Origin of the sequence: Mycobacterium sp. 852002-10029_SCH5224772 (genome assembly GCF_001667315.1) — a bacterium.
Lineage (GTDB): Bacteria > Actinomycetota > Actinomycetes > Mycobacteriales > Mycobacteriaceae > Mycobacterium.
In genome coordinates this window covers 1-45,242 of record NZ_LZHT01000097.1, presented here as the reverse complement: position 1 = coordinate 45,242, position 45,242 = coordinate 1, and the positions used below count along the sequence as shown (strand labels likewise).

Annotated in this window: 52 protein-coding genes and 3 pseudogenes; 30 read left to right on the top strand and 25 right to left on the bottom strand. The window is 68.0% G+C overall.

Features of this window, described 5'->3' with window-relative positions:
• Window positions 1–7 precede the first annotated feature (7 nt).
• A pseudogene (locus A5775_RS25045) lies at window positions 8–157 on the top strand (acetoacetate decarboxylase); the annotation flags it as partial.
• A 63-nt stretch (window positions 158–220) separates the two neighbouring features.
• Here A5775_RS25045 and A5775_RS17605 read toward each other — a convergent pair.
• A pseudogene (locus A5775_RS17605) lies at window positions 221–763 on the bottom strand (acetoacetate decarboxylase family protein); the annotation flags it as partial.
• Window positions 760–1,711 (bottom strand): annotated as a pseudogene (locus A5775_RS17600) (SDR family NAD(P)-dependent oxidoreductase). The pseudogenes A5775_RS17605 and A5775_RS17600, both read right to left, overlap by 4 nt.
• Window positions 1,712–1,776: 65 nt before the next feature.
• Here A5775_RS17600 and A5775_RS17595 point away from each other — a divergent pair.
• Complete coding sequence (locus A5775_RS17595; RefSeq protein WP_067255191.1) at window positions 1,777–2,664, top strand: IclR family transcriptional regulator; 888 nt, start codon at window positions 1,777–1,779, stop codon at window positions 2,662–2,664.
• Here the strand turns inward: A5775_RS17595 and A5775_RS17590 are convergent.
• The gene (locus tag A5775_RS17590; protein WP_067255189.1) at window positions 2,661–3,935 is read right to left on the bottom strand and encodes an amidohydrolase family protein; all 1,275 of its coding nucleotides are present in this window, start codon (window positions 3,933–3,935) and stop codon (window positions 2,661–2,663) included. The two genes, A5775_RS17595 and A5775_RS17590, sit on opposite strands and share 4 nt — an antisense overlap.
• A 117-nt stretch (window positions 3,936–4,052) precedes the next feature.
• On the opposite strand from A5775_RS17590, the gene A5775_RS17585 reads away from it, so the two are divergent.
• From A5775_RS17585 to A5775_RS17570, 4 genes are all read left to right on the top strand, one after another.
• Window positions 4,053–4,271, top strand: a complete 219-nt coding sequence (locus A5775_RS17585) for a hypothetical protein (protein WP_067255186.1) — start codon at window positions 4,053–4,055, stop codon at window positions 4,269–4,271.
• Between the two features lie 85 nt (window positions 4,272–4,356).
• Window positions 4,357–4,728 carry a DUF4189 domain-containing protein gene (locus A5775_RS17580; RefSeq protein WP_067255184.1) on the top strand — a complete coding sequence of 124 codons (372 nt, stop codon included), beginning with the start codon at window positions 4,357–4,359 and terminating at the stop codon, window positions 4,726–4,728.
• 114 nt (window positions 4,729–4,842) lie between these two features.
• Entirely contained in the window at window positions 4,843–5,217 is a 375-nt protein-coding gene (locus A5775_RS17575) for a DUF732 domain-containing protein (protein WP_067255182.1), read from the top strand.
• A gap of 219 nt (window positions 5,218–5,436) precedes the next feature.
• Complete coding sequence (locus tag A5775_RS17570) at window positions 5,437–5,649, top strand: hypothetical protein (protein ID WP_067255180.1); 213 nt, start codon at window positions 5,437–5,439, stop codon at window positions 5,647–5,649.
• Between the two features lie 37 nt (window positions 5,650–5,686).
• Here the strand turns inward: A5775_RS17570 and A5775_RS17565 are convergent, their stop codons facing one another.
• Together A5775_RS17565 and A5775_RS17560 are read right to left on the bottom strand one after the other, a co-directional pair.
• Window positions 5,687–6,031: a DUF732 domain-containing protein gene (locus tag A5775_RS17565; RefSeq protein ID WP_067255177.1), complete on the bottom strand. Its 345-nt coding sequence runs from the start codon at window positions 6,029–6,031 to the stop codon at window positions 5,687–5,689.
• 49 nt (window positions 6,032–6,080) lie between these two features.
• Window positions 6,081–6,398, bottom strand: coding sequence for a DUF732 domain-containing protein (locus A5775_RS17560; protein ID WP_067255174.1), 318 nt, complete (start codon window positions 6,396–6,398; stop codon window positions 6,081–6,083).
• Between the two features lie 102 nt (window positions 6,399–6,500).
• On the opposite strand from A5775_RS17560, the gene A5775_RS17555 reads away from it, so the two are divergent.
• The 3 genes from A5775_RS17555 to A5775_RS17545 all read left to right on the top strand — a co-directional run bounded on the left by A5775_RS17555 (window position 6,501) and on the right by A5775_RS17545 (window position 8,386).
• On the top strand, window positions 6,501–7,271 hold the full coding sequence (locus A5775_RS17555; RefSeq protein WP_067255170.1) for a Clp protease N-terminal domain-containing protein: 771 nt from the start codon (window positions 6,501–6,503) through the stop codon (window positions 7,269–7,271).
• A gap of 93 nt (window positions 7,272–7,364) precedes the next feature.
• Entirely contained in the window at window positions 7,365–7,883 is a 519-nt protein-coding gene (locus A5775_RS17550) for a hypothetical protein (protein WP_197512691.1), read from the top strand.
• Window positions 7,871–8,386, top strand: a complete 516-nt coding sequence (locus A5775_RS17545; RefSeq protein ID WP_067255162.1) for an N-acetyltransferase — start codon at window positions 7,871–7,873, stop codon at window positions 8,384–8,386. The genes A5775_RS17550 and A5775_RS17545 overlap by 13 nt, the downstream gene beginning before the upstream one ends.
• On the opposite strand, the gene zapE is transcribed toward A5775_RS17545, so the two are convergent.
• Window positions 8,364–9,485 (bottom strand): cell division protein ZapE, encoded by a 1,122-nt coding sequence (gene zapE / locus A5775_RS17540; protein ID WP_156660751.1) that lies wholly within the window; start codon window positions 9,483–9,485, stop codon window positions 8,364–8,366. The two genes, A5775_RS17545 and zapE, sit on opposite strands and share 23 nt — an antisense overlap.
• Here zapE and A5775_RS17535 point away from each other — a divergent pair.
• The 4 genes from A5775_RS17535 (at window position 9,484) to msrB (ending at window position 13,760) form a co-directional block, all read left to right on the top strand.
• Window positions 9,484–10,251, top strand: a complete 768-nt coding sequence (locus tag A5775_RS17535) for a pyrimidine reductase family protein (protein WP_067255155.1) — start codon at window positions 9,484–9,486, stop codon at window positions 10,249–10,251. The two genes, zapE and A5775_RS17535, sit on opposite strands and share 2 nt — an antisense overlap.
• Window positions 10,252–10,265: 14 nt before the next feature.
• Window positions 10,266–11,825 carry an alpha/beta hydrolase gene (locus A5775_RS17530; RefSeq protein ID WP_067255152.1) on the top strand — a complete coding sequence of 520 codons (1,560 nt, stop codon included), beginning with the start codon at window positions 10,266–10,268 and terminating at the stop codon, window positions 11,823–11,825.
• Window positions 11,826–11,864: 39 nt separating this feature from the next.
• Window positions 11,865–13,208: an arabinofuranan 3-O-arabinosyltransferase gene (gene aftC / locus A5775_RS17525; RefSeq protein WP_067255149.1), complete on the top strand. Its 1,344-nt coding sequence runs from the start codon at window positions 11,865–11,867 to the stop codon at window positions 13,206–13,208.
• Window positions 13,209–13,334: 126 nt separating this feature from the next.
• Window positions 13,335–13,760, top strand: a complete 426-nt coding sequence (gene msrB, locus A5775_RS17520; RefSeq protein WP_067255145.1) for a peptide-methionine (R)-S-oxide reductase MsrB — start codon at window positions 13,335–13,337, stop codon at window positions 13,758–13,760.
• 225 nt (window positions 13,761–13,985) lie between these two features.
• Here the strand turns inward: msrB and A5775_RS17515 are convergent, their stop codons facing one another.
• Genes A5775_RS17515 through hemE form a run of 4 tightly spaced genes read right to left on the bottom strand, consistent with a single transcriptional unit; the run spans window position 13,986 to window position 17,858 of the window.
• Complete coding sequence (locus tag A5775_RS17515) at window positions 13,986–14,738, bottom strand: class I SAM-dependent methyltransferase (RefSeq protein ID WP_067255141.1); 753 nt, start codon at window positions 14,736–14,738, stop codon at window positions 13,986–13,988.
• The gene (hemQ, locus tag A5775_RS17510) at window positions 14,735–15,430 is read right to left on the bottom strand and encodes a hydrogen peroxide-dependent heme synthase (RefSeq protein ID WP_067255137.1); all 696 of its coding nucleotides are present in this window, start codon (window positions 15,428–15,430) and stop codon (window positions 14,735–14,737) included. Before hemQ ends, A5775_RS17515 begins: the two co-directional genes overlap by 4 nt.
• A gap of 17 nt (window positions 15,431–15,447) precedes the next feature.
• Window positions 15,448–16,812: a protoporphyrinogen oxidase gene (locus A5775_RS17505; protein ID WP_067255133.1), complete on the bottom strand. Its 1,365-nt coding sequence runs from the start codon at window positions 16,810–16,812 to the stop codon at window positions 15,448–15,450.
• A complete protein-coding gene (hemE, locus tag A5775_RS17500; protein ID WP_197512687.1) occupies window positions 16,809–17,858 on the bottom strand; it encodes a uroporphyrinogen decarboxylase in 1,050 nt (349 codons plus the stop codon). The genes A5775_RS17505 and hemE overlap by 4 nt, the downstream gene beginning before the upstream one ends.
• A 110-nt stretch (window positions 17,859–17,968) precedes the next feature.
• Here hemE and A5775_RS17495 point away from each other — a divergent pair, with 110 nt between their 5' ends.
• The 3 genes from A5775_RS17495 (at window position 17,969) to A5775_RS17485 (ending at window position 20,832) form a co-directional block, all read left to right on the top strand.
• Window positions 17,969–18,790 (top strand): enoyl-CoA hydratase/isomerase family protein, encoded by an 822-nt coding sequence (locus tag A5775_RS17495; RefSeq protein ID WP_014382911.1) that lies wholly within the window; start codon window positions 17,969–17,971, stop codon window positions 18,788–18,790.
• Between the two features lie 121 nt (window positions 18,791–18,911).
• Entirely contained in the window at window positions 18,912–19,535 is a 624-nt protein-coding gene (locus A5775_RS17490; protein ID WP_082953064.1) for a DUF3000 domain-containing protein, read from the top strand.
• 1 nt (window position 19,536) lies between these two features.
• Window positions 19,537–20,832 carry a ribonuclease D gene (locus A5775_RS17485; protein WP_067255127.1) on the top strand — a complete coding sequence of 432 codons (1,296 nt, stop codon included), beginning with the start codon at window positions 19,537–19,539 and terminating at the stop codon, window positions 20,830–20,832.
• A 17-nt stretch (window positions 20,833–20,849) separates the two neighbouring features.
• On the opposite strand, the gene dxs is transcribed toward A5775_RS17485, so the two are convergent.
• Window positions 20,850–22,775 carry a 1-deoxy-D-xylulose-5-phosphate synthase gene (gene dxs / locus A5775_RS17480; RefSeq protein WP_067255125.1) on the bottom strand — a complete coding sequence of 642 codons (1,926 nt, stop codon included), beginning with the start codon at window positions 22,773–22,775 and terminating at the stop codon, window positions 20,850–20,852.
• 148 nt (window positions 22,776–22,923) lie between these two features.
• Here dxs and A5775_RS17475 point away from each other — a divergent pair, with 148 nt between their 5' ends.
• On the top strand, window positions 22,924–23,367 hold the full coding sequence (locus A5775_RS17475) for a CBS domain-containing protein (RefSeq protein ID WP_067255200.1): 444 nt from the start codon (window positions 22,924–22,926) through the stop codon (window positions 23,365–23,367).
• 16 nt (window positions 23,368–23,383) lie between these two features.
• On the top strand, window positions 23,384–24,673 hold the full coding sequence (locus tag A5775_RS17470) for an SLC13 family permease (protein ID WP_067255123.1): 1,290 nt from the start codon (window positions 23,384–23,386) through the stop codon (window positions 24,671–24,673).
• A 54-nt stretch (window positions 24,674–24,727) separates the two neighbouring features.
• Here the strand turns inward: A5775_RS17470 and A5775_RS17465 are convergent, their stop codons facing one another.
• The 4 genes from A5775_RS17465 to A5775_RS17450 are packed head-to-tail and all read right to left on the bottom strand — an operon-like array spanning window position 24,728 to window position 28,618.
• Window positions 24,728–26,254, bottom strand: coding sequence for an FAD-dependent monooxygenase (locus A5775_RS17465; protein ID WP_067255120.1), 1,527 nt, complete (start codon window positions 26,252–26,254; stop codon window positions 24,728–24,730).
• Window positions 26,254–27,006, bottom strand: coding sequence for a fluoroquinolone transporter permease (locus tag A5775_RS17460; protein ID WP_067255118.1), 753 nt, complete (start codon window positions 27,004–27,006; stop codon window positions 26,254–26,256). Before A5775_RS17460 ends, A5775_RS17465 begins: the two co-directional genes overlap by 1 nt.
• Window positions 27,006–27,716: a fluoroquinolone transporter permease gene (locus tag A5775_RS17455; protein ID WP_067255116.1), complete on the bottom strand. Its 711-nt coding sequence runs from the start codon at window positions 27,714–27,716 to the stop codon at window positions 27,006–27,008. Before A5775_RS17455 ends, A5775_RS17460 begins: the two co-directional genes overlap by 1 nt.
• On the bottom strand, window positions 27,713–28,618 hold the full coding sequence (locus tag A5775_RS17450; RefSeq protein ID WP_067255197.1) for an ABC transporter ATP-binding protein: 906 nt from the start codon (window positions 28,616–28,618) through the stop codon (window positions 27,713–27,715). Before A5775_RS17450 ends, A5775_RS17455 begins: the two co-directional genes overlap by 4 nt.
• Window positions 28,619–28,741: 123 nt before the next feature.
• On the opposite strand from A5775_RS17450, the gene A5775_RS17445 reads away from it, so the two are divergent.
• A complete protein-coding gene (locus tag A5775_RS17445; protein WP_067255195.1) occupies window positions 28,742–29,203 on the top strand; it encodes a GbsR/MarR family transcriptional regulator in 462 nt (153 codons plus the stop codon).
• On the opposite strand, the gene A5775_RS17440 is transcribed toward A5775_RS17445, so the two are convergent.
• Entirely contained in the window at window positions 29,200–30,372 is a 1,173-nt protein-coding gene (locus tag A5775_RS17440) for a class I SAM-dependent RNA methyltransferase (protein WP_156660752.1), read from the bottom strand. The genes A5775_RS17445 and A5775_RS17440 overlap by 4 nt on opposite strands.
• A gap of 50 nt (window positions 30,373–30,422) precedes the next feature.
• Window positions 30,423–32,417, bottom strand: a complete 1,995-nt coding sequence (locus A5775_RS17435; RefSeq protein WP_067255193.1) for an APC family permease — start codon at window positions 32,415–32,417, stop codon at window positions 30,423–30,425.
• Window positions 32,418–32,543: 126 nt separating this feature from the next.
• Here A5775_RS17435 and A5775_RS17430 point away from each other — a divergent pair, with 126 nt between their 5' ends.
• Both A5775_RS17430 and A5775_RS17425 read left to right on the top strand, forming a co-directional pair.
• Complete coding sequence (locus A5775_RS17430) at window positions 32,544–33,209, top strand: TrkA family potassium uptake protein (protein ID WP_197512681.1); 666 nt, start codon at window positions 32,544–32,546, stop codon at window positions 33,207–33,209.
• Between the two features lie 37 nt (window positions 33,210–33,246).
• Window positions 33,247–33,903: a TrkA family potassium uptake protein gene (locus A5775_RS17425; RefSeq protein ID WP_067255108.1), complete on the top strand. Its 657-nt coding sequence runs from the start codon at window positions 33,247–33,249 to the stop codon at window positions 33,901–33,903.
• Between the two features lie 51 nt (window positions 33,904–33,954).
• On the opposite strand, the gene A5775_RS17420 is transcribed toward A5775_RS17425, so the two are convergent.
• Both A5775_RS17420 and A5775_RS17415 read right to left on the bottom strand, forming a co-directional pair.
• Window positions 33,955–34,632, bottom strand: a complete 678-nt coding sequence (locus A5775_RS17420; protein WP_197512685.1) for a DUF3159 domain-containing protein — start codon at window positions 34,630–34,632, stop codon at window positions 33,955–33,957.
• A gap of 14 nt (window positions 34,633–34,646) precedes the next feature.
• Entirely contained in the window at window positions 34,647–35,015 is a 369-nt protein-coding gene (locus tag A5775_RS17415) for an OB-fold nucleic acid binding domain-containing protein (RefSeq protein ID WP_003875251.1), read from the bottom strand.
• Window positions 35,016–35,151: 136 nt separating this feature from the next.
• Here A5775_RS17415 and A5775_RS17410 point away from each other — a divergent pair, with 136 nt between their 5' ends.
• Window positions 35,152–35,853: a hypothetical protein gene (locus A5775_RS17410; RefSeq protein WP_067255103.1), complete on the top strand. Its 702-nt coding sequence runs from the start codon at window positions 35,152–35,154 to the stop codon at window positions 35,851–35,853.
• A gap of 16 nt (window positions 35,854–35,869) precedes the next feature.
• On the opposite strand, the gene A5775_RS17405 is transcribed toward A5775_RS17410, so the two are convergent.
• Complete coding sequence (locus tag A5775_RS17405) at window positions 35,870–36,646, bottom strand: DUF3710 domain-containing protein (RefSeq protein ID WP_067255101.1); 777 nt, start codon at window positions 36,644–36,646, stop codon at window positions 35,870–35,872.
• 47 nt (window positions 36,647–36,693) lie between these two features.
• Entirely contained in the window at window positions 36,694–37,158 is a 465-nt protein-coding gene (gene dut, locus A5775_RS17400) for a dUTP diphosphatase (protein WP_067255098.1), read from the bottom strand.
• A gap of 25 nt (window positions 37,159–37,183) precedes the next feature.
• Here dut and A5775_RS17395 point away from each other — a divergent pair, with 25 nt between their 5' ends.
• Window positions 37,184–37,669 (top strand): DUF3093 domain-containing protein, encoded by a 486-nt coding sequence (locus A5775_RS17395; protein ID WP_067255096.1) that lies wholly within the window; start codon window positions 37,184–37,186, stop codon window positions 37,667–37,669.
• Window positions 37,670–37,678: 9 nt separating this feature from the next.
• Here A5775_RS17395 and A5775_RS17390 read toward each other — a convergent pair whose 3' ends face one another.
• Window positions 37,679–37,981, bottom strand: a complete 303-nt coding sequence (locus A5775_RS17390; RefSeq protein WP_008258544.1) for a DUF4193 domain-containing protein — start codon at window positions 37,979–37,981, stop codon at window positions 37,679–37,681.
• 195 nt (window positions 37,982–38,176) lie between these two features.
• Between A5775_RS17390 and cei the strand changes: the two genes are divergently transcribed.
• On the top strand, window positions 38,177–38,827 hold the full coding sequence (gene cei / locus A5775_RS17385) for an envelope integrity protein Cei (protein ID WP_067255092.1): 651 nt from the start codon (window positions 38,177–38,179) through the stop codon (window positions 38,825–38,827).
• A gap of 5 nt (window positions 38,828–38,832) precedes the next feature.
• Here cei and A5775_RS17380 read toward each other — a convergent pair whose 3' ends face one another.
• On the bottom strand, window positions 38,833–39,711 hold the full coding sequence (locus tag A5775_RS17380) for an inositol monophosphatase family protein (protein ID WP_067255089.1): 879 nt from the start codon (window positions 39,709–39,711) through the stop codon (window positions 38,833–38,835).
• Window positions 39,712–39,812: 101 nt separating this feature from the next.
• Between A5775_RS17380 and ppgK the strand changes: the two genes are divergently transcribed.
• The 3 genes from ppgK (at window position 39,813) to A5775_RS17365 (ending at window position 42,832) form a co-directional block, all read left to right on the top strand.
• Window positions 39,813–40,622, top strand: coding sequence for a polyphosphate--glucose phosphotransferase (gene ppgK / locus A5775_RS17375; RefSeq protein WP_067255086.1), 810 nt, complete (start codon window positions 39,813–39,815; stop codon window positions 40,620–40,622).
• Between the two features lie 177 nt (window positions 40,623–40,799).
• Window positions 40,800–42,296, top strand: coding sequence for an RNA polymerase sigma factor (locus A5775_RS17370; protein WP_156660748.1), 1,497 nt, complete (start codon window positions 40,800–40,802; stop codon window positions 42,294–42,296).
• Window positions 42,297–42,442: 146 nt separating this feature from the next.
• A complete protein-coding gene (locus A5775_RS17365; protein WP_067255081.1) occupies window positions 42,443–42,832 on the top strand; it encodes a RidA family protein in 390 nt (129 codons plus the stop codon).
• On the opposite strand, the gene A5775_RS17360 is transcribed toward A5775_RS17365, so the two are convergent.
• Complete coding sequence (locus A5775_RS17360) at window positions 42,805–43,173, bottom strand: DUF952 domain-containing protein (protein ID WP_197512683.1); 369 nt, start codon at window positions 43,171–43,173, stop codon at window positions 42,805–42,807. The genes A5775_RS17365 and A5775_RS17360 overlap by 28 nt on opposite strands.
• 150 nt (window positions 43,174–43,323) lie before the next feature.
• Here A5775_RS17360 and A5775_RS17355 point away from each other — a divergent pair, with 150 nt between their 5' ends.
• Both A5775_RS17355 and A5775_RS17350 read left to right on the top strand, forming a co-directional pair.
• Window positions 43,324–43,509, top strand: a complete 186-nt coding sequence (locus tag A5775_RS17355; RefSeq protein WP_067255076.1) for a hypothetical protein — start codon at window positions 43,324–43,326, stop codon at window positions 43,507–43,509.
• A 67-nt stretch (window positions 43,510–43,576) separates the two neighbouring features.
• Window positions 43,577–44,578, top strand: coding sequence for a YihY/virulence factor BrkB family protein (locus tag A5775_RS17350; protein ID WP_067255073.1), 1,002 nt, complete (start codon window positions 43,577–43,579; stop codon window positions 44,576–44,578).
• Here A5775_RS17350 and A5775_RS17345 read toward each other — a convergent pair whose 3' ends face one another.
• Window positions 44,579–44,818, bottom strand: a complete 240-nt coding sequence (locus A5775_RS17345; protein ID WP_067255070.1) for a DUF3039 domain-containing protein — start codon at window positions 44,816–44,818, stop codon at window positions 44,579–44,581.
• Window positions 44,819–44,905: 87 nt separating this feature from the next.
• On the opposite strand from A5775_RS17345, the gene A5775_RS17340 reads away from it, so the two are divergent.
• Window positions 44,906–45,242 (top strand): DUF3099 domain-containing protein (locus A5775_RS17340; RefSeq protein ID WP_067255067.1); only part of this gene is annotated, 337 nt, incomplete at its 3' end.

The window sequence follows — 45,242 nt, the reverse complement described above, 5'->3', positions numbered from 1 at the left end:
GGCCCAGGTGAACACCGAGTTCTACTTCAAGTTCCTGCGCGCCCCCGACGGCGGCGGCCTCACCGACCCCCACCTGGTCTACGGCGAGTACCACCGGCACTACGAGGTGCTGGAGCACATCGACGGCTCCCTCGAGTTGGGGGAGTCGCCGTTGGATCCGGTGGCCGACATCGTCATTCGGCAGATCAGGTCGATCACCTGGTGTCGCCGGCGCACCGTCCAGGTGGGGGTCGGTGAGGCCGCCGCCGTCGGGGGCGCGCAGGAACTTGAAGTAGAACTCGGTGTTCACCTGGTCGAGCGGCAACTCCGCCGGACCGGTGATCTGGCCGCTGACTCTGATCAGCGGATAACCCAACCGGTCAACGCCGGCGGTGACACGATCGCCGTCGCGCTCGACCTCGATGCGCGCCAATTTCTTTGGCTCACCGAAGGTTTCACGCCCGCCCGTGACCGACTGCTCGGTGGACTGGGGCATGAAGAGCGGATAGTCGCCCTCGACGTCGCCGTGCCGGGCCGTCACCGAAAACACCGCCGACCCGAACGGCGCCATGCCCTCGATCTGGACCCGCTGAAGCTGGATGCGCACCAGCGGTTCGGCCGCCGGCTCCAGCGGCTTGGGCAGCACGGCCGCGACGATTTCCGGATCGGTCAGGTAGGTGACGGTCACCGCCTCGGTGGCGATGGGCGCCTTGGTGGCATCGATCTCGTGGTCGACTTGCGCCTCGGGCGGGCGAGGACCGTAGCGGATTACGTTGGTGTTCAACGTTTTTCTCCTTTCGTTTCGGAGCCCTTCCCGGCGTCCTTCCCGGCGTTTTGTCCGAGGACGTCGACCAGGTAGTCGGGAGCTCCACGCGCGAGGATCGACGCCGCCTTGCTGCTCACCACCTGATCGGCCGGAGTGGGTGGGCCCATCATCCAGAAGCGGTCCGCCCGAATTCCGTCCACCACCTGGTCAGCGACGGTCTCCAGCGGGGTGAACTCGACGTGGGCGCCGGCCGCCTCGAAGCGGGCCACGACCTTGTCCAGTGTCTGGGCGGGCGTGCGGCGTTGCTGGGTCGCGGCGTAACGCTGCGGCCGGTGCCGCCACGACTCCCAGATGCCGGTGTTCAAAAAGCCGCCGGGGAAAAGGACGTGCGCCCGAACCCGGGTCCCGGTCATCTCCAGGTGCGTGTAGAGGCTCTCGGTCAGGCAGAGCACCGCCGCCTTGGTCATCGGGTAGACGGCCGTGGCCGGCCCGCCCATGGCACCGCGGGCGATCGGCGCGAACCCGCCATTGCCCGAGCAGGTGTTGACCACGTGTCCCTCGCCCTGCTCGAGCAAGACGGGCACGAAGGCCTTGATGCCGTGGATGACGCCCAGCACGTTGACGTCGATCCCCCACCGCCAGTCGGCCAGGTCGTGTTCCCACATGTACCCCTCGGAGACCCCGCCGGTGCCGGCGTTGTTGCACACCACGTGCACCGCGCCGAAGCGGGAGACCGCCTCCTTGGCCAGCGACTCGACCGAGGAATAGTCGGTGACGTCGGTGAGGACCCCGGCGGCCTCGATGCCCTCGTCCGCGAGCGCCCGGGGTCGCCTCGTCCAACGGTTCGGCGAGGACGTCGGCCAGCACCACCTTCATGCCCTCGTGACCGAAACGGCGGCCCATGGCACGGCCGATGCCCCCGGCCCCGCCGGTTACGACCGCCACCTTGCCGCGCAGGTCTTCCATTGTGGCCATGGTCACATGGTCGCGTATATCACCGCAAGAAGTCGCATTATGCGACCATTGTGCCCATGGCACCGCGCCCCTCGCCGCAGACCGAACGGGTCGTGAACCTGTTCGAGCATCTGGCGGGCGATGGGAGTGCGGGGATGACGTTGGCCGAGGTGTCGCGCCAGTTGAGCGTCCACAAGGCCAGCTGCCATTCGATGCTCTCCGAATTGCTCCGAGCCGGCTGGCTACTGCGCGACCCGGTGCGCAAGACCTACCACTTGGGCCCCGCCCTGGTCCGCCTCGGCCGCGAGGCGGCCGGCCGATACCCCGCCCTGGTGCTGGCCCGCTCCGCGATGGCCGAGCTGTCGGCCGCGACGGGCGCCCACTGCGTCGCCTTCTCGGTGAGCGAGGACTACTCCACCGTCGTCGATCAGGTCCGAAGCCCGCACGGCGGCGGTCATCCGATGCCCATCGGCACCCAGTTCCCCCACCGCCCGCCCTATGGGGCGTCGACGGTTGCCTGGGCCGGCGCGGAGGCCCGGGAGCGCTGGCTGGCGGCCCTGCCGGACGACGTGCGCGATCGCTACCGCGAGGCCATCACGACCGCCCGGCGGCGCGGCTACGCGGTCGGGCTGCACCTGCTGCCCGATCTGCGCCTGCAGGAGTTGGCCCTGCTCGTGCGCAGCGCCGAGGTGCGTTCCACCCGGCTGAGCCAGCTGGCGCAGGCGCTGACCGACGAATTGATCCATCAGGAGGAGTGGTTCCCGGCCACGCTTGCCCCGGACCGCACCTACGAGGTGAGCCACATCGACTCCCCAATCCTGGGGCCGGGGTCCCGCATCGCCCTGATGCTCAGCCTGGTTCCCAGCGCCGAACCGATTAGCGGCACGGCGGTCACCCGCCTTGGGGCGCAGCTCTCTTCGGCTACCCGCCGACTGAGCGCCGCCTTGAGCGACGAATCCGGTTAGCGCCGTTCGGGAGCCAGCCGCTTGAGGGCCAGGCCCCCTTCGAACGGCCGGTAGCCGAACGCGGCTGGGGCGTGATAACCCGTGTCCTCCAAGGGAGTGGACACCTCCGCAACGGTCGGCCCGATCTTGGCCGCCACGGGCACCAACGCCTCGAGGTCGAAACGGTACAGGCGACCGGCATTGCCGCCCAATATCTTTCGGCAGACATCCTGCGGCCTGTCGTGCAGGGCCCATCGGATGGCCAACTTGGAGTGGGGCGCAAAGCCCTCCTCATGGGGATAGTCACTGCCCCACATGATGTGCTCGGGCCCCATGAAGTCGATCATCGCGCCGTCGTACGGCATCAGCTCAGTGGCGAAAAAGCAGTTCCGCTGGACGTATTCGCTCGGCGTCAGGGTCAGCTCGTCGACCGACGATCCGCCGAACATTCCGTAGGTGCGATTGCCCGCGTCGGACTTCATGGTGGGCACCATCGCGTCGAGGACGCCGAGTTGCCCAGGCACCCACATCGTGCCCTGCTCCGTCGGCACGAATCGCAGCGTCGGATACCGCTCGAACACCCCGGCCAGGATCAGGTGTCCCAGGGTCCGCTGGGCCCACAGCGCCATCTCGGTGATCAGCACCGCGTTGGAGGCCGGCTGGTCCATCGGCATCTCCGGGCTGCCGGCACCCGCATGCTGCACCACCGTGAGGTCCAGTTCGGCGCACAGCGCCCAGAGCGGGTCATAGCGCGTGTGAAAAAGTGGGGCCACCTGCGGGTCGCCCGGCGAAACGGGCGGAATCAGCACGCCGCCAAAGCAATCCTGCTCCACGCCCCAGCGGATTTCATCCAGCGCCAGCTCGACGTCGTTGGGAAAGATCTGGATCAGCCCGCGGCGGCGGGTCGGGGCCAGCGAACAGAAATCGACCTGCCACCGGTTGTGGGCCTGCACGCCGGCCCACCGCTTCTCGAACTCCGCACGCGTGCGGGGCAAGCTGATGGTGATGTTCGGGGTGGTCGGGAAGAACGGCGGAACGGTGTTGGGCAACAGCACCTCGGCGGCCACCCCGTCGGCATCCATCTCGGCGATCCGAAGCTCGTGGTCCCAGTTCCGGTTGGCGGTGGCGATGATCAGATCGTCGAACGGGCTGGCGTACGCCTTGGCCCACGCATCGAACTCATCGTGCAGACCCGCCGGCAGATACGGTTTGTAGTCGTAAAGATCCGCGCCGGCGTGGGTATCCGTCGAAATGACGACGTATTGATCCAGCGTGTCCCAGGTTGTAGCCATCGCGCCCTCCAATGAGTAGGTCGAGTATAGGAGACACGGATCGGCTGGCGAAGGGCGAATGTTCGCGAGGACGCCCGCAGTACCGTGCGTCGCCACGGCCATAGCAAGATGTGAGGTGTGAGTTGGACGAGGTACGGCGCCAGGGCGCTCGCGGATATCACCCTGGACGGCGAAGCGCTTCACGCTGAGCTCGAAGACTTTATCCGCGTTGACAATCCGCATCTGACCGACGTTCGGCTGGAGCGGGCAACGGCGGCCGAGACGTACGACGCCGAGCCCCACAAACGGTGGTATGAGGTCACCTATCTGGCCGAAGACCCGGAGAACAATTCGTAGCTCTGCACCCCGCGCCCCAAACCCCCGCGCCACCCCTGACCTGGGCGCTAGATTCCTCTCCTGAGCGTTGCGAAGGAGCGAACCGGTGCGGTCACTGATTGCCGTCGTCGTGGCGGCCGGTTGCGCGATCGTCGCGCTGCCGGCGCCGACAGCCTCGGCCGACGATGACTTCGTCGCCCTGGCCGTGTCCGTCGGGAGCGGACGCGCCGCCGGCTGGGGCACCGGCGGCAGCCAGGACCAGGCGAATCAACTCGCGCTCGCCCACTGCACCGCCGAGGCCGGCGATGTCTGCGAGGTCGTGGCCGGCACGCGCAACGGCTGCGCCTCGGTGGCGTTCGACCGCTCGGGCAGGTTCCAGGGCGGGTCCGGACCGGACACAACGGCAGCCAACGCGGACGCCCTGGCCAAGCTGGCCGCGCCGAATGGGCGGATCAAAGCGTCACATTGCTCGTCGTGAAACCAGGACGGTACGTGGGGCGCGAATGGCGAGATGGACACCGCGATTTCGGCTATCGTTCAGGTAAGTCGTCCTTGACTCGTCGCCGATTGGCCCGCGCTTAGAGGGGAGGCCATGGCTCATCCGAAGGCCGGTTTCGCGAAGCGGTCGACCGCCTGCGCGATCGCCCTGATCACGGGCGCACTGGCCTGCGCAACACCAGCAGCGGCGGACGACGACGCCGACGATGCGTTTCTCGCCGGGCTCGATAGGGGCGGAATCACCATGTTCGACGACGACGATGCGATCGCGACGGCCCACGCGGTGTGCTCCAGCATCGAGGCGAACCCGAACGTATCGATGCTGGCAATCAGACTGACGAAGCAAACGCCCATGTCCGCGAAGCAATCTGGATACTTCATCGGCCTTTCGGTGGCTAGCTACTGCCCGGAATACAGAGACGATGTCGACCCTTCGATGGGCTGGCTGATACCACCCCCGATCCTGTGAGAGCGCGGCAGAGCCGGTCTTGATGCCGTGGGCGATCAGCTTGGGCCAGAAGGGCTTTGGCGACCGGAGCGACGGCGTCAAGGTCCATCCGCCGTTCGAACGCGGCGACGAGATGATCTCGGCGCGCGTCGGGTACCGTTCGTCGATGGTCGCCGGGGCCAAACACTGCGAAACATCGTGCACATCAGGTATTTCCGCTAGGGGCGTACAGTCGCGTTCATGAATTTGGTCGAGTGGCTGCGGACGCCCCGCTACCTGCGGACACGCTTCATGATGGAAACGCGGCCCCTGAACCGTCTGGAGATGGAGATCGTGTTCCTGGAGGTCGCCGCCCGCGACGCGTTGGTGCGCCTTCCCGTGGCGTTCATGCTCCTGCCGAAGACCTCGCGCCCGTGGCGCGATCAACCGTCCAACCCGGAGCAGGGCAAGTAGGGCTGGGTGGACGGCACGAGCCGCCTGACCGCTCGGCTCAGTTGCCGACGGCGCCGTCGGGCTTCGGGCCGCGGTCCTCGCCGGTGATGTACTTCGGGCAGTAATGGGCGGCCGAGAGAAAGGTGAACTTGGCCGCGCTGGCGCCCTGGAAGGCCGGGTTCTGGTTGCGCAGGTCCGAAACGATCTTCGCGTCCGACTGGCCGTCGTCCAGTAGTTCGCACACCGACTTGCCGACGGTGATCGCGTTGCCGGCGTCCTGGTAGGTGATGCCTGCGTCGCGCAGGTCCTTGAGGAAATCCTGATCGTTGTCGATGTCGGCGTGGGCCGGTGCGGCCAGGCCGATCATGGCAGCGGCGCTACACAGCCCGAGGAGAAATCGCATAACGGCCACGATCCTCCCAAACCCGGCGGGAATTGGCATCTCGACGCCGCTACGGGGTGTGCGTGATCGCCGTGATGGCGTTCGGGCAGTACGAGTTGGCGGCGATGGCCGCGAACTGGTTGGCCTTGTCCTCGTTCAGCGCGGAGTTCTTGGACAGCAACGTCTTGACCACGTCGGGCATCTGCGTTCCCTGACCGACCGTGTCGCACACCCATTTGCCCGCCCCGACGGCCTTGTCCGGATCGGCAAAGCTGATGCCGGCCGCGTGCAGCGACGCGATGAACGCGTCGTCGGTGCCGTCGGCGTGCGCCGGCACGGCCAGGCCGATCGTCACGGCGAGGCCCGACAGGGCGAGCAGGAGCTTCATGGCCCACCGATTCTCCCAGAGGGATCGCGCCCGCGCATCTCCTGACTTTGAGCCGTCAACCATCGGTTGACAGCCATGGGTCGTCAACCTACCGTTGACGACATGCCCGATCCCACCCGCATCGCCTATCCGATCCGCCTCGACGAGCTGATCAACGCGATCAAGACGACACACCCCGACGTCTTGGATCAGCTGACCGACGCCGTGCTGGCCGGCGAGCACCTGGGCGAGATCGCCGACCACCTGATCGGCCACTTCGTGGACCAGGCCCGCCGCTCCGGAGCGTCCTGGACCGACATCGGCAAAAGCATGGGCGTCACCAAACAAGCCGCCCAGAAGCGATTCGTCCCCCGCGCCGAGACCGCCACCCTGGACCCCGACCAAGGTTTTGCGCGGTTCACGCCGCGGGCGCGGAGCGCGGTCGTCGCGGCCCAGAACGCCGCGCACGAAGCGGGCAACAGCGAGATCACCCCCGACCACCTGCTGATCGGGGTCCTCGCCGATGCGGCCGCTCTGGCCACGGTGCTGCTGCGCCTGCAACAGATCGACATCGAGGCGCTGCGCGACGCGGCGGCCGCGTCGATCGCCGCGCTACGCGTGGAAGATCAACCGCCCGAACTCATCCCGTTCAGCGGACCGGCGCGCAAGGCGCTCGAATTGACCGTGCGCGAGGCCCTTCGGCTCGGCCACAACTACGTCGGCACCGAGCACCAACTGCTGGCGCTGCTCGAGCTCGAGACCGGCCCCGCCAGCCAGGGGCCGCTGCACCGATGCGGCGTCGACAAAGACCGGGTCGAGGCGGATCTGATCCAGGCATTGGAATCGCTCGGCGGCGGCAAAAGCGTTGCCCCGGACGCCGACGGAGACGGCTGACCGGTGCGGCCGACCCCTCCCTCGGGCACTACCGCGTGTGCGATCATGCGAAGGTCCCCCGCAACGGTGCCAAGGAGGCAAGACATGGCGAAGATGCGCCGCTGGCTGGTATCGGTGTCCGCCTTGTTGGTTGCCGCTGCGAGCATCACCGCCGTCGTGCCGGTCCCCCGCGCGTGGGCCGGTGACGCGCCGATCGGCCACATCGGCGACACACTGCGGGTGGACACCGGCACGTTCATCGCGGACGTCACCGTGAGCGGCGTCGCCCCCTGCGACCCGCCGCCGGGATTCGGCTACACGCGCGAGGGCACCTATAAAGGCTTCCCCGGCAGCTCCGTCGAGCGCGCCGACGTGACCATTCGCGCGATCCGGGTGCCCAATCCGTACGTCATGGCGACCATCTTCAGTTTCAACGGCGTGACCCCGAACGCCGACGCCTACAAGCCGCGCGCCTCCGATGCGCCCGACGCGCTGGACAGCGTGATCGTCAACGCGCCGAACGGGGCGATCGTGCGCGGCGGCGTGTACTGGGACGCCTACCGCGACCCCGTCTCCACCGTGGTCCTGCTGGACAAGAAGACGGGCTATCACCTCGCCCAGTGGAATCTTTGATCCGGACCGTCCACGTCGCCGCGGCGGATTCCACCGACGCCGCAGAGCTGGCCAGCCTTGCGGCACAAACCTTTCCGTTGGCCTGCCCGCCCACGGCGGCCCCGCAGGACATCGCGTCGTTCGTCGAGGCCAACCTGTCGGTCGAACGCTTCGCGGAGTACCTCGCCGATCCGCGCCGCGCGATCCTGACCGCGGCGCTGGGCGGCCGAATCATCGGTTACGCCATGCTGATTCGCGGCCCCGCCGACGGCGCCACCGAGCTGTCGAAGATCTACGTGCTGCCCGCGCATCACGGCGGCGGGGTTTCGACGACGTTGATGGAGGCTACCCTGGCCACCGCCGGGCAGTGGGGCGCGCCCCGCGTGTGGCTGGGGGTCAATCAGGGAAACGCACGCGCACAACGCTTTTACGCCAAGTGCGGCTTCAGGATCGAGGGCACCAGGACGTTTCAGCTCGGCGCTCACCTGGAACACGACTATGTCATGGTTCGCGAGCTCGGCTAGCCGCCGCGGTCAACGCCAGGAGCCGGGACGTGGCGCGTAGGTACTTCTTTCGGTATCCACCGGCCAGCATCTCCTCGCTGAAGATGGCATCCAGTTTGGTGCCCGACGCCACCACGGGAATGCCGGCGTCATAGAGCCGGTCGGTCAGCGACACCAACCGCAGCGCGACGTTCTGATCGTCGATCCCGTGCACGCCGGTCACAAATACCGCGCTCACCCCCTCGATCAACGTCAGGTACCGCGACGGGTGCATGGTGGCCAGGTGCGCGCACAGTGCATCGAAGTCGTCGAGCGTCGCCCCGCCGACCTGCGCGGCGCGCTCGGCCACCTGTTCGTCGGACAGGGGCTGCGGGGCCGGCGGCAGACCGCGGTGCCGGTAGTCGGGCCCCTCGATCCGCACGGTGGTGAAAATGCTTGCCAGCGTGTTGATTTCACGCAGGAAGTCCTGTGCCGCGAAGCGGCCCTCGCCGAGCTGCTCGGGCAACGTGTTGGAGGTGGCGGCCACCGACACCCCGCGCTCGACCAGTGACGAGAGCAGCCGCGCGATCAGCGTGGTGTTCCCCGGGTCGTCGAGCTCGAACTCGTCGATGCAGACGGCGGTGTAGGTGGCCAGCAGGTCGACGCATTCGGCGAAGCCGAACACCCCGGCGAGCTGGGTGAGCTCGCCGAAGGTCGCGAACGCCTTGGGGGCCGGGCCATCCGGCGTCCGGCCCGGCCCCTGGCCGGGCAGCTCGTAATACGCCGACGCCAGCAGGTGCGTCTTGCCCACCCCGAACCCGCCGTCCAGGTACAGCCCGACGCCGGGTAGAACCTCCCGTCGTCCCAACAGTTTTCGCCTGCCCGCGCGGCGCTGTGCGGCCTGCCGGCAGAAGTCCTGACACGCCACGACCGCGGCGGCCTGTGTCGGCTCGGCCGGATCCGGCTGGTACGTCGCAAAGCTCACGTCGGCGAACGTCGGGGGCGGCCTCAATTGGGCGATCAGCCGCTCCGGCGACACGGTCGGATGCCGGTCCACCAGGCGAGCCACACCGCGCGAAGCGCCCGCGGAGGTGGACCCGTGCATGCAGGAACTGTAGCGGCGTGCTGCAATCAGACCCATGCCCGAGACGCCACTGTCGCTGCTCGGCTCGGTGCGCGAACTCGACGACGGCGAACTCCCCCGGATGTACGGCTATCCCGAGCACGGTGCCGAACAACGGGGCACCTGGGTGCGGGCGAACTTCATCACCAGCGTCGACGGCGGCGCCACCTCGGGCGGCAGCAGCGGGGCCATGGGTGGCCCGGGCGACCGGTTCATCTTCAACCTGCTGCGTGAACTCGCCGACGTCATCGTGGTGGGCGCGGGCACCGTGCGGATCGAGGGCTACTCCGGGGCGCAGCTGAGCGTCGCGCAACGTCAGCACCGGCAGGCCCGCGGACAAAGCGAGGTCCCGCCGTTGGCGATCGTGACCAAGTCGGGCCAACTCAACCGGGACATGGCCGTGTTCACCCGCACCGAGGTGCCGCCCCTGGTGCTCACCTGCACCGCTTCGGCGGCGCAGACGCGGCGGCTGCTCAGCGGCTTGTGCGAGGTCCTCGACTGCTCCGGTAGCGATCCCGAGAAGGTCGACGAGGCCGCCCTGCTGGCCACCCTCGGCGCGCGCGGGCTGCGCCGCATCCTCACCGAGGGCGGCCCGATGCTACTCGGCTCGCTGATCGATCGCGGCATGCTCGACGAGCTGTGCCTGACGATCGCGCCCTACATCGTCGGCGGCCAGGCGCGACGCATCGCGGCCGGCCCGGGCCAGCAGCTCACCGGGATGCGTTGTGCCCATGTCCTGACCGACGACGCCGGCTACCTTTACACCCGCTACGTCAGGGCCTAGCTACTGTGGTCGGCATGAGTCGGCCGTACACGTGCGCCACGATCCTGGTTGCGGTGACCGCGTTGCTGGCCGGCTGCGTCCCGGGCCTGGCCGCCAACCCGCGCTTTGCCACCAATTCCGGTGCGCGGCCGCAGGGTGCGGCCACCTCGAAGCCGGCGCCCGGCGGCCCACCCCCGATCGCCGCACCCAAAAACGACTTGGCGTGGCACGACTGCACCTCGCGGGTGTTCGCCGACGCGGGGGTTCAGGCCGCCCCGGGCGTCCGGCTGGATTGCGCGAGCTTCGACTCCGACCTCGACCCGGTGAACGGCGGGGGCGGCAGCCTGAGCATCGGCGTGGTGCGCGCCCGCGCGAATCAGACGCCCCAAGACGCCGGGCCGCTGGTCTTCACCACCGGCTCGGATCTGCCGTCGTCGGCGCAACTGCCGATCTGGCTGTCCCGCGCCGGCGCCGACGTGCTGGCCGCCCACCCCATCGTCGCCGTCGACCGGCGCGGCATCGGCCTGTCGAGCGCCATCGACTGCCGCGACAAGTTCGACCGCCAAGAGATGCGCGACCAGTCGCAGTTCCAGGCCGGCGACGACCCGGTGGCCAACCTGTCCGAGGTCGCCAACACCGCCACCACCAACTGCACCGACGCCATCGCCCCGGGCGCGTCCGCGTACGACGACGCGCACGCCGCCTCCGACATCGAGCGGCTGCGAACGACGTGGGACGTGCCCGCCCTGGCGCTGATCGGAATCGGCAACGGCGCGCAGGTGGCGCTGGCCTACGCCGGATCGCGCCCGGACAAGGTCGCCCGCCTGATCCTGGACTCCCCGGTGGCGTTGGGCACCAACGCCGAAGCCGCCGCCGAGCAACAGGTCAAGGGTCAGCAGGCCGCGCTCGACGCCTTCGCCGCCCAGTGCATCGCCGTAAACTGCGCGCTGGGCGCGGACCCGAAAGGCGCCGTCAGCGCTCTGCTGGCCGACGCCCGCGCCGGCAAGGGCCCCGGCGGCGCGTCGGTGGCACAGCTCGCCAACGCCATCACCGTCGCGCTGGGCTTTCCCTCCGGCGGCCGCGTCAACGCCACCACCGACCTGGCCAACGCGCTGGCGGCCGCCCGCTCCGGTGACACCAACGGGCTCAACAACCTGATCAACCACGCCAACACCACGCAGGACTCCGACGGTCAGTTCGTCAACGTGTGCAGCGATGCGGTCAACCGCCCCACCCCGGACCGGGTGCGTGAGCTGTTCGTCGCGTGGGGCAAGCTCTACCCGGAGTTCGGCACCGTCGCCGCGCTCAACATGGTCAAGTGCGTGCACTGGCCCACCGGTTCGCCGCCGCCCTCACCGAAGACCCTGAAGGTCGACGTGCTGCTGCTCGGTGTGCAGCACGACCCGATCGTGGGGACCGACGGGGTCGCCGCGACCGCGGCCACCATCATCAACGCCAACGCGGCCAGCAAGCGGGTGATGTGGCAGGGCATCGGCCACGGCGCCAGCATCTATTCGGGCTGCGCGGTTCCGCCGCTGATCGGCTACCTCAAGAGCGGCAAATTGCCCAACACCGACACCTACTGCCCGGCCTGATGCTGCTTCGATGCTGCTTTCAGCGAGCCGGGCGCGCCGGTGTACGGTGCGCTGGTGACGGCAGCTGAATCGACCCGAACCGGCTCGCGTGAGTGGCTTCTGGCCGCCTTTCGTCCCCGCACCGGCGCACCGAGCGTGGCGAGCGTGTTGCGGTCCGCGCTGTGGCCGATCGCCATCTTCTCGGTGCTGCACCGCAGCATCGTCATCACCACCAACGGCAACATCACCGACGACTACAAACCCGTCTACCGGGCGGTGGTGAACTTCCGGCGCGGCTGGGACATCTACAACGAGCACTTCGACTACGTCGATCCGCACTACCTGTATCCGCCCGGCGGCACGCTGCTGATGGCCCCGTTCGGATTCCTGCCCGAGTATCCGTCGCGGTACCTGTTCATCCTGATCAACACCCTGGCGATCCTGGGCGCCTGGTATTTGCTGCTGCGGATGTTCAACTACACGCTGTCCTCGGTCGCCGCGCCCGCCCTGCTGCTGGCGATGTTCTGCACCGAGACGGTGACCAACACGCTGGTGTTCACCAACATCAACGGCTGTGTGCTGCTCGCCGAGATGCTGTTTTTGCGCTGGCTGCTGGACGGCCGGGTCAGCCGGCAGTGGTGGGCCGGCGTGGCGATCGGTTTGACGCTGACGCTCAAACCGGTGCTGGCCCCGCTGCTGTTGCTGCCGCTTTTGAACCGTCAGTGGCGGACGCTGGTGCCCGCCTTCGTGATTCCCGTCGTCGTCAACGCGGCCGCCTGGCCGTTGGTCAGTGACCCGATGGACTTCGTCACCCGCACGGTGCCGTACTTCCTGGGCACCCGCGACTACTTCAACAGTTCGATCGAGGGCAACGGCGTGTACTTCGGCCTGCCCACCTGGCTGATCGTGTTCCTGCGAATCCTGTTCACGCTGCTGGCGATTGGGGCGCTGTGGCTGTTGTACCGCCACTACCGCACCCGGGACCCGCGGTTCTGGTTGACCAACTCCGCGGGCGTGCTGCTGCTGTGGTCGTTCCTCGTGTCGTCGCTGGCCCAGGGCTACTACTCGATGATGCTGTTCCCCTTCCTGATGACGGTCGTGCTGCCCAACTCGTTGATCCGCAGCTGGCCCGCATGGCTGGGGATCTACGGCTTCATGACCCTTGACCGCTGGCTGTTGTTCAACTGGATGCGATGGGGCCGCGCGCTGGAGTACCTCAAGATCACCTACGGCTGGTCGCTGCTGCTGATCGTCACGTTTACGGTGCTGTATTTCCGCTTCCTGGACGCCAAGGCCGAGAACCGGCTGGAGGACGGTATCGATCCGGCGTGGCTGACGGCCGAGCGTGAGCGTGAGGTGATCGCAAGCGCGGCGGAGCCGGGCGCAGCGGGTCACCTCCATTGAGCCCGCGGTGATCGCAAGCGCGGCGGAGCCGGGCGCAGCGGGTCACCTCCATTGAGCCCCGCGGTGATCGCAAGCGCGGCGGAGCCGGGCGCAGCGGGTCAGCACAATTAGGGTTAGCGTGGATGCATGACCTCCCCCGACGTGTCGCAGCCCAAGGTGCAACTGAGCGACGACGAGTGGCGCAAGAAACTCAGCCCAGAAGAGTTCCAGGTGCTGCGCCAGGCCGGCACCGAGCGGCCCTTCACCGGTGAATACACCGACACCAAGACCGAAGGCGTGTACGAGTGCCGCGCCTGCGGCGCCGAATTGTTCCGCAGCACAGAGAAATTCGAGTCGCACTGCGGCTGGCCGTCGTTCTTCGACCCGGCGGACTCCGATGCGGTGATCCTGCGGCCCGACCATTCGCTGGGCGCGACGCGCACCGAGGTGCTGTGCGCGAACTGCCACAGCCACCTGGGCCACGTGTTCGCCGGTGAGGGGTACCCGACGCCGACGGACCAGCGGTACTGCATCAACTCGGTCTGCTTGCGTTTGGCGCCGGCCGGGGAGTAGCCCCGCGCCTCGGTATTTCCCTTACGCCTCAGGGGTCCCGCGGAGTCGGGACAGGCTAAATGCCCGCCTTTCAGCGACAACTGGGCTCGCCGCGGGCCGGGCACCCCGATTGTCGCTGAGAGGCGGGCACAAGCGCACTATCCTCCGCCGGTGACGGATGGGACGGCTGGGACTGAGCGGGCGGGGGCGACGCCCAAGCGAGGCGGGGGCGGCGCGGGAGCGGCGTCAGTCGACCCGCGTGGCGTGCACTTCCCAGAACGGCGCAAGCACCCAGCCGCCGTCCAGCCAGGGCTCCATCGCGCGGAACCGTTCCAGCAACTTCTCCGCCTCGTCGGCCATGTCGGGATTGCGGGCGGCCATCATCTGGATGGACTCAGCACTGATGTTGATTTGGTAGGTGGTCGGGCCGAGATAGGTGATCTCCCAACCGGCGTCCGGAAGCACGTCGCGAAAGTCGTTCTCGGACAACGACCGCAGCATCTTGAAGCCGTTGACGTTGTGTTCGCCGAACTCGAACATGTACAGCCGCGCGCCCGGCTTGGTCGCGCGGCGCAGCGCCTCCACGTAGGACCTTCGCAGCTCGGGCTCGGTGCCGAAAGTGTGATAGAACGCGCAATCCACCACCGTGTCGAAACGACCATCGAAACCGTCCAGCTTCGTCGCGTCGGCCAGCTCGAAATTCACTGACACCCCGGCCTTTTGCGCGTTCTCGCGGGCGCGTTCGATGGCGCCCGCCGAGCCGTCGATGCCGGTCGCCGAATAACCCTTCGAGGCGTAATAGATGGCGTGGTGTCCCGGGCCGGTGCCCGGGTCGAGCACCTCGCCCTTGATCGCGCCAACCGCCACCAGCTGCTGGACCACGGGCTGCGGGCCGCCGATGTCCCAGGGGGTGGCGGCCGGCAGCCCGTGCGACGTCCGCTCGTCGCGGTACATCTGCTCGAAGCGGGTGGGATCGGTCGGATCGAATGGTGTTGTCATGGCAGGGCTTTCACCAACTGCTCGACGGGTACCCGCGGGCCGGTGAAGAACGGCGTCTCCTCGCGAGTGTGCCGGCGGGCGTCGGTGGCGCGCAGTTCGCGCATCAGATCGACGATGCGGTGCAGTTCGGGGGCCTCGAAGGCCAGGATCCACTCGTAGTCGCCGAGCGCGAACGCCGGCACCGTGTTGGCGCGGACATCCTTGTATTCGCGGGCCGCCATGCCGTGCTCGGCGAGCATGCGACGGCGTTCCTCGTCGGGCAGCAGATACCACTCATAGGACCGCACAAAGGGATACACGCAGATGTAGGCGCCGGCCTCCTCGCCGGCCAGGAACGCCGGGATGTGGCTTTTGTTGAACTCGGCCGGGCGATGCAGGGCGACGCTGCTCCACACCGGCGAGCACGCCCGCCCCAGCGCCGTGGTGCGACGGAAATCGGCGTAGGTGGCCTGCAGCGCCTCGACGCGTTCGGCGTGCGTCCAGATCATGAAGTCCGCGTCGGCCCGCATGCCCGCCACGTCGTAGAGGCCGCGCACCACGACGCCGCGCTCCTCCTGTTGTTTGAAGAAGGTCGACGCCTCATCGATCACGTCGTCGCGCTGGTCCCCGAGCTCACCGGGCTCCACGGAGAAGACCGAGAACATCAGGTAGCGGATCGTGGAGTTGAGTGAGTCGTAGTCGAGCTTGGCCATGAAACCTATCGTGCCACCTACGCGTCCAAGTCTTCGATGGCCTTGATCACACGCTCGGCCGCGCGCCCCGCCGCACCGACGCAGGCCGGCACGCCGATGCCGTCGAGGTAGCTGCCCGCCACCGCGAGTGTCGGCGGCAGACCGGCGCGGACCTCGGCCACCAGGTCGGCATGACCCGGTCCGTACTGGGGCATGGCGTCGATCCAGCGCTGCACCCGGACGTCCACCGGGTCGACCGCCAACCCGAACACCGTGGACAGATCGCCCAACGCCCAGGTCAGCAGCTCGTCGTCCGCGGTGCTGGCCGCCACGTGATCACCGAATCGCCCGAACGACAGCCGCAGCAGCTGCACGTCCGCGCGCACACCCCACTTGCGGGACGACAGCGTGATGGCCTTGGCCCGCAACCGCTCACCGGTGGCCACCAGCACGCCCGAACACGCGGGGAACGCGGTGTCCCCCGGCACCGCCAGCGCCAGCACCACCGACGATGCGCTGGCGATGCGCCCGGCGGCGGCGACGCTGCGCGGGGCGATGTCGGCGAGCAGGCGGCACGACTCCCGAGCGGGGACGGCCAAGATCACCGCGTCGGCGGGCCAGCGGGCGCCGGCGTCGTCGAACACCGTCCAGCCCGTGTCGGCGCGCTCGAGGCGCGGCACCGCGGCGTACACCCAGCGCGGCCGGGCGCGGGCCACGAGCTCTTCCACCAGCACCCGGTAGCCCCCGTCGAGCGCCCCGAACACCGGAGCGCCGGTGGCCGGCGGCAGGGCCTGCCGGACGGCGTCGGTCAGGCTCGCGGCGCCGCGGTCCAGGGCCGCGGCGACGGTCGGGGCGGCGGCGCGCAGGCCGATGGTCGCCGCCGAGCCCGCATAGACCCCGCTCAGCAGCGGATCGACCGACCGCGACACCACCTGGTCACCGAACCGCTCGCCCACCAGGTCGGCCACCGCGGGGTCGTCGCCGGCGTGCCACTCCAACCCACGGGAGGGTTCGGCGTCGATGCGGGCGACGGTCGCCTCGTCGACCAACCCCGCCACCGACGCCGCCGACGACGGCATCCCCACGACGGTGCCCGTGGGCAGCGGGCGTAATTGTTGCCCGCTGTAGACCAATGGGCGGGCCCCGGTCGAAACCAGTTGGCGCCCGGTCAAATTCAGTTCACTCAGCAGCGCCGGCATCTCGGGCCGACGCAGCACGAACGCCTCGGCGCCCAGGTCCATCGGCACCCCGGCGACCGTCTCGGTGCGCAGGATTCCGCCGAGCCTCTCCCCCGGGTCGAACAGGGTGATGGCCGCGTCGTCGCCGAGGGTCATGCGCAGCCGGTAGGCCGCTGTAAGCCCCGAAATCCCGCCCCCGACAACGCAATACGAGCGGGCCGTCATAGCGAGTGGACCAGCGACACCAGGTCGGTCAACACTGCGGGATCGGTTTCGGGCAGCACGCCGTGGCCGAGGTTGAAGACGTGACCCGCCGCCCCGGCGTCGACGGCGCGCCGACCGTCCTCGACGACGGCGCGCGCCGCGCGTTGCACCACCGGCCAGCCCGCCAGCAGGACCACGGGATCGAGGTTGCCCTGCAACGCGGTGCCGGGTTGCACACGAACCGCCGCCTCGGCGAGCGAGGTTCGCCAATCCACGCCCACCACGGACGCGCCGACCTCCGACATCGCGCCCAGCAGTTCGGCGGTACCGACCCCGAAATGCGTCATCGGCACGCCGTAATCGGCCAGGGCGGTGAAAATCCGGGCGCTGTGCGGCTGCACATAGCTGCGGTAATTCTCCAGCGACAGCGTCCCGGCCCACGAGTCGAACACCTGAATCGCGTCCACCCCGGCGTCCAGTTGCACCCGCAAGAACCCCACGGTGATGTCGGTCAGCTTCTCCATCAACGCATGCCAGCTGTCGGGCTCGGCCAGCATCATCGCCTTGGTGCGCGCGTGGTGGCGGCTGGGACCGCCCTCGATCAGGTAGGACGCCAGCGTGAACGGCGCGCCCGCGAAACCGATCAGCGGCACACCGCCGAGCGCGGACACCAGCAACGACACCGCCTCGGAAATCGGCTGAACCCGTTGCCGCTCAAGCGGCTTGATCGCCGCTACGTCGGCGGTGGTGCGCACCGGCGACTCGATCACCGGCCCGACCCCCGCGACGATGTCCAGGTCGATGCCGGCGCCGAGCAGCGGCACCACGATGTCGGAGAACAAGATCGCCGCGTCGACGGCGTGGCGGCGCACCGGCTGCAGGGTGATCTCGCAGACCAGCTCGGCGTCGAAACACGCCGACAGCATGTCGTGCTGGGCCCGCAGCGCCCGGTATTCGGGCAGCGACCGGCCGGCCTGCCGCATGAACCACACCGGAATCCGGTGGGGTTTGCGGCCGCCCGCGGCGGCCAGATACGGCGACTCGGGAAGGTCGCGGCGCGCGCCCACACTGTTGTTCATTGGCCTGTTCATTGGCCTCAATGCTGCCATGACCGCCGAACGCCGAACGCCGCTGCGTACTATCGCGACCGCAACCGTTTTGAACGTCAGGAGCCCGGATGCCCGTCAGCCAGCCCCCAGTGAATTACGACGAGTTCCCAAGCCTGCGCTGCGAGCTCGGTGAGAACGGCGTGCTGACGCTGGTTCTCGACTCCCCGGGGCTGAATTCGGTCGGGCCGCAGATGCACCGCGACCTCGCCGACATCTGGCCGGTGATCGATCGCGATCCGGCCGTGCGCGTCGTCCTGGTCCGCGGCGAGGGCAAGGCCTTTTCGTCCGGCGGCAGCTTCGACCTGATCGCCGAGACCATCGGCGAATACGAGGGCCGCATCCGCATCATGCGCGAAGCCCGCGACCTGGTGCACAACATGATCAACTGCGATACACCCGTCGTATCGGCGATCCGGGGACCGGCGGTCGGTGCGGGCCTGGTGGTGGCCCTGCTCGCTGACATCTCGGTGGCCGGCCGCACGGCGAAGCTCATCGACGGGCACACCAAGCTCGGCGTCGCGGCGGGCGACCACGCCGCGATCTGCTGGCCGCTGCTGGTCGGCATGGCCAAGGCCAAGTACTACCTACTGACCTGCGAGACCCTGCTCGGCGAGGAGGCCGAACGAATCGGCCTGGTGTCCACCTGCGTCGACGACGACGACGTCCTGTCCACCGCCACCCGCATCGCCGAGAACCTGGCGCAGGGCGCCCAAAACGCCATCCAGTGGACCAAGCGCAGCCTCAACCACTGGTACCGCATGATGGGCCCCACCTTCGAGACATCGGTGGGCCTGGAATTCCTCAGCTTCAGCGGCCCCGACGTGCAGGAAGGCCTGGCCGCGCACCGCGAGAAACGCCCGGCGCGTTTCACCGGCGGATCTGCCACCTGAGCTGGACATATACCTTTGGTGAAGTCCTGGTAACGGCTTGATCGCGGCGAGTTTGAAACCCGGCGCGCCTGTCGCGGCGTGTCGGGCGATAGGTCTAGCGTCGATCCCTGTGACCCGTGCCGTGACAACGCAGAACGGTCGGGATGAACAGGAGCGACGGCAAGTGACCTCATCCGAACCGGCCCCCTTCCGCGAGGCGGTGGCGGCCATGAACGCCGTCGTCGTGCGGCCGGAGATCGAACTGGGTCCCATCCGGCCGCCGCAACGCCTGGCCCCCCACAGCTACGCCCTGGGCGCCGAGGTCAAACATCCCGACTGCGAAATCATTCCCGAACGGTCCGACGGCGACGCCTTCGGACGGCTGATCCTGCTGTACGACCCCGAAGGGGCCGACGCGTGGGACGGCACCATCCGCATGGTCGCCTACATCCAGGCCGACCTTGACCCCAGTGAGGCGGTCGACCCGCTGCTGCCCGAAGTAGCGTGGAGCTGGCTAGTCGAGGCACTGGAGTCACGTATGGAGCAAGTCGTCGCCCTGGGCGGCACCGTCACCGCGACCACCTCGGTGCGCTACGGAGACATCTCCGGGCCACCGCGCGCCCACCAACTCGAGCTGCGCGCGTCATGGACCGCGATGTCGCCCGCGGTCGGCGGGCATGTCGAGGCGTTCTGCGAGGTACTGGAGCACGCCGCGGGCCTACCCCCCGCCGGAGTCACCGACCTGAGCTCGCGGTCACGCGCCTAGCATGGGCGAACCGTCGGCCGACGGGCCGGGCTGCAGCGCGCCCGGCGACACAAGCACCGACCCCGCGCCCACCCCGCTTCCGCACCCGGCCGAAGGCGTCCCGCCCATCTCGGTGAGCGTTGACGACATCCAGGCGGCGGCGCAGCGCCTGGACCGTGGGCGCGGGCCGTTCGCGGTGGACGCCGAGCGGGCATCGGGTTTCCGCTACTCCAACCGGGCCTACCTGATCCAGATCCGCCGGGCCGGCGCCGGCACCGTGCTGATCGACCCGGTGAGCCATGGCGGCGACCCGCTGCGGGCCATGCGGCCGGTGGCCGACGTGCTGAGCAACGACGAATGGATCCTGCACTCCGCCGACCAGGACCTGCCCTGCCTGGAAGAAGTGGGCATGCGACCGCCGGCCCTCTACGACACCGAGCTCGCCGGACGCCTCGCCGGGTTCGACCGGGTGAACCTGGCCACCATGGTCGAGCGGCTGCTGGGCTTCGGGCTGTCCAAGGGCCACGGCGCCGCCGACTGGTCCAAGCGGCCCCTGCCCGCCGAATGGCTCAATTACGCCGCCCTGGATGTGGAACTGCTGATCGAGCTGCGCGCGGCGATCGCCGACGTCCTCGCCGGGCAAGGCAAAACCGATTGGGCCGCACAGGAATTCGACTATCTGCGCAATGCGGGATACAAAGACCCGGGCGCCGCCGTGCGACCGGACCGGTGGCGACGAACGTCGGGGATCCATCGGGTGCGGGACCAGCGCGGCCTGGCCGCGGTGCGCGAATTGTGGTTGACGCGCGACCGGATCGCGCAGCGCCGCGACATCGCGCCCCGGCGCATCCTTCCCGACTCGGCCATCATCGACGCCGCCCTGGCCCAACCGACGACCATCGAGGAACTGGTCGCGTTGCCCGTGTTCGGTGGGCGCAATCAACGCCGCAGTGCCGCGACGTGGCTGGCCGCGCTGGACGCGGCCCGGCAGACCAAGAATCCGCCCGCCGACGCCGAACCTCCGAACGGCCCGCCGCCGCCGGCGCGGTGGAGCCGGCGCAAACCGGAGGCCGCCGCCCGGCTGGAGGCCGCGCGCGCGGCGCTGTCGGAGGTGTCGGAGCGGGTCCATGTCCCCACCGAGAACCTGGTCTCACCGGACCTGGTGCGACGGCTGTGCTGGGACTGGGAGACCGCGCCCGATCCCTTCGAGGCCGTCGAGGCGTTTCTGCGCGCCGGGCAGGCCCGCCCCTGGCAGCGCGAGTTGGTGGATCCCGTTCTGGCCCGGGCGCTGCAGGCGGCGCAGGACAACGCCGACTAGCGCGTCGTCGTCAAGGGTCAGTCCAGGTGTTCGCGGATCTCCGCTTCGGTGTCGCTGCTGGCCAGCGCGGCGACCCAGCCGGTGATGCGGCGGGCCACGTCCTGGTCGGTCAGCGCCAGATCCGACAGCAGCTCGCCTCGGGAGGCGTGCTCGTAAAACCGCTGCGGCAAGCCGACATCGCGGCACGGAACGTCGATCTCGACGCGGCGCAACGCGGCCGACACCGCCGAACCCACCCCGCCGTTGACCCCGTTGTCCTCGCAGGTGACGACCAATTTGTGCCGCGCCGCCAGGTCGAGAACAGTGTCTGACACCGGCAGCACCCAGCGCGGGTCGACCACGGTGACGCCGATGCCCTGGTTGTGCAGCCGCTTGGCGACCGCCAGCGCCATCCGCGCGAACGCGCCGACGCCCACCAGCAGCACGTCGTGGTTGCATCCGCTGGCCGGGACCGCGAGCACATCGACACCCGAGATGCCCGACCCGAGGCGCTCGATCGCCGGGATGTCCTCGCCCACATCACCTTTGGGGAAGCGCAGCGCCGTCGGCCCGTCGTCGACCTCGAGCGCCTCACCGAGTTCCTCGCGCAACCGGGTGGCGTCCCGGGGCGCGGCCACCCGCATGCCGGGCACGATGCCCAGCATCGACAGGTCCCACATCCCGTTGTGGCTGGCGCCGTCCGAACCGGTGATCCCGGCCCGGTCGAGCACCATGGTCACGGGCAACTTGTGCAGCGCCACATCCATCATGATCTGGTCGAAGGCGCGGTTGAGGAACGTCGAATAGATGGCCACCACCGGGTGCATCCCGCCCATGGCCAGCCCGGCCGCCGAGGTCATCGCATGCTGCTCGGCGATGCCGACGTCGAACAGGCGGTCCGGAAACTGCTGCCCGAACGGCGTCAGCCCGGTGGGGCCGGGCATGGCCGCGGTGATGGCCACGACGTCGCGGCGCTTGCGCGCGTAGCCGATGAGCGCATCGGAGAACGTCGCGGTCCAGCCGGGGCCCGCCACGCTGGTCGCCTGGCCGGTAAGAGGATCGATCACGCCGCAGGAATGCATCTGCTCGGCTTCGTCATCCTCGGCGGGCGCGTAGCCCATCCCCTTGCGCGTCACCACGTGCACGATCACCGGGCGGCCGAAGCCGCGAGCGTGGCGCAGCGCCGCCTCCACCGCGCGTTCGTCGTGACCGTCGACGGGGCCGACGTACTTCAGCCCGAGGTCGGTGAACAGCAGCTGGGGTGACAACGAGTCCTTGATGCCGGCCTTGACGCTGTGCATCACGCGGTAGGCGAGCCTGCCGACCAGCGGCAGCGCCCGCACCGCGTCGCGGCCCCGTTCCAGGGCCTGCTCGTAGACCGGTTGCAGCCGCAGCGTGGCGAGATGGTCTGCCATACCGCCGATCGTCGGGGCGTAACTACGGCCGTTGTCGTTCACCACGATGATCACCGGGCGCCCGGACGCGGCGATGTTGTTCAGCGCCTCCCAGCACATGCCACCGGTGAGCGCGCCGTCGCCGACCACCGCGACCACGTGCCGATTGCGGTGCCCACTCAGCTCGAAGGCCTTGGCCAGGCCGTCGGCGTAGGACAGCGCGGCGCTGGCGTGGCTCGACTCCACCCAGTCGTGTTCGCTCTCGGAGCGCGACGGATACCCGGACAGCCCACCCTTTTTGCGCAGGCTCTCGAACTCGTGGGCACGCCCCGTCAGCATCTTGTGGACGTAGGCCTGATGGCCGGTGTCGAAGATCATCGGATCGTGGGGCGAGTCGAACACCCGGTGCAGCGCGAGTGTCAGCTCGACCACGCCGAGATTGGGCCCGAGGTGTCCCCCGGTGGCAGCGACCTTGTGAATCAGGAATTCGCGAATCTCGGCGGCCAATTCGCGGAGCTGATGTGCGGAAAGGTGCTGCAGATCAGCGGGCCCGCGGATCTGTTCCAGCATCCCGACAGTCTACGCAGCCGGTGCCGCACGTTTGGTAGCGTCAATGCGCGGTGAGCCGGGAAGCCTGGTCGGCACGTCTTCTTCCGACCCAGGAGCACGCATGAGCATCGGCATCGCCACACCACAGCCCCCGACGTATCGTCGCAGTGTGCGCGCCGAGCAGATCGCCGAGGACTTCCCCGTCGTCAGCATCGACGCGGACGCTCTGGAGGCCGCCCGGATGCTGGCCGAGCACCGGCTGCCCGGGCTGTTGGTCACCGACAGTTCGGGACGCCCCTACGCCGTGCTGCCCGCCTCCCAGGTCGTCCGCTTCATCGTGCCCCGTTACGTGCAGGACGATCCGTCACTGGCGGGCGTGCTCAACGAGTCGATGGCCGACCGGTGCGCGGAAAAGCTGAGCGGCAAAAAAGTGCGCGACGTGCTGCCCGACCATCTGGTCGACGTGCCTCCCGCCCACGGCGACGACACCATCATCGAAGTCGCCGCGCTCATGGCGCGACTGCGCAGTCCCCTGGTCGCAGTGGTCAAAGACGGCACGCTCGTCGGTGTGATCACGGCGTCGCGGGTGCTCGCGGCGGCCCTGAAACCGTGATGCCGCGGGCCAGTAGATGAGCTACATCGCGATCTCGGTGTTCGTGGTCGCCTATGCCCTGATCGCCAGCGATCGCGTCAACAAGACGCTCGTGGCGCTGGCCGGGGCGGCGATCGTGGTCACCTTGCCGATCATCCGATCCGATGACGTCTTCTACTCGCACCGAACCGGAATCGACTGGGACGTCATCTTTTTGCTGCTGGGCATGATGATCATCGTCAGCGTGCTGCGGCAGACCGGCGTGTTCGAGTACGTGGCGATCTGGTCGGCCAAACGCGCCCGCGGTTCCCCCTTGCGCGTGATGATCCTGCTGGCCCTGGTGACCGCGATCGCGTCGGCCCTGCTCGACAACGTCACCACCGTGCTGCTCGTCGCCCCGGTGACGCTGCTGGTGTGTGAACGTCTGGCCATCAACGCGGCGCCCTTCCTGATGGCCGAAGTGTTCGCGTCGAACGTCGGCGGTGCGGCGACCCTGGTGGGTGACCCGCCCAACATCATCATCGCCAGCAAGGCCGGCCTGACGTTCAACGACTTCCTCGTTCATATGGCGCCGATCGTGATCATCGTCCTCTGCGTCCTGGTTGCGTTGTTGCCGCGCCTTTTTCCCGGAGCGTTCAGCGTCGACCCCGAGCGGGTCGCCGATGTGATGTCCCTGGAGGAAAAGGAGGCCATCCGCGACCCCCGGCTGCTCATCACGTGCGGCGTCGTCCTGCTGGCGGTGTTCACCGCGTTCATCGCCCACGCGCCGCTGCACATGGAGCCCTCGACGGTGGCGCTGTTGGGCGCCGGCATCCTGGTCGTGGCGTCCAGGCTCAAGCCGTCCGACTACCTGTCCAGCGTGGAGTGGGACACGCTGCTGTTCTTCGCCGGTCTGTTCATCATGGTCGGGGCGCTGGTGAAGACGGGTGTCGTCGAACAGCTTGCCCGCGTGTTGATCTCCGCCACCGGCGGCAACACCTTGGCCGCGACGATGATCATCCTCGTCGCGTCGGCCGTCATCAGCGGGGTCGTCGACAACGTCCCCTATTCCGCGACGATGGCGCCGGTGGTGGCCGACTTGGTCCCTGCCCTGACCGATCACGCCAACCCCGGCGTGTTGTGGTGGTCGCTCGCGATGGGCACGGACTTCGGCGGCAACTTGACCGCCATCGGCGCCAGCGCCAACATCGTCATGCTCGGAATCGCCCGCCGCGCCGATACTCCCATCTCCTTTTGGGAGTTCACCCGCAAGGGCGCGGTCGTCGCCGCCGTCTCCGTCGCGCTGTCCGCGCTGTACCTGTGGGTGCGGTATTTCGTGATGGCATGAGGGCCTAGGTGTCCCACTACCAGGACGGCAGCGATGCGCCTGCGCGCGCGGCGGCTATCGCGTTCGACCGGTGTCGAACGCGTTGGTCAGCCACCGGTCAAGGCCGACCGTGTCTTCCGCATCACCCCGCCACCCCAGGTGCGCGTCCGGTCGGACAAGCATCGCGTCCTTGCCCTTGTAGCTCAGCACGCCCAGATTGCCCCCGAGCCGATTCTGTGCACCCTCGACGTCCGCCATATCGGGATCGTGCGGTACCAGCAATGCCCAACGACCGCCCAGCTCGGCGTGCAGCCGCGACATCGCTCCATCCTCGCGGACGCACGGCAGATCGCTGATGCGATCACCCGGGCGCGGCTTTCGGCCCCGCCCGCCCAGCGGCCCCTTGCGGTAACTCCCCCACAGCTGCGACGCGGAGTAGGTCGCCCAACGCTGCACGGCCGCCAAACCGACCAGCCGCGCCACTATCCGATCTCGGGCAAACCGGCCGACGGGATTGTTCGCGACGTTGATCCGGGTGATCGTGCTGGTGCCTCGCAGCACCTCTGTTGCTAACGGGCGGCGCTCGGCCTCATAGCTATCGATCAGTCGATCAGCGGCTCGGCCGGCGACGACCAACGCAAGCTTCCACGCCAGGTTTTCTGCATCCCCGACACCGGTGAGCATTCCCTGCCCGCCGAAGGGAGCATGGGCGTGGGCCGCGTCGCCGGCAAGCAGAATCCGGCCGCGACGGTAGGTATCGGCGAGTCGCCGGTGCACCGAAAACTGCGAAAGCCACACGGCCTCACCGAGGCGTACCCGGCGCTGGGTTCGCTCCGGCAGGATCTGCTGGAGCCGTTCGAGAATCGTGTGTTCGCTTGGCTTTTCGTCGTCTCCCGGGTCGTAGGCGATTACCCGCCACAAGTCGTTCTGTCCCTGCGGGTCAGGCATGGGCATCACACCGATCAACCCCTTCCGGTGAAGCCAGCCGGTCGTCCCGCCACGGTCTACATCCCAATCAAGGTGCACATCTGCCAGCAGAAAACGCTCGCTGAGCCTCACGCCCGGAAAGCCAATGCCCGCCAGCGCGCGGGTGGTGCTGCCGGTGCCGTCGCAGCCCACAATCCATTGGGCTCGCACAGCCCGGCCGCCGCCCAGCTCCGCGGTGACACCATCGCCATCCGATGCGACCGCGCTGAGCGGCCGGCCCCATTCCACGGCACCGCCTAGCTCGGCCAGCCGATTGCGCAGCGCCCCTTCGACCTTGGCCTGCGACACCAACATTGGCGGCGCGGCCGTGCGCAGCCCAGGGTCGCCGAACTGCAGATTCATGATCGGTTGGTCGCCGAGATACGTCGTAACCCGCATCGCTCGCAGCGATTGGTCAGGCAGGGTTCCCAGCGCACCCACTCGGTCGAGTACTTCCGAGCCGCGGGCATGCAGGAAGTTAGCGCGCGATGTCACCGCCGGACCGGCCGCGCGATCGACGACACGCACCGAGACGCCGTGCAATAACAATCCGCACGCCAACGTCAGGCCTGTCGGACCCGCGCCGACCACAACGACGTCGACAGTGTCCACACTCGCCAAAGTACGCGCTGGCATTAGCTGTCACCGGTCGCGTTCTTCGCGAGAAAGCGCCAGAACAACGGCCAGGCGATCGCCAGGTTGTACGCCACTCCGCCGAGCAGGTACGGCCACCAGCTGCCGTGGTCGCTGGCCACCCAGAACGCCTTGGCGGCCCAGTAGGGTGGTAAGAGCCCGAAGGCCAGATTCCATTTGGAGTCGATGAACCACGGCAGGCAGGGCAGCCCCGCGATGAGCATGCCGAGGGCACGGACGGCCGCCAGTCCCTGAATCTTGTTGCTGGCCATAGCCACTATCAGCAGGAGGGTCACCACTGCGGAGAGCCCGGCGAGTAATCCGATCGGGATCAGGGCTCCGATAAGTCCGGGCTGCAGGATCCCGCTGCATGACATCGTCGCGACCACGTAGATGGTCGTCACCCCCATCACTGTGGCCGCGCGGTAGCCGAAGAAGACCGACAGCGGGACCGGCGTCACCCGCAACGCGACCAGGGTGCCGGCGTCGACTTCATCCAACACGAGCAATGCTGCCAACGCGCCCGAAATGATGATGCTGGTCAGCAGCAGGAACGCGGTCAGGATCAGCGGGTAATACGGCACTAAATCAAACCCGTTGCGGTGGGCCAACATCCTGGTGATCCGCGGCGTGAGCACGGTGACACCGGTGGTCCAAATGATCGGCGCAACCACGATCATCACCATCAACGGGTCACGGTAGGCGCCGCGAATATCGTTGCGACCGAACGCGGCCAGTGCTCGCACACCCGACATCACAGTCCTCCCGTCCGGGCGACAACATAGCGATCGAACATCGCCCTCGCCGCCCAGGACAATCCCGCCACGCACAGCAGCGGGTACAGCACCGCATACGCGAGCTGCCACGGCCGCAGTACAAGCTGCTCGAACGCGGCGCCGAACAGCAGCAGCGGCCCCTGCGTCGGGATCAGATAAAGCAGCGAATTCGGCCACACCCCTGAGTAATTCAGCACCGGCAGTGTCATCACCGTAAGCGGTACCGTCGCCGCCAGAAACCAGTCGCTGATTGACGCGAACGGCAGCGAGGAGGTGTACCCGACCAGCAGCATCAGCAGTGTCCCCAGCACAACCCCGACCACCAACGGCGCCACTTTGTATGCCAAACCCCGCGTCATCGTCGCCACCACCACCGCCACGAACAGCGAGATCGACACCAGCAGCGCCAGTTTCGCGGACAGGTACTCCCAGAACCGCAACGGGGTGGAGATAACCGCGCCGAGTGTGCGTTCCTGCTTCTCGAAGAACACGGTGCCCGCGACGAAGAAGAACCCGATGATCGAAACGTCACCCACCAATACGTAGGGCTCGGCAACCGGACGCAGGCTCGCCGGCATCGGTAACAGCACGGCCAGCCAGATCAGTCCCGAGAATACTGCCGCGTGCAGAAACTTCTGCCGGACTTGCAGTGTCAGCTCCAGCCGCAGCGCCCTCATCAGGCGGGTCACGAAAGCCGCCGTCCGGTGGTCTCCACGAATACGTCGTCGAGACTGGCTTCCTTGCTGTGGATGGTCTCGACGTGGTGCTCGCGCAATAGGGTGCGGAATGCGGGATCGTCTCCCAGCCCGTCCATCGGGAAGTCGGCGGTGTCGAGCCCGCCGTTCTTGCCGCGGTACTCCACGCGGACCAACCGTTGACCGCGGGCGATCTTCAGCTCGCTCGGCGTGTCCAGGGCGACGATGCTGCCGTCGACCACGAAGGCCACTCGGTCGCACAGCTCGTTGGCAGTGGCCATGTCGTGCGTGGTGAGAAAAACTGTGCGGCCGCGGGCCTTGAGGTCTAGCACCATATTCTTGACCTTGCGTGCGTTTACCGGGTCGAGTCCCGACGTCGGCTCGTCGAGGAACAGCAGCTCCGGATCGTTGATCAGGGCCCTCGCGAACGTCAGCCGCATCTGCATGCCCTTGGAGTACTTGCCGACGCGGGTGTTGGCATCGTCGGTCAGTCCCAAGGCGTCGAGCAGCGCCATCGGATCCAGCGTCACGACGTCGTACAGCGACGCGAAGAAGCGCAGATTCTCGCACCCCGTCAGTTTTTGATAGTGGTTGGGCAGCTCGAAGGACACCCCAACACGCTGGTAATAGTCGGGTCCCCATGCCAGGGGGTCCCTCCCCCAGACCGAGACCTCCCCGCCGTGACCGCGCAGTATGCCGATCAAGATCTTCTGGGTGGTCGACTTTCCGGCGCCGCTGGGCCCGAGGAACCCGAAAATCTCGCCAGGGCCGACGGCGAAATCCATGCCACGCAGCGCGGGTTGGGAGGTCCTCGGATACGTGAAGGTCAGCCCGCGGACGGCGATCACGTCGCCATCAACGCCCGGGGAGGCGGCCGCCTGCGCGGGTTTGTGCATCATTTTCCTTCCCGGTGTCAGGCGCACGACAATGCGTCCAGCCTAACTACTTTTCAGAGATTTTTGAAGATTCGGAATTTATAGACATCCTGCTATTCTTCGAAGTCGATTAAGGAGGTGCGCGTGTCCGAACGCGCGGATCAACGTGACGCGGCCGAACAGCTCGCGCTCGTACTCGTCAATCACGGGCTGCAACGGATGACGGCCCGGGTGCTGGCCACGCTGCTGTTCACGGAGCAACCCACCATGACCATGGGCGAGCTGGCCGAACAGCTGCAGGCCAGTTCGGGTGCGATCTCGGGCGCACTCAAAATGCTCACCTCCGTGGGTCTGGCCGAGCGGGCGCCGGCCCCCGGCAGCAGACGCGATCACTACCGGCTGCGCGACGACGCGTGGGCGACGCTGTTCACCAACCAGAACGTCGTGATATCGGCCATGCAGACGGCGGCCGAGGCCGGCATTGCGGCGGCCGGGTCGGACAGCGTTGCCGGGCAACGACTTACGCGGATGCGCGACTTTTACGCCTTCATGCTCGAGGAGATTCCGGCCATGCTCGAACGCTGGCAGCAGCAGTCACCCGGCTAGGAGGGCAGGGTCAGCAGCGCGACGCATTCGACATGATGGGTCAGCGGAAACGCGTCGAACACCTTGATTTTCTCGACGGTATAGCCGTGACCAAGATAGATCCCGATATCGCGGGCGAAAGATGCTGCCTCACAACCGATGTGCACCACACGAGGAACACCGGCGGAACCCAGCAGGTCGATGATCTCGCGCCCGGCGCCCGCCCGCGGCGGATCCAGCACCGCCACGTCGGCACGCCCCCGCTGCGCCGCCAGCGCGCGGCGCACCGAGTCGGTGACCACCTGCACCTGGCCCAGATCGGCCAGCGCCACCCGCGCGGCCCGTGTGGACGTGCGCGAGGTGTCCACGCTCAGCACCCGCCCGGAGGCCCCCACGGCCTCGCCGAGCACAGCGGCGAAAACGCCTGCGCCACCGTAGAGATCCCAGGCACTCATGCCGGAGCCGGCCTGCGCCCAGTCGGCCACCAGAGCGCTGTACGTCGCCGCGGCGTCGCGGTGCGCCTGCCAAAAGGCGGTCACCGGCACCTGCCAGCTGCGCCCCGCTACCCGCTGCACCGCCTCGTAGCGGCCCTGGATCACCTTGGTCGCGGTGCGTCTGCCCTGCCGCAACGTGCGCACCACATGGCGCGCGCCGTCATCGTCGACGGCCACGTGCAGCTGGGCGGCCGCGGGCCACTCGGTTTCCGCGATGCCGTCGAGCATGCCGTCGAGCAGCTGCGCACAGCGCAGGTCGGTCACCAAATCGTCGCTGTGGTAACGGTGAAAGCCCGGGCGGCGGTCGGCGCCCACATCGAGGCGAACGCGGGTGCGCCAGCCTGTCGGCCCCGACGGCAGTGGTTCGGCCTCGCCGCTCCAGCGATGCCCGCCGAGGCGCTCCAGCTGATTGGCCACCACCTCGGCCTTGAGCGTGCGGGCCACCTCGGGGACGGCGAACGCCAGGTCGCAACAGCCGGCACCGTCGACCCCGGCGATCGGGCACAGCGAGGACGTACGACCGACCGCCGGCTCGATGACATCGATAACCTCTGCGTGCCAATACGATCCGCGGTCCGCGGTCACCCGGACACGCACCCGCTCACCGGGCAGCGCGTACCGGACGAACACCACCCGGCCTTCGTGGTGCGCCACGCAACTGCCGCCGTTGGCCGGGGCGCCGGTGGTCAACGTCAGCTCGCCTACCGGCGGCGGAACCCCGCGCGGTGCGCGGGTCGATTCGCGGGTCAATCGAAGATTCCCCGACGAGCGTCGCCCGGCGCCACATGCGGCTGCAACGTCTTGCGCCGTTCCGACGAACTCAATTGCCACGGAACCGAAGTCACCATGACACCCGGCATGAACAGCAGCCGGCCCTTGAGGCGCAGCGCACTCTGGTTGTGCAGCACCTGCTCCCACCAGTGCCCCACCACATACTCCGGGATGAACACGGTGACCACGGTGCGCGGAGACTCTTCCCTGGCCCGCTTGACGTATTCCAGTACGGGACGGGTGATCTCGCGATACGGCGATGCGATGACCTTCAGCGGGACACTGATATCGCTTTCCTCCCACTTTTGCACCAGCTCGCGGGTTTCCGCGTCGTCGACGCTGACCGTCACCGCCTCGAGGACATCGGGGCGGGTGGCCCTGGCGTAGGCCAGCGCACGCATCGTCGGCAGGTGCAGCTTGGACACCAGCACCACGGCGTGATTGCGGCTGGGCAACACCCCGTCCTCCTCGTCCGCGGCCTGCTTCGCCAGTTCGCGGTTCACGGTGTTGTAGTGCCGGTGAATCATCTTCATCACTCCGAATAGCAAGCTCATCGCGAACAGGGCGATCCACGCCCCGGCGACGAACTTGGTGACCAGCACCACCAAGAAAACCGTACCGGTGGAAAGCAATCCGACCGTGTTGACCACCCGGGAGCGCATCATCTTGCGCCGCGCCCCCGGATCGGTCTCGCTGCGCAGCAACCGGGTCCAGTGCCGCACCATGCCGATCTGGCTCAGTGTGAACGAAATGAACACGCCGACGATGTACAGCTGAATCAACGCGGTGACCTCGCCGCGGAACGCCACGATCGCCAGCACAGCCACCCCGGACAGGAACACGATTCCGTTGGAGAACGCCAACCGGTCTCCGCGGGTGTGCAATTGGCGCGGCAGGTAGCTGTGCTGGGCCAGGATCGAACCCAGCACCGGGAAGCCGTTGAACGCGGTGTTGGCCGCCAGCACCAGGATGAGTGCGGTTACGGTGGCGATCAGCAGGAAGCCGAGGTGAAAGCTGCCGAACACGGCCTGCGCGAGTTGGGCGACCAGGGTCTTCTGGTAGTAGCCCTTCGGTGTCCCGCTCAGTTGCGTCGCGGGATCCTCGACGAGCTGGACCCCGATCTTCTGGGCCAGCACGATGATGCCCATCAGCAGGGTGACCGCGATGGCGCCCAGCATCAGCAGGGTCGTCGCCGCGTTGCGCGACTTGGGTTTCTGAAACGCCGGCACCCCGTTGCTGATCGCCTCGACACCCGTGAGCGCCGCGCAGCCCGAGGAAAACGACCGCGCCACCAAGAACGCCAGGGCGAAACCGACGACCTGGCCGTGCGCAGCGTGCATCTGGAAACCGGCGGACTCCGCCCGCAACGGATCACCCAGCACGAAGATCCGGAACAGACCCCAGCCGATCATGACGAGGACACCGATGATGAACGCATAGGTCGGGATGGCGAACGCCACCCCGGATTCGCGCACCCCACGCAGGTTCAACGCCATCACCAGCAAAATGGAGGCCACGCAGAAGATCACTTTATTTTCCGCCACGATCGGGATCGCCGATCCGATGTTCGCCATCGCCGACGCCGTCGAAACAGCCACGGTCAGAACGTAATCCACCATCAGGGCGCTGGCCACGACGAGGCCCGCCGTCTCACCGAGGTTGGTGGTGACCACCTCGTAGTCACCGCCGCCGGACGGGTAGGCGTGGACGTTCTGCCGGTAGCTGGCCACCACCACCAACATGACAGCCGCCACCGCGAGCCCGATCCACGGCGTCAGCGCGTACGCCGACAACCCCGCCACCGACAGCATGAGGAAGACCTCCTCGGGCGCATACGCCACCGACGACAACGCGTCGGAGGCGAACACCGGCAAGGCGATCCGCTTGGGCAGCAGCGTGTGGCTCAACCGGTCGCTGCGAAACGGCCGGCCGATAAGCAACCGACGAGTGGCGGTTGAAAGTTTGGACACGAGAGCCAAGAGTAAGCCCAGACGGGTTTGACGGTAGCGTTCGTGGACGAGAATGTTCGCCGACCGAAACGGCTTGCCGACGTGCGTTGCCGACCAACGGGCAAACCGCGGCCGAGAGGACCACAAGTGCGAGTAGTAGTGATGGGCTGCGGCCGCGTCGGCTCCTCGGTCGCCGACGGGCTCTCCCGCATCGGTCACGACGTGGCCGTCATCGACCGCGACAGCACCGCCTTCAATCGGCTCAGCCCCGAATACGCCGGCGAGCGGGTCCTGGGACAGGGATTCGACCGAGATGTACTGCTGAGGGCCGGTATCGACGAGGCGGACGCGTTCGCCGCCGTGTCGTCCGGCGACAACTCCAACATCATCTCGGCGCGACTGGCCCGCGAGACGTTCGGCGTCAAACGAGTCGTGGCCCGTATCTATGACGCCAAGCGCGCCGAGGTCTACGAGCGCCTGGGCATTCCCACCATCGCGACCGTGCCCTGGACCACGGACCGCCTGCTCAATGCGCTGCTGCGGGAGACCGAGACGGCCAAGTGGCGCGATCCGACCGGCACGGTCGCCGTCTCCGAGGTCGTCCTGCACGAAGATTGGATCGGCCACCGGGTCACCGATCTCGAGCAGGCCACCGGCGCGCGGGTCGCGTTCCTGATCCGATTCGGGGCCGGCGTGTTGCCCGAACCGAAGTCGGTGATCCAGGCCGGCGACCAGGTCTACGTCGCGGCGATATCCGGCCGCGCCGCCGAGGCGGTCGCCATCGCCGCGCTACCCCCGAGCGAAGACCTGTGATGAAGTCGACGGACCGGTTTTTGAGGAGGCGGCGCAGATGAAAGTAGCGGTTGCCGGCGCCGGCGCGGTCGGTCGTTCGGTCACGCGGGAGCTCCTCGGCAACGGCCACGATGTGACGCTGATCGAGCGCAACCCCGACCATGTCGACGTCGACGCCATCCCGGCCGCGCACTGGCGCCTGGGCGACGCGTGCGAGTTGAGCCTGCTGGAATCGGTGCACATGCAGGAGTTCGACGTGGTGGTGGCCGCGACCGGCGATGACAAGGCCAACGTCGTGCTAAGCCTCTTGGCCAAAACCGAATTCGCGGTGCCGCGGGTGGTGGCGCGGGTCAACGATCCACGCAACGAGTGGCTGTTCACCGACGCCTGGGGCGTCGACGTCGCGGTGTCGACGCCACGCATGCTGGCGTCTCTCATCGAAGAGGCCGTCGCCGTCGGCGATCTGGTGCGACTCATGGAGTTCCGCAAGGGGCAGGCCAACCTCGTCGAGATCACCCTGCCCGACGACACACCCTGGGGCGGCAAGCCGGTGCGCAAACTGGCGCTGCCGCGCGACACCTCGCTGGTGACGATCCTGCGCGGCCCGCGGGTGATCGTGCCCGAGGAGGACGAGCCGCTCGAAGGCGGCGACGAGCTGCTGTTCGTCGTGGTCGCCGAGGCGGAAGAGGAGCTGCAGAAGCTGCTGTTGGGCTAGTGGCGATCGCAAGCGCGGTGTAACCGGGCGCAGCGGGTCGCCACCCTTGGGCTAGTCGCCCACGGTGCGGGATTGCATCTCGACCCCGACGATGGACCGTTGCGCCGACTTGATCGCCGCGTAGGTTGCCAGCGCTGCCAGCACGGTCAGCGGCCAACCCATCCCGATCCGCGCCGCCGCCAGCCACCCCGTCCGGTCGGCGTTGTAGAGCAGCCCCTGGACCACGAAGCGGGCGGCGAACACCAGCGCCCAGCCCAGCGAGGCGACGTCGAACGCCAAGACGGCGCGGGGAACGCTGCGCCAGCCGTCGCCGCGCCCGGTGGCCCAGCTCCACGCGTAGCCCACCAGGGGCCGTCGGATCAGCACCGACGCCGCGACCACCACCGCCCAGACCAACGACATCCAGATGCCCAGCAGGAAGTAGCCCTTGGACTCCCCCAGCACGTAGGCGATCAGCGCGCACAGCGCCACACCGAAGAACCCGGAGAACGCCGGTTGCGGGGAATCCCGCCGAATCAGCCGCCAGAGCAAGACCAGACCGGCCACCCCCAACGCCGCCGCGATCGCCGGAACGAGTCCCGACACGCTCGAGGCGACCACGAAGACGACTACCGGAAGCGACGAGTAGATGACACCACTGACCCCGCCCGCCTGCGCGAGCAGGCGCTCGGGGCTGATGCGGCTAGTGGCTTGTTCCGATGAGCCCGGCTCTCGGGTTGCCCCACCCAAGTCTTCTGGGACGGTCACCGCTGAATTTCGTAGTGCGGGTTGTAAATCGCCTTGGTTCCGTTCTCGAGCTTGCCGAGGCGACCCCGCACCCGCAGGGTGCGGCCCGAGTCGATGCCGGGGATGCGGCGCTGGCCCAGCCACACGAGCGTGACGGTGTCGCTGCCGTCGAACAATTCGGCGCGCACCCCGCCGGCGCAGGCCCTGCCGTTGCACTCCACGCTGCGCAGCGTGCCGACCATCGTGACTTCCTGGCCACGCTCGCAATCGATAGCCCGTTGCGCGCCGGTGCTTGCGACTTCGTCGGACAGTTCCTCAGAGTCGCGCTGCTCCGGATCTTCCGTCAACCGACGGGTCAGCCGGCGCAGATACCCTTGGGCCCCCATGGCCACTCCTGACAGTGCTGATAATCCTCGACGCTTCCCTTTATGCCAACGGACACCGTAGACCTGTTGGTTCCCCAGCGCCAACCGACTCAAACGCGATGTTGGACCGCAGGTCAACGCCGTGCAGTATCGAGGGGTGGTGGTCGATCTGAGCGGTGTCACGACGGTGTTGTTGCCCGGAACCGGCTCCGATGACGACTACGTTCACCGGGCGTTTTCCCGCCCGATAGCCGAGGTCGGCGCGGTGCTGGTGACCCCGCCGCCGCGGCCCGACCGGCTGATCGACGGCTACCTGGCGGCGCTGGACGCCGCCGCACGTGGCGGGCCGATCGCGGTCGGCGGCGTGTCGATCGGCGCGGCGGTGGCGGCGGCCTGGGCCCTGGCCCACCCGGACCGGACCGTCGCGGTCCTGGCCGCGCTACCGGCGTGGGCGGGGGCGCCCGGTGAGGCGCCGGCGGCCCTCGCGGCGCGGTATTCGGCGTCCCAGTTGCGTGCCGACGGCCTGGCGGCGACGACCACGCAGATGCGGGCGTCCAGCCCGCCGTGGCTGGCCGACGAGCTGGCCCGCTCGTGGCGCGCGCAGTGGCCGCACCTGCCCGACGCCATGGACGAAGCGGCCGCCTACGTCGCGCCGAGCTGCGGCGAGCTGACCGCTTTGACCGCGCCGCTGGCGGTGGCGGCCGCGGTCGACGACCCGATCCATCCGTTGCAGGCCGGTGTCGCCTGGGTCGCCGCCGCGCCGCGCGCAGCGCTGCGGACGGTGACGCTCGATCAGATCGGGGCGGATCCCACCGCCCTGGGGGCGGCCTGCCTGCAGGCGCTGGCCGAGCTGAGCTAGCCGGCCCGCCGGGGTGTCAGCCGCCGGTGGTGGTGCGCAGCTGCTGCATGGCCGACCCGTCGGCGCTGCGGCGCGCGGCCGGCTCGTCGGCAGGGGCCTGTTGCTCCTCGGTCTGCGGCGCATCCCCCTGTGGTGAGGCTTGCTGCGCCGCGGCGGCTTCGCGCAGCTGCTGCGCCATCGGCTCGGGCAGCTGCACGACCAGCGGGGTGCGCACCGGAAGGGGCGTGTCCCCGCGCCGAACCACGGTGTCCGCCAACGCCGCTCGCGCCTCCAGCTCGAGCGCTTCCATCGTCTCGTGGGCGCCGTTGATGACGCAGCGGATCATCCAGCGGTATCCGTCGACGCCGATGAAGCGCACCACGCCGGTGGCGGTGCCGACCACTTCCCGCCCCCACGGCCCGTCCTTGATGCTGACCTGGGCCGAGTCGTTGCGCAGCGATTCGGCGAGCTCGCCGGCCACTTCGCGCCACAGCCCGCCCGTCTTGGGCGCCGCATACGCGGCGATGGTGAAACGACCATTGGGCGTGACGACCCAGACCGCGCTGGGGACACCGGTTTCGGTCAGTTCCACCTGCAGCTGACCGGCCTCGGGCATGGGGATCAGCACCGAGCCCAGGTCGAGCCGGGCCAGCTCGGCCACGGCGGGGTCATCGAAGTCCTCGATGTCGAACGGGCCCTCGAGCTCTGCGGGCGCCTGATCGTCGGCGCCGTGGACCGCGACCTCGTCGGCCGCTTGCGCGTCCGCGCCGGGCGCGCCGTCGTCCTTGCGTGAGCGTTTACCGAATGCAGCCATCAGCGCCGCCTCTCCTCATCGCTTCGCCCTGCATCGTCGCCGGCACCTCACAAACTCGCATGTCCGCCGGACGAACCGTGACCGCCGTCGCCGCGGGACGTGTCGGCCAGCCCGGCCTCATCGAACGACGACACCTCGACCAGCTCCACCAACTCGACTCGCTGCACCAACAACTGCGCGATGCGGTCGCCGCGGTGCACCACGATCGGTTCGGCCGGATCGAGGTTGATCAGCGCGACCTTGATCTCGCCGCGGTAGCCCGCGTCGATGGTACCCGGACTGTTGACAATCGAAAGCCCAACGCGCGCAGCCAATCCCGACCGAGGATGCACCAGGCCGACCATTCCGAACGGGATGGCGACCGCCACGCCCGTACGCACCAGGGCGCGCCGTCCGGGCTCGAGTTTGACGTCTTCGGCGCTGTAGAGATCGATCCCGGCGTCGCCTTCGTGGGCGCGGGAGGGCATCGGAAGCTCGGGGTCAAGGCGGACGATGGCCAGACTGGTCGACACGGGGCCACAGACTACCCTTGACTGCGTGTCCGATACGCGCGTCGCGCCGCACAACGTGCGGTATCGCGAACGATTGTGGGTTCCGTGGTGGTGGTGGCCGCCGGCCTTCGCGCTCGCCGGCATCATCGCGTTCGAGTTCAACATGGGCGTCACCCGCCAGTCCGCGTGGTGGCCGTACGCGACGTTGTTCGCCGCGGCGGCCGCGGCGCTGTTGTGGCTGGGCCGCATCGAGATCCGGGTCACCGCCAACCCGTCCGTGCCGGGGGAAGTGGAGTTGTGGGCGGGTCCCGCGCACCTGCCGGTCACCGCGATCGCCCGCTCCGCGCTGATAGCTCCCTCGGCCAAGTCCGCCGCCTTGGGACGCCAACTCGACCCGGCGGCCTACGTCCTGCACAGGGCGTGGGTGGCGTCGATGATCCTGGTCGTCTTAAACGACCCGGACGACCCGACGCCGTACTGGCTGGTGAGTTGCCGTCATCCGGAGCGGGTGCTGTCGGCCCTGACAAGCTGAGCGCAGCTCTCAGGCCGCACAGTCGGTACAGATCATCACGCCGTTCTTCTCGCTGGCCAGCCGACTGCGGTGTTGTACCAGAAAGCAACTCGAGCAGGTGAACTCGTCAGCCTGCTTCGGGACGACGCGGACCGAGAGTTCTTCACCGGACAGGTCCGCACCCGGGAGTTCAAAGTTCTCAGCGGATTCAGATTCGTCGACATCGACAACGGCCGAAGCCGCCTCGTTCCGGCGCGCTTTGAGCTCCTCCAGCGAATCCTCCGAAACGTCGTCCGTCTCGGTGCGCCGTGGAGCGTCATAGTCGGTAGGCATATCTCTTCCCCTGCCCTATTGCCTCTGTATGCCCGCGTAAAACTCAAGCATCGCTTTGTACCAGCGTCGAACGCATCCACCAAATGATTCGTGCCCGTATCGCGGCCCATTAAGGTGTGATTTACGTCACACGACCATTTTCACCCTTGCGCTCGCTTCTGAACAGTGGGTTTACCGTGCGACTAGAGTGCAGCTGTGGTCACGCAAATCACCGAGGGTACAGCCTTTGACAAGCACGGTAGGCCCTTCCGGCGGCGCAATCCCCGGCCCGCGATCGTCGTGGTGATTTTCCTCGCAGTGGCCACGGGTGTGGTCTGGACCGTGGCGTTGACGCGGCCCGCCAAGGTCCACGAGGCGGTGGTCTGCAACCTCCCACCGGAGTCGACCGGTTCGGCACCGGCCCAGCTCGGTGAGCAGGTGTCGCGCAGCGCCATGATGGACGTCGCACCCGCCAAACTCGCCGACACCAAAGTCCGCGTCCTCAACGCCAGCGGCCGGGGCGGGCAGGCCGGCGACGTCGCCGGGGCGATGAAAGACCTCGGCTTCGCGCAGCCCACCGCCGCCAACGACCCGCTCTACGCGGGCACCCGGCTCGCCTGCCAAGGCCAAATCCGTTTCGGCACCGCCGGACAGGCCACCGCCGCGGCGGTGTGGCTGGTGGCGCCGTGCACCGAACTGTTCAACGACAGCCGGGCCGACGACTCCGTCGACCTCGCGCTGGGAACCGACTTCAGCGCCTTGGCCCACAACGACGACATCGACGCTGTACTCGCCACCCTGCGCCCCGGCGCCAGCGAGCCATCAGATCCCACCCTGCTGGCCAAGATTCACGCCAGCAGCTGCTGAGGCGGTCAGTCCAGGATCGGATCGAGGCCGTTGAAACGCTCCAGGACGGCCAGCAGTTCGTCGGCAATCCCGGGCGCGGCGGCCAGCACCAACCCGGCCCCGGTGGCGTCGGGGGCCGGCAGCACCACCCGGGCCCCCGCCTCGGCGGCGATCAGCGCGCCCGCGGCGCGGTCCCACACCTTGAGGCCGTGCTCGTAGTAGGCGTCCAGCCGGCCCGAGGCGACCATGCACAGATCCAGCGCCGCCGAGCCGATGCGACGAACGTCGCGCACCACCGGCAGCATGCGCGCCAACAACGCCGCCTGCGCCGCGCGGCGCTGCCGTGAATAACCGAAACCGGTGCCCAACAACGCCATCGACACGTCCTCGACCGCCGTGCACTGCAACGGCTGGGCCCCTTGGCCGTCGGTGACGTGCGCGCCCAGGCCGGTCGCCGCCGAGTACACCCGGTCGCCGACGACGTCGGCGACCGCCCCGGCCACTGACTCGCCGTCGACCTGCGCGCCGACCGACACCGCGTAGGCGGGGACGCCGTAAACGAAATTCACCGTGCCGTCGATGGGGTCGAGCACCCAGGTGACCGATCCGGCCGGCGTGCCCGCCGGGTCGGTCGGCCCGCCGCCCTCCTCGCCGAGAATGGAGTCCCCAGGCCGTAATTCGGCCAACCGGTCCCGCAACAGGCGCTCGGTCTCGGTGTCGACGACCGTCACCGGGTCGGTCGGGGTGCTCTTGGAGCGCACCGCGCCGCTGTCCGGGGCGCTCACGCCGGCCGCGCCGGCACCGAACACCTCGGCGCGCCGACGCCGCACGAACGCGGCGGCCTCCGCGGCCAGGGTTTCGGCCACTGAGCGCAGCCGCACGAGCTCGTCATCGGATTGGATCACCGCCCTATCGCATCACAGTCGCCACCGTCGCGCAGACGCCACAGGCCGCAGCGCCGCGGCGTTAAGGTGAGCGGACAGCCTAGTCACGCCGAGGAGATTCGATGACCAGCACCGACTCGACCACGGACACGCCCGGCACCGCAGCGGCCGACGGCACGCCACAGCGCCGTGGCTTCGGCATCGACGTCGGTGGCAGCGGCATCAAGGGCGGCATCGTCGACATGGACACCGGGTTGTTGATCGGCGAACGGGTCAAGCTGCTGACACCGCAACCGGCGACGCCCTCGGCGGTCGCCAAGACCATCGCCGCCGTCGTCAACGAATTCGGATGGACCGGGCCCCTCGGAGTGACCTATCCAGGGGTCGTCACGCACGGTGTGGCGCAGACCGCGGCTAACGTGGACAAGTCCTGGATCGGCGCCAACGCCCACGACATCATCAGCGCCGAGCTGGGCGGTCAGGACGTCACGGTGCTCAACGATGCCGACGCCGCCGGGCTGGCCGAGGAGCATTACGGGGCGGGTAAAAACCAAACGGGCCTGGTGATTCTGCTGACCTTCGGCACCGGTATCGGCTCGGCGGTCATCCACAACGGCACGCTGATCCCCAACACCGAGTTCGGGCACCTGGAGGTGGGCGGCAAGGAGGCCGAGGAACGGGCGGCGTCCTCGGTGAAGGAGAAGAAGGGCTGGTCCTACGAAAAATGGACCAAACACGTGACCGAGGTGCTGGTGAGCATCGAGAACGCGATGTGGCCGGACCTTTTCATCGCCGGGGGCGGCATCAGCCGCAAGGCCGACAAGTGGCTGCCGCTGCTCGAGAATCGCACCCCGGTGGTGGCCGCGGCCCTGCTCAACACCGCCGGGATCGTCGGCGCGGCGATGGCCGCCACCTCGGACGTGACCCACTGAATTTCGCCCGGCGGAGCTGTAGTACCGCGCACTGTCGTTACAATGGTCATCGGCGAACGCCCAACCGATAGCGTGCGACTACTCACGCTGATACCAACGCCGACATCGACATAGCAGACACTTTCGGTTAACCATGCCCACTACCCACCGAGAGTGAGCCCAAACGAAGGGGTGTAAGTGGCAGCGACCAAAGCAAGCCCGGCAACCGATGGGCCGGTGAAACGCACCGCCACGAAGTCTCCGTCGTCCCCCGCCAAGCGTCCGGCGGCCAAGGCCGCCAACGGCTCCGCGCCCGCCAAACGGGCCGCCAAGACAGCGTCGCGGTCCACCAAGTCCGAAACCGCCGACCCCGCCAAGAAGACCCGCTCCAAGGGGCCCGAGGCCAAGGGACGTGGCACCAAAGCGGCCAAGGGCGGGACCGCGGATCCCGATGCCCTCGATTCCGACGGTGCCGTCGAGGATCTCGACAACGAACCCGATCTCGAGGGCGAGCCCGGCGAAGACATCGAAATCGACAGCGACCTCGTCCTCGATGACCTCGCGGAGGACGTAGCGCCCGAGGGCGACGAATCCGGCGACTCCGAGGGAAGTGGGGCGGAGGCCGCTGCGCCCGCGGCGACCGTCGAGCCCGCCGCCGAAGAGGACGACGAGATCGCCGAGCCCACCGAAAAGGACAAAGCCTCCGGCGATTTCGTGTGGGACGAAGACGAATCCGAGGCGTTGCGTCAGGCCCGCAAGGACGCCGAGCTCACCGCCTCCGCCGACTCGGTTCGCGCGTACCTCAAGCAGATCGGTAAGGTCGCGCTGCTCAACGCCGAGGAAGAGGTCGAGCTGGCCAAGCGCATCGAGGCCGGCCTCTATGCCACGCAGCTGATGACCGAGCTGACCGAGCGCGGCGACAAACTGCCCGCCGCCCAGCGCCGCGACATGCAGTGGATCTGCCGCGACGGCGACCGCGCGAAAAACCACCTGCTGGAGGCCAACCTGCGACTGGTGGTATCGCTGGCCAAGCGCTACACGGGCCGCGGGATGGCGTTCCTCGACCTCATCCAGGAAGGCAACCTGGGCCTGATCCGCGCGGTCGAGAAGTTCGACTACACCAAGGGCTACAAGTTCTCCACGTACGCGACGTGGTGGATCCGTCAGGCCATCACCCGGGCCATGGCCGACCAGGCCCGCACCATCCGCATCCCGGTGCACATGGTCGAGGTGATCAACAAGCTGGGCCGCATCCAGCGTGAGCTGCTGCAGGATCTGGGCCGCGAACCCACGCCCGAAGAGCTCGCCAAGGAAATGGACATCACGCCCGAAAAGGTGCTCGAGATCCAGCAATACGCGCGCGAGCCGATCTCGCTGGACCAGACCATCGGCGACGAGGGCGACAGCCAGCTGGGCGATTTCATCGAGGACAGCGAAGCCGTGGTGGCCGTAGACGCGGTGTCGTTCACGCTGCTGCAAGACCAGTTGCAGTCGGTGCTCGAGACGCTGTCGGAGCGCGAGGCCGGCGTGGTGCGGCTGCGCTTCGGGCTCACCGACGGTCAGCCCCGCACCCTGGACGAGATCGGGCAGGTGTACGGGGTGACCCGTGAGCGCATCCGCCAGATCGAGTCCAAGACGATGTCGAAGCTGCGCCACCCCAGTCGCTCCCAGGTACTGCGCGACTACCTGGACTAATTCGGATCGACCGTTCGCGAGAACAGTTGGTGCGCAAGCTGTTCGCTCCACGCTGAACTCGGGCCTGAACTCGGGCCGGGCCAAACGACCGCTGCGGCGGGAAAATTCGGCTGCGCCGACAGCACCCTCGTCGTACGGTGAGGCGCATGTCAGCATCTCGCACAGTGGTCCGTTCCGAATCCGCCTTCGAATCGGCAGTCGGCTACGCGCGCGCGGTGCGGGTGGGTCCGCACGTGTCGGTGGCCGGAACGACGGGCGCCGGGCCCGCCGGGGACATCACAGCCCAGGCGCGAGATGCCTTGCGGCGCATAGAAATTGCGCTACAGGAAGCGGGCGCGGCGCTCACCGACGTGGTGCGCACCCGCATCTACGTCACCGACATCTCCCGCTGGCGCGAGGTGGGAGCCGTGCACGAGCAGGTGTTCGGCGCGATACGTCCCGCGGCCACCATGGTGGAGGTCTCGGCGCTGATCGCGCCCGAGTTGCTGGTGGAGATCGAGGCCGACGCCTATGTCGAGGGCCCCGGCGGGTCCTGAGTCACGCCCGGGGCGATCGGCGGGAAGCCGCCGTCGGCGCCCGGCGGGTAGGCGGTGACCCGGATCACAGCGGCCACCGGCAGCGGGCCGTACAGGTGGGGGAACAACATCGACGCCGGATCGGTTGGCACTCCCGGCTCCCAGCGCACCGGTGCGTCGAGCCGGGCCGGGTCGATATGCAGCAGGACCAAGTCCTCCCGCCCGCGGTAAAGCCGGTTGGCCGGCAGGTGGACCTGATCGGGCCTCGACAGATGGATGAAGGCGGCACCGTCGGCGAGGGTGACGCCGCCCCCGCGGCGGGCCTGCGCCCACTGCTCGGTCCCGCACAGGTGCACCAGCATGTCGGCGTCGGAGGTCACAAGCGTCACCCTAGAGAACCGCCTAAACCAAACCTGACCAGGTCGTGAGAAACGACACACCCGATAACGATCGGGGAACAAGGCGAAAACCCCATACGTCTGAGAAAGTGAATAAACGAGAACGGAGAAGCCATGAATGCAACTCTGACGAGTCCAGAACTGACACGGGCCGACCGCTGCGACCGCTGCGGTGCCGCGGCTCGTGTGCGCGCCAAGCTGCCTTCCGGCCTCGAGCTTCTCTTCTGCCAGCACCACGCCAATGAGCATGAGGCCAAGCTGAACGCGCTGGACGCCGTGCTGGAGGTCAGCGGGAGCTAGGTCGCGCCCGAACTCGCCCGTCGCCAATGTGGGCAGTAGGCGCGATCTTCGGTAATGCTGGACGGGTATGAGCGATCAGGTCGCAAAACCGTCGCGCCACCACGTCTGGCGAATCACCTTGCGGGCGCTTTCCAAGAGCTGGGACGACTCAATCTTTTCCGAGTCGGCTCAGGCCGGTTTCTGGTCGGCGTTGTCCCTACCGCCGTTGCTGCTGGGGATGCTGGGCACCATGACCTACGTGGCGCCGCTGTTCGGGCCGGACATGCTGCCCAACATCCTGCGGCAACTGATTTCGACCGCACACAGCGTGTTCTCCCCCAGCGTGGTCAACGAAATCATCGAGCCGACCGTCCGCGACATCGCCAACAACGCCCGCGGCGAGGTGGTATCGCTGGGTTTCATCATCTCGCTGTGGGCGGGGTCGTCGGCAATCTCGGCGTTCGTCGACTCCGTGGTCGAGGCGCATGATCAGACTCCGCTGCGCCATCCGGTGCGGCAGCGCTTCTTCGCGCTGTTTCTCTACGTCGTGATGCTGGTGGTCGTGGTGGTGTCAGCGCCACTGGTGGTGGTGGGCCCCCACAAGGTGGAAGAACACATCCCACTCGGCCTGTCCAATGTGCTGCGCTACGGCTACTACCCGGCGCTGATCATCGGCCTGACACTCGGCGTGATGATCTTGTACCGGGTCGCACTGCCCGAACCGCTGCCGTCGCACCGGCTGATCCTCGGCGCGATGCTGGCGACCGCGGTGTTCGTCACCGCCACGCTGGGACTGCGGTTCTACTTGACGTGGATCACCAGCACCGGCTACACCTACGGCGCGCTGTCCACCCCGATCGCATTCCTGCTGTTCGCATTCTTCGGCGGCTTCGCGATCATGCTCGGCGCCGAACTCAATGCCGCCGTCCAGGAAGAATTCCCCGCGCCGACCACGCATGCCCACCGGGTGCGCACTTGGTTGTTCTCCCGTTCGCCCGCCCTGAAGCGGACGGTGGAGACACTGGCCAGCCCGATAGCGAATCCCGCAACGCAACAACGCGATACCGCGCCGGCGAAGCCGCCCGGGTGATCAGCCCTTCTTGAGCCGTTCGTAAATCTGCTTGCACTCCGGGCAGACGGGCGAGCCCGGCTTGGCCGCCTTGGTGACGGGGAACACCTCGCCGCACAACGCCACGACGTGGTTGCCCATCACCGCGCTCTCGGCGATCTTGTCCTTCTTGACGTAGTGAAAATACTTGGGCGTATCGCTGTCGGTCCCGTCGTCGACGCGTTCGTCGGTCTCGGTGCGTTCGATCGTCTGGGTCTGCATACCTGACATTCTTGCACTGCCCGGCGCACTGCGAAGGCCCCCGAAACCGGCCGAGCCGGAATCGTCCAGGTGTGGGACAGTGGAGGAATGAAGCACGGCTCCGATTCGGGGTTCGACGGCAGCTTCGATGACTTTGACGGCAACAAGAGCCGCCCGGTACTCATCACGGCCGCCGAGCCCTCCTATGAGGAGCAGCATCGCGCGCGGGTCCGTAAATACCTGACCCTGATGGCTTTCCGGATTCCGGCGCTCATCCTGGCCGCGCTCGCCTACGGCGCCTGGCACAACGGGCTGATTTCTCTGGCGATCGTGGCGGCGTCGATCCCCCTGCCCTGGATGGCCGTGCTGATCGCCAACGACCGCCCGTTCGGCTTGTTCTGTCATCGGGTTCAACGACCGACCAGGTTGCAGAGTTCCCAGCGGT

What these genes read in the sequence shown, in the direction of transcription:
- A5775_RS17595 (WP_067255191.1), top strand. Translation starts at nt 1,777, where the DNA reads ATGGCACCGCGCCCCTCGCCGCAGACCGAACGGGTCGTGAACCTGTTC.
- A5775_RS17590 (WP_067255189.1), bottom strand. Translation starts at nt 3,935, where the DNA reads ATGGCTACAACCTGGGACACGCTGGATCAATACGTCGTCATTTCGACG.
- A5775_RS17575 (WP_067255182.1), top strand. Translation starts at nt 4,843, where the DNA reads ATGGCTCATCCGAAGGCCGGTTTCGCGAAGCGGTCGACCGCCTGCGCG.
- A5775_RS17570 (WP_067255180.1), top strand. Translation starts at nt 5,437, where the DNA reads ATGAATTTGGTCGAGTGGCTGCGGACGCCCCGCTACCTGCGGACACGC.
- A5775_RS17565 (WP_067255177.1), bottom strand. Translation starts at nt 6,031, where the DNA reads ATGCGATTTCTCCTCGGGCTGTGTAGCGCCGCTGCCATGATCGGCCTG.
- A5775_RS17560 (WP_067255174.1), bottom strand. Translation starts at nt 6,398, where the DNA reads ATGAAGCTCCTGCTCGCCCTGTCGGGCCTCGCCGTGACGATCGGCCTG.
- A5775_RS17555 (WP_067255170.1), top strand. Translation starts at nt 6,501, where the DNA reads ATGCCCGATCCCACCCGCATCGCCTATCCGATCCGCCTCGACGAGCTG.
- A5775_RS17550 (WP_197512691.1), top strand. Translation starts at nt 7,365, where the DNA reads ATGCGCCGCTGGCTGGTATCGGTGTCCGCCTTGTTGGTTGCCGCTGCG.
- A5775_RS17535 (WP_067255155.1), top strand. Translation starts at nt 9,484, where the DNA reads ATGCCCGAGACGCCACTGTCGCTGCTCGGCTCGGTGCGCGAACTCGAC.
- zapE (WP_156660751.1), bottom strand. Translation starts at nt 9,485, where the DNA reads ATGGGTCTGATTGCAGCACGCCGCTACAGTTCCTGCATGCACGGGTCC.
- A5775_RS17530 (WP_067255152.1), top strand. Translation starts at nt 10,266, where the DNA reads ATGAGTCGGCCGTACACGTGCGCCACGATCCTGGTTGCGGTGACCGCG.
- msrB (WP_067255145.1), top strand. Translation starts at nt 13,335, where the DNA reads ATGACCTCCCCCGACGTGTCGCAGCCCAAGGTGCAACTGAGCGACGAC.
- A5775_RS17515 (WP_067255141.1), bottom strand. Translation starts at nt 14,738, where the DNA reads ATGACAACACCATTCGATCCGACCGATCCCACCCGCTTCGAGCAGATG.
- hemQ (WP_067255137.1), bottom strand. Translation starts at nt 15,430, where the DNA reads ATGGCCAAGCTCGACTACGACTCACTCAACTCCACGATCCGCTACCTG.
- A5775_RS17505 (WP_067255133.1), bottom strand. Translation starts at nt 16,812, where the DNA reads ATGACGGCCCGCTCGTATTGCGTTGTCGGGGGCGGGATTTCGGGGCTT.
- A5775_RS17495 (WP_014382911.1), top strand. Translation starts at nt 17,969, where the DNA reads ATGCCCGTCAGCCAGCCCCCAGTGAATTACGACGAGTTCCCAAGCCTG.
- A5775_RS17485 (WP_067255127.1), top strand. Translation starts at nt 19,537, where the DNA reads ATGGGCGAACCGTCGGCCGACGGGCCGGGCTGCAGCGCGCCCGGCGAC.
- dxs (WP_067255125.1), bottom strand. Translation starts at nt 22,775, where the DNA reads ATGCTGGAACAGATCCGCGGGCCCGCTGATCTGCAGCACCTTTCCGCA.
- A5775_RS17470 (WP_067255123.1), top strand. Translation starts at nt 23,384, where the DNA reads ATGAGCTACATCGCGATCTCGGTGTTCGTGGTCGCCTATGCCCTGATC.
- A5775_RS17465 (WP_067255120.1), bottom strand. Translation starts at nt 26,254, where the DNA reads ATGCCAGCGCGTACTTTGGCGAGTGTGGACACTGTCGACGTCGTTGTG.
- A5775_RS17460 (WP_067255118.1), bottom strand. Translation starts at nt 27,006, where the DNA reads ATGTCGGGTGTGCGAGCACTGGCCGCGTTCGGTCGCAACGATATTCGC.
- A5775_RS17450 (WP_067255197.1), bottom strand. Translation starts at nt 28,618, where the DNA reads ATGCACAAACCCGCGCAGGCGGCCGCCTCCCCGGGCGTTGATGGCGAC.
- A5775_RS17425 (WP_067255108.1), top strand. Translation starts at nt 33,247, where the DNA reads ATGAAAGTAGCGGTTGCCGGCGCCGGCGCGGTCGGTCGTTCGGTCACG.
- A5775_RS17415 (WP_003875251.1), bottom strand. Translation starts at nt 35,015, where the DNA reads ATGGGGGCCCAAGGGTATCTGCGCCGGCTGACCCGTCGGTTGACGGAA.
- A5775_RS17405 (WP_067255101.1), bottom strand. Translation starts at nt 36,646, where the DNA reads ATGGCTGCATTCGGTAAACGCTCACGCAAGGACGACGGCGCGCCCGGC.
- A5775_RS17390 (WP_008258544.1), bottom strand. Translation starts at nt 37,981, where the DNA reads ATGCCTACCGACTATGACGCTCCACGGCGCACCGAGACGGACGACGTT.
- ppgK (WP_067255086.1), top strand. Translation starts at nt 39,813, where the DNA reads ATGACCAGCACCGACTCGACCACGGACACGCCCGGCACCGCAGCGGCC.
- A5775_RS17365 (WP_067255081.1), top strand. Translation starts at nt 42,443, where the DNA reads ATGTCAGCATCTCGCACAGTGGTCCGTTCCGAATCCGCCTTCGAATCG.
- A5775_RS17360 (WP_197512683.1), bottom strand. Translation starts at nt 43,173, where the DNA reads ATGCTGGTGCACCTGTGCGGGACCGAGCAGTGGGCGCAGGCCCGCCGC.
- A5775_RS17355 (WP_067255076.1), top strand. Translation starts at nt 43,324, where the DNA reads ATGAATGCAACTCTGACGAGTCCAGAACTGACACGGGCCGACCGCTGC.
- A5775_RS17350 (WP_067255073.1), top strand. Translation starts at nt 43,577, where the DNA reads ATGAGCGATCAGGTCGCAAAACCGTCGCGCCACCACGTCTGGCGAATC.
- A5775_RS17345 (WP_067255070.1), bottom strand. Translation starts at nt 44,818, where the DNA reads ATGCAGACCCAGACGATCGAACGCACCGAGACCGACGAACGCGTCGAC.